At 65.5% G+C, this 57,671-nt stretch carries 61 protein-coding genes (2 of these 61 cut by a window edge); 39 read left to right on the forward strand and 22 right to left on the reverse strand.

Annotation, left to right across the window (positions count from 1 at the left end):
- The 4 genes from VN934_00925 to dnaA all read right to left on the reverse strand — a co-directional run.
- Positions 1-38: the start of a DUF721 domain-containing protein gene (locus tag VN934_00925; GenBank protein ID HXM17355.1), read on the reverse strand. 886 nt of this gene lie to the left of the window's left edge; the window shows 38 of its 924 coding nt (coding positions 1-38); it begins with the start codon at positions 36-38; its stop codon lies beyond the left edge, outside the window.
- Complete coding sequence (gene recF / locus VN934_00930) at positions 35-1,153, reverse strand: DNA replication/repair protein RecF (protein HXM17356.1); 1,119 nt, start codon at positions 1,151-1,153, stop codon at positions 35-37. The genes VN934_00925 and recF overlap by 4 nt, the downstream gene beginning before the upstream one ends.
- 7 nt (positions 1,154-1,160) lie before the next feature.
- Positions 1,161-2,273 carry a DNA polymerase III subunit beta gene (dnaN, locus tag VN934_00935; GenBank protein ID HXM17357.1) on the reverse strand — a complete coding sequence of 371 codons (1,113 nt, stop codon included), beginning with the start codon at positions 2,271-2,273 and terminating at the stop codon, positions 1,161-1,163.
- 266 nt (positions 2,274-2,539) lie between these two features.
- The gene (dnaA, locus tag VN934_00940; protein HXM17358.1) at positions 2,540-3,916 is read right to left on the reverse strand and encodes a chromosomal replication initiator protein DnaA; all 1,377 of its coding nucleotides are present in this window, start codon (positions 3,914-3,916) and stop codon (positions 2,540-2,542) included.
- A gap of 640 nt (positions 3,917-4,556) precedes the next feature.
- Between dnaA and rpmH the strand changes: the two genes are divergently transcribed.
- From rpmH to VN934_00965, 5 genes are read left to right on the forward strand one after another with little or no spacing between them, the layout of a single operon-like run.
- On the forward strand, positions 4,557-4,694 hold the full coding sequence (gene rpmH / locus VN934_00945) for a 50S ribosomal protein L34 (protein HXM17359.1): 138 nt from the start codon (positions 4,557-4,559) through the stop codon (positions 4,692-4,694).
- A gap of 24 nt (positions 4,695-4,718) precedes the next feature.
- Entirely contained in the window at positions 4,719-5,075 is a 357-nt protein-coding gene (rnpA, locus tag VN934_00950; GenBank protein HXM17360.1) for a ribonuclease P protein component, read from the forward strand.
- Positions 5,072-5,278: a membrane protein insertion efficiency factor YidD gene (gene yidD / locus VN934_00955; protein HXM17361.1), complete on the forward strand. Its 207-nt coding sequence runs from the start codon at positions 5,072-5,074 to the stop codon at positions 5,276-5,278. Before rnpA ends, yidD begins: the two co-directional genes overlap by 4 nt.
- A 4-nt stretch (positions 5,279-5,282) precedes the next feature.
- The gene (locus VN934_00960; protein ID HXM17362.1) at positions 5,283-6,224 is read left to right on the forward strand and encodes a YidC/Oxa1 family membrane protein insertase; all 942 of its coding nucleotides are present in this window, start codon (positions 5,283-5,285) and stop codon (positions 6,222-6,224) included.
- Positions 6,221-7,021 (forward strand): R3H domain-containing nucleic acid-binding protein, encoded by an 801-nt coding sequence (locus tag VN934_00965; protein HXM17363.1) that lies wholly within the window; start codon positions 6,221-6,223, stop codon positions 7,019-7,021. Before VN934_00960 ends, VN934_00965 begins: the two co-directional genes overlap by 4 nt.
- A 30-nt stretch (positions 7,022-7,051) precedes the next feature.
- Here VN934_00965 and VN934_00970 read toward each other — a convergent pair whose 3' ends face one another.
- On the reverse strand, positions 7,052-8,044 hold the full coding sequence (locus tag VN934_00970) for an NAD-dependent epimerase/dehydratase family protein (GenBank protein HXM17364.1): 993 nt from the start codon (positions 8,042-8,044) through the stop codon (positions 7,052-7,054).
- Positions 8,045-8,103: 59 nt separating this feature from the next.
- Between VN934_00970 and mnmE the strand changes: the two genes are divergently transcribed.
- The 13 genes from mnmE to trpS all read left to right on the forward strand — a co-directional run bounded on the left by mnmE (position 8,104) and on the right by trpS (position 21,729).
- Positions 8,104-9,486 (forward strand): tRNA uridine-5-carboxymethylaminomethyl(34) synthesis GTPase MnmE, encoded by a 1,383-nt coding sequence (gene mnmE / locus VN934_00975; protein HXM17365.1) that lies wholly within the window; start codon positions 8,104-8,106, stop codon positions 9,484-9,486.
- 325 nt (positions 9,487-9,811) lie between these two features.
- On the forward strand, positions 9,812-11,674 hold the full coding sequence (gene mnmG, locus VN934_00980; protein HXM17366.1) for a tRNA uridine-5-carboxymethylaminomethyl(34) synthesis enzyme MnmG: 1,863 nt from the start codon (positions 9,812-9,814) through the stop codon (positions 11,672-11,674).
- A 1-nt stretch (position 11,675) separates the two neighbouring features.
- A complete protein-coding gene (gene rsmG, locus VN934_00985) occupies positions 11,676-12,401 on the forward strand; it encodes a 16S rRNA (guanine(527)-N(7))-methyltransferase RsmG (protein ID HXM17367.1) in 726 nt (241 codons plus the stop codon).
- The gene (locus VN934_00990; protein HXM17368.1) at positions 12,398-13,780 is read left to right on the forward strand and encodes an HD domain-containing protein; all 1,383 of its coding nucleotides are present in this window, start codon (positions 12,398-12,400) and stop codon (positions 13,778-13,780) included. The genes rsmG and VN934_00990 overlap by 4 nt, the downstream gene beginning before the upstream one ends.
- Complete coding sequence (locus tag VN934_00995) at positions 13,780-14,601, forward strand: AAA family ATPase (protein ID HXM17369.1); 822 nt, start codon at positions 13,780-13,782, stop codon at positions 14,599-14,601. Before VN934_00990 ends, VN934_00995 begins: the two co-directional genes overlap by 1 nt.
- On the forward strand, positions 14,598-15,476 hold the full coding sequence (locus VN934_01000; protein ID HXM17370.1) for a ParB/RepB/Spo0J family partition protein: 879 nt from the start codon (positions 14,598-14,600) through the stop codon (positions 15,474-15,476). The genes VN934_00995 and VN934_01000 overlap by 4 nt, the downstream gene beginning before the upstream one ends.
- Entirely contained in the window at positions 15,473-16,312 is an 840-nt protein-coding gene (locus tag VN934_01005) for a hypothetical protein (GenBank protein ID HXM17371.1), read from the forward strand. Before VN934_01000 ends, VN934_01005 begins: the two co-directional genes overlap by 4 nt.
- Positions 16,313-16,466: 154 nt before the next feature.
- Complete coding sequence (locus VN934_01010; protein ID HXM17372.1) at positions 16,467-16,961, forward strand: hypothetical protein; 495 nt, start codon at positions 16,467-16,469, stop codon at positions 16,959-16,961.
- Between the two features lie 41 nt (positions 16,962-17,002).
- Positions 17,003-17,482, forward strand: a complete 480-nt coding sequence (locus tag VN934_01015; protein ID HXM17373.1) for a hypothetical protein — start codon at positions 17,003-17,005, stop codon at positions 17,480-17,482.
- Positions 17,483-17,594: 112 nt separating this feature from the next.
- The gene (locus VN934_01020; protein HXM17374.1) at positions 17,595-18,101 is read left to right on the forward strand and encodes a hypothetical protein; all 507 of its coding nucleotides are present in this window, start codon (positions 17,595-17,597) and stop codon (positions 18,099-18,101) included.
- An 87-nt stretch (positions 18,102-18,188) separates the two neighbouring features.
- Entirely contained in the window at positions 18,189-19,853 is a 1,665-nt protein-coding gene (locus tag VN934_01025) for a hypothetical protein (GenBank protein ID HXM17375.1), read from the forward strand.
- A 115-nt stretch (positions 19,854-19,968) separates the two neighbouring features.
- On the forward strand, positions 19,969-20,718 hold the full coding sequence (locus VN934_01030) for a hydroxymethylpyrimidine/phosphomethylpyrimidine kinase (GenBank protein HXM17376.1): 750 nt from the start codon (positions 19,969-19,971) through the stop codon (positions 20,716-20,718).
- Between the two features lie 9 nt (positions 20,719-20,727).
- On the forward strand, positions 20,728-21,729 hold the full coding sequence (gene trpS, locus VN934_01035) for a tryptophan--tRNA ligase (protein HXM17377.1): 1,002 nt from the start codon (positions 20,728-20,730) through the stop codon (positions 21,727-21,729).
- Here trpS and VN934_01040 read toward each other — a convergent pair.
- From VN934_01040 to lysA, 8 genes are all read right to left on the reverse strand, one after another.
- On the reverse strand, positions 21,726-22,919 hold the full coding sequence (locus VN934_01040) for a pyridoxal phosphate-dependent aminotransferase (protein HXM17378.1): 1,194 nt from the start codon (positions 22,917-22,919) through the stop codon (positions 21,726-21,728). The genes trpS and VN934_01040 overlap by 4 nt on opposite strands.
- 69 nt (positions 22,920-22,988) lie before the next feature.
- Positions 22,989-24,896: a penicillin-binding protein 2 gene (mrdA, locus tag VN934_01045; GenBank protein ID HXM17379.1), complete on the reverse strand. Its 1,908-nt coding sequence runs from the start codon at positions 24,894-24,896 to the stop codon at positions 22,989-22,991.
- Positions 24,897-24,904: 8 nt separating this feature from the next.
- On the reverse strand, positions 24,905-25,486 hold the full coding sequence (mreD, locus tag VN934_01050; protein HXM17380.1) for a rod shape-determining protein MreD: 582 nt from the start codon (positions 25,484-25,486) through the stop codon (positions 24,905-24,907).
- Positions 25,483-26,301, reverse strand: coding sequence for a rod shape-determining protein MreC (gene mreC, locus VN934_01055; protein HXM17381.1), 819 nt, complete (start codon positions 26,299-26,301; stop codon positions 25,483-25,485). The genes mreD and mreC overlap by 4 nt, the downstream gene beginning before the upstream one ends.
- Positions 26,247-27,353 (reverse strand): rod shape-determining protein, encoded by a 1,107-nt coding sequence (locus VN934_01060; protein ID HXM17382.1) that lies wholly within the window; start codon positions 27,351-27,353, stop codon positions 26,247-26,249. Before VN934_01060 ends, mreC begins: the two co-directional genes overlap by 55 nt.
- 5 nt (positions 27,354-27,358) lie before the next feature.
- Complete coding sequence (locus VN934_01065) at positions 27,359-27,946, reverse strand: Maf family protein (GenBank protein ID HXM17383.1); 588 nt, start codon at positions 27,944-27,946, stop codon at positions 27,359-27,361.
- Entirely contained in the window at positions 27,939-28,361 is a 423-nt protein-coding gene (locus VN934_01070; GenBank protein HXM17384.1) for a DUF3465 domain-containing protein, read from the reverse strand. Before VN934_01070 ends, VN934_01065 begins: the two co-directional genes overlap by 8 nt.
- Complete coding sequence (gene lysA, locus VN934_01075; GenBank protein HXM17385.1) at positions 28,358-29,719, reverse strand: diaminopimelate decarboxylase; 1,362 nt, start codon at positions 29,717-29,719, stop codon at positions 28,358-28,360. The genes VN934_01070 and lysA overlap by 4 nt, the downstream gene beginning before the upstream one ends.
- Positions 29,720-29,769: 50 nt before the next feature.
- Here lysA and VN934_01080 point away from each other — a divergent pair, with 50 nt between their 5' ends.
- Positions 29,770-29,964 carry a hypothetical protein gene (locus tag VN934_01080; GenBank protein HXM17386.1) on the forward strand — a complete coding sequence of 65 codons (195 nt, stop codon included), beginning with the start codon at positions 29,770-29,772 and terminating at the stop codon, positions 29,962-29,964.
- A gap of 17 nt (positions 29,965-29,981) precedes the next feature.
- Here VN934_01080 and nadD read toward each other — a convergent pair whose 3' ends face one another.
- From nadD to VN934_01100, 4 genes are all read right to left on the reverse strand, one after another.
- The gene (nadD, locus tag VN934_01085; GenBank protein ID HXM17387.1) at positions 29,982-30,602 is read right to left on the reverse strand and encodes a nicotinate-nucleotide adenylyltransferase; all 621 of its coding nucleotides are present in this window, start codon (positions 30,600-30,602) and stop codon (positions 29,982-29,984) included.
- On the reverse strand, positions 30,599-31,870 hold the full coding sequence (gene obgE / locus VN934_01090; GenBank protein ID HXM17388.1) for a GTPase ObgE: 1,272 nt from the start codon (positions 31,868-31,870) through the stop codon (positions 30,599-30,601). Before obgE ends, nadD begins: the two co-directional genes overlap by 4 nt.
- Positions 31,871-31,985: 115 nt before the next feature.
- Positions 31,986-32,267, reverse strand: a complete 282-nt coding sequence (gene rpmA, locus VN934_01095) for a 50S ribosomal protein L27 (protein ID HXM17389.1) — start codon at positions 32,265-32,267, stop codon at positions 31,986-31,988.
- 95 nt (positions 32,268-32,362) lie between these two features.
- Complete coding sequence (locus VN934_01100) at positions 32,363-32,992, reverse strand: phosphatase PAP2 family protein (protein HXM17390.1); 630 nt, start codon at positions 32,990-32,992, stop codon at positions 32,363-32,365.
- Between the two features lie 89 nt (positions 32,993-33,081).
- Here VN934_01100 and VN934_01105 point away from each other — a divergent pair, with 89 nt between their 5' ends.
- Complete coding sequence (locus tag VN934_01105) at positions 33,082-33,669, forward strand: GNAT family N-acetyltransferase (GenBank protein HXM17391.1); 588 nt, start codon at positions 33,082-33,084, stop codon at positions 33,667-33,669.
- Between the two features lie 3 nt (positions 33,670-33,672).
- Here VN934_01105 and VN934_01110 read toward each other — a convergent pair whose 3' ends face one another.
- The gene (locus VN934_01110) at positions 33,673-34,530 is read right to left on the reverse strand and encodes a DMT family transporter (protein ID HXM17392.1); all 858 of its coding nucleotides are present in this window, start codon (positions 34,528-34,530) and stop codon (positions 33,673-33,675) included.
- Positions 34,531-34,645: 115 nt separating this feature from the next.
- On the opposite strand from VN934_01110, the gene VN934_01115 reads away from it, so the two are divergent.
- Entirely contained in the window at positions 34,646-36,583 is a 1,938-nt protein-coding gene (locus VN934_01115; protein ID HXM17393.1) for a S9 family peptidase, read from the forward strand.
- Here VN934_01115 and VN934_01120 read toward each other — a convergent pair whose 3' ends face one another.
- Positions 36,584-36,718, reverse strand: a complete 135-nt coding sequence (locus tag VN934_01120; GenBank protein HXM17394.1) for a hypothetical protein — start codon at positions 36,716-36,718, stop codon at positions 36,584-36,586.
- A complete protein-coding gene (locus VN934_01125) occupies positions 36,715-37,896 on the reverse strand; it encodes a PLP-dependent aspartate aminotransferase family protein (GenBank protein HXM17395.1) in 1,182 nt (393 codons plus the stop codon). The genes VN934_01120 and VN934_01125 overlap by 4 nt, the downstream gene beginning before the upstream one ends.
- Here VN934_01125 and VN934_01130 point away from each other — a divergent pair.
- The 7 genes from VN934_01130 (at position 37,885) to VN934_01160 (ending at position 46,955) form a co-directional block, all read left to right on the forward strand.
- Positions 37,885-38,523 (forward strand): GNAT family N-acetyltransferase, encoded by a 639-nt coding sequence (locus VN934_01130; protein ID HXM17396.1) that lies wholly within the window; start codon positions 37,885-37,887, stop codon positions 38,521-38,523. The two genes, VN934_01125 and VN934_01130, sit on opposite strands and share 12 nt — an antisense overlap.
- Before the next feature lie 519 nt (positions 38,524-39,042).
- On the forward strand, positions 39,043-40,287 hold the full coding sequence (fabF, locus tag VN934_01135) for a beta-ketoacyl-ACP synthase II (protein ID HXM17397.1): 1,245 nt from the start codon (positions 39,043-39,045) through the stop codon (positions 40,285-40,287).
- A complete protein-coding gene (gene rnc / locus VN934_01140) occupies positions 40,280-40,996 on the forward strand; it encodes a ribonuclease III (GenBank protein HXM17398.1) in 717 nt (238 codons plus the stop codon). The genes fabF and rnc overlap by 8 nt, the downstream gene beginning before the upstream one ends.
- A gap of 35 nt (positions 40,997-41,031) precedes the next feature.
- Complete coding sequence (gene smc / locus VN934_01145; protein HXM17399.1) at positions 41,032-44,568, forward strand: chromosome segregation protein SMC; 3,537 nt, start codon at positions 41,032-41,034, stop codon at positions 44,566-44,568.
- Complete coding sequence (purH, locus tag VN934_01150; GenBank protein ID HXM17400.1) at positions 44,561-46,135, forward strand: bifunctional phosphoribosylaminoimidazolecarboxamide formyltransferase/IMP cyclohydrolase; 1,575 nt, start codon at positions 44,561-44,563, stop codon at positions 46,133-46,135. The genes smc and purH overlap by 8 nt, the downstream gene beginning before the upstream one ends.
- A gap of 6 nt (positions 46,136-46,141) precedes the next feature.
- Positions 46,142-46,474, forward strand: a complete 333-nt coding sequence (locus tag VN934_01155; protein ID HXM17401.1) for a hypothetical protein — start codon at positions 46,142-46,144, stop codon at positions 46,472-46,474.
- Between the two features lie 10 nt (positions 46,475-46,484).
- Positions 46,485-46,955, forward strand: coding sequence for a peroxiredoxin (locus tag VN934_01160; protein ID HXM17402.1), 471 nt, complete (start codon positions 46,485-46,487; stop codon positions 46,953-46,955).
- On the opposite strand, the gene VN934_01165 is transcribed toward VN934_01160, so the two are convergent.
- On the reverse strand, positions 46,942-47,496 hold the full coding sequence (locus tag VN934_01165) for a hypothetical protein (GenBank protein HXM17403.1): 555 nt from the start codon (positions 47,494-47,496) through the stop codon (positions 46,942-46,944). The genes VN934_01160 and VN934_01165 overlap by 14 nt on opposite strands.
- On the reverse strand, positions 47,493-48,275 hold the full coding sequence (locus VN934_01170; GenBank protein HXM17404.1) for a hypothetical protein: 783 nt from the start codon (positions 48,273-48,275) through the stop codon (positions 47,493-47,495). The genes VN934_01165 and VN934_01170 overlap by 4 nt, the downstream gene beginning before the upstream one ends.
- 102 nt (positions 48,276-48,377) lie before the next feature.
- Here VN934_01170 and hisS point away from each other — a divergent pair, with 102 nt between their 5' ends.
- The 11 genes in view from hisS to VN934_01225 are tightly spaced (at most 19 nt apart) and all read left to right on the forward strand, a layout consistent with a single transcriptional unit that may run on beyond the window.
- Positions 48,378-49,658: a histidine--tRNA ligase gene (gene hisS, locus VN934_01175; protein ID HXM17405.1), complete on the forward strand. Its 1,281-nt coding sequence runs from the start codon at positions 48,378-48,380 to the stop codon at positions 49,656-49,658.
- Between the two features lie 8 nt (positions 49,659-49,666).
- Positions 49,667-50,110, forward strand: a complete 444-nt coding sequence (locus VN934_01180) for a biotin/lipoyl-containing protein (protein ID HXM17406.1) — start codon at positions 49,667-49,669, stop codon at positions 50,108-50,110.
- Complete coding sequence (locus tag VN934_01185; protein HXM17407.1) at positions 50,095-50,688, forward strand: SIS domain-containing protein; 594 nt, start codon at positions 50,095-50,097, stop codon at positions 50,686-50,688. The genes VN934_01180 and VN934_01185 overlap by 16 nt, the downstream gene beginning before the upstream one ends.
- A complete protein-coding gene (locus tag VN934_01190; GenBank protein ID HXM17408.1) occupies positions 50,685-51,317 on the forward strand; it encodes an HAD-IIIA family hydrolase in 633 nt (210 codons plus the stop codon). Before VN934_01185 ends, VN934_01190 begins: the two co-directional genes overlap by 4 nt.
- Entirely contained in the window at positions 51,314-52,339 is a 1,026-nt protein-coding gene (gene rfaE1, locus VN934_01195) for a D-glycero-beta-D-manno-heptose-7-phosphate kinase (protein HXM17409.1), read from the forward strand. The genes VN934_01190 and rfaE1 overlap by 4 nt, the downstream gene beginning before the upstream one ends.
- Positions 52,323-52,805: an adenylyltransferase/cytidyltransferase family protein gene (locus VN934_01200; protein HXM17410.1), complete on the forward strand. Its 483-nt coding sequence runs from the start codon at positions 52,323-52,325 to the stop codon at positions 52,803-52,805. The genes rfaE1 and VN934_01200 overlap by 17 nt, the downstream gene beginning before the upstream one ends.
- On the forward strand, positions 52,802-54,049 hold the full coding sequence (locus VN934_01205; protein HXM17411.1) for a hypothetical protein: 1,248 nt from the start codon (positions 52,802-52,804) through the stop codon (positions 54,047-54,049). Before VN934_01200 ends, VN934_01205 begins: the two co-directional genes overlap by 4 nt.
- Positions 54,050-54,913, forward strand: a complete 864-nt coding sequence (locus VN934_01210; protein ID HXM17412.1) for a glycosyltransferase — start codon at positions 54,050-54,052, stop codon at positions 54,911-54,913.
- A gap of 19 nt (positions 54,914-54,932) precedes the next feature.
- On the forward strand, positions 54,933-55,916 hold the full coding sequence (locus VN934_01215) for a glycosyltransferase family 9 protein (GenBank protein ID HXM17413.1): 984 nt from the start codon (positions 54,933-54,935) through the stop codon (positions 55,914-55,916).
- Positions 55,913-56,962 (forward strand): glycosyltransferase family 9 protein, encoded by a 1,050-nt coding sequence (locus VN934_01220; GenBank protein HXM17414.1) that lies wholly within the window; start codon positions 55,913-55,915, stop codon positions 56,960-56,962. Before VN934_01215 ends, VN934_01220 begins: the two co-directional genes overlap by 4 nt.
- On the forward strand, positions 56,854-57,671 hold the 5' portion of the coding sequence (locus tag VN934_01225) for a glycosyltransferase (GenBank protein HXM17415.1). The gene runs 238 nt beyond the window's last position; only the first 818 of its 1,056 coding nucleotides appear in the window; it begins with the start codon at positions 56,854-56,856; the stop codon falls past the right edge of the window. The genes VN934_01220 and VN934_01225 overlap by 109 nt, the downstream gene beginning before the upstream one ends.

Consider the following 57,671-nt stretch of genomic DNA (forward strand, 5'->3'; position numbering starts at 1 on the left):
GCATCCAGCAACGCTCGGAGCGGGCGTGGACCGCTCATGGATATGCGCCGCTCAGTTCGAGTTGGCCGTTGCGCACTTCGACGACCCTACCGGCGGCCTCGAGCGCGGGGTCGGCGAGATCCGTCGCCGTGATAAAGGCTTGCTCGTAGCCTGCGATGCTGTCCAAGAAAGCACGGCGGCGCTGCGCATCGAGTTCCGAAAGGACGTCATCGAGCAAAAGGACCGGTGCCTCACCGGCCGAGGCGCGCAAGAGCGCGTATTCGGCGGCCTTGAGGGCGAGGACGGCGGTGCGTTGCTGGCCCTGAGAGCCGAATCGCGCGAGCGGCAAGCCGCGCAGTGCGAGCAGCACGTCGTCGCGATGCGGTCCCACCAGCGCCATCTTTCGAGCCAGTTCCGCGGGTTTGCTTGCATCCATCGCGGCGCGCAGGTTTGCAGCCACGGCGTCCGGCGATTCGTCGGGCTGTTCAGGCACGGGCTCGTAGGTGACGCTGAGCGCTTCGTGCGTGCCGACCCAGCGCGCGTGCGCGGCAGCAGCTTCACGATCCAAACGGCGCACGTAACTCGCCCGCGCCGACACGAGGCGGGCGCCGCTGTCCGCAAGCTGATCGTTGTAGGTCGCGAGCAGCGTGCGGTCGGCGGCATCCGGCGAGCGCAGGAACGCGTTTTTCTGCGCGAGCGTCTTCGCGTAGCGCGCCAGATCTCCGTAATAGGTGCGGGTCGCCTGCGAGAGCGCCGCGTTCAGCATGCGCCGGCGCCCGCTGGCCGGTCCGGATGCAATGTCCAAATCGGCCGGCACGAACGTCACGGCGGCCACGCCGCCGAGAAAGTTCGCGTACGAGACCGCCCGGCCGTTGCGCAGGAAACGTTTGCGCGCGCCGCTGCCTTCGCGCGTGATGTGACACGCGATCACCTGCTCGCCGTTGCGCGTGCGCACGCGCGCGCTCACGCTCGCCGCCGGCGTATCGATGCGCACCAGATCCGACTCGCGAGTGGCCCGGAAAGATTTGCCGAGCGCCAAGAGCGCGAGGGCTTCGAGCAGGTTGGATTTGCCCTGCGCATTGGCGCCGATGAGAACGCACGCGCCCTCCGGCGGTTCGAAGCAGAGGGCGGCGTAGTTGCGGAAGTTCGCGAGTTCCAGCGAGAGGACGCGCACGGCGGTCCTATTGCCGCAACGGCATCAGGATGTAGACCTGCTTGTCCGCGAGAGCGCCCGAGCCGGGTTGCAGGGCGGCCGGATTCAGCGCCCCCAGAAAGCTCATCGCAACTGTGTCGGTCTCGACGTGATTGAGGATCTCCACCAGATACTTCGCGTTGAAGGCGATGGTCAGAGGATCGCCCGTGCGCTCGACGTCGATCTCTTCGTACGCCGTGCCCGCTGTGTCCGAACTGGCCGTAATGACCAAGCTCGATCCGTCCATCGCCAGCTTGACCATGCTGGCCCGGTCGCCGGCGACCACCTCGGCACGGCGCAGACTGGCGAGCAGCTTTTCCGTGCTGGCGACCACCTTCTTGTCGAACTCTTTGGGGATGACTTGTTGATAGTTCGGGTACTGTCCGTCGACGAGCCGCGCGATCACCTTGATGTCGCCGGTGTTGAAGACGAGCTGATTGGCTTGACCGCCTAGCACCGTGGCTTCGATCACGCCGCCACCCGCCGCGCGCACGACTTCGCCCAAAGCCCGGGCGGGTACGATGAGCCTAATCGCGCCTTTGGTGGGCTCGGCGAGCGTCAGCTCGCGGCGCGCCAAACGGTAGCCATCCGTCGCCACGAGCGTGAGTTTTGAGCCGTCGATCTCCAGCAGCGTCCCCATGAGCACCGCGCCGCGCGCCTCTTCGCTGCTCGCGGCGAAGGTGACGGCGCTGCACGCTTCGCGAAACGCTTTCGCGTCGACCCGGAACTGGTCCGCCGATTTGCCGTCGGGCAAGGGCGGATACTCTTCTGCCGGAAGGGCGAAGAACTCGTAGTTCGAGCGCTCGCATTTGAGCGTCGCACGGCTTGCGGTGCCGTGCATCTCCAGTTGCGCGGCCGGGAGGTTCGCGAGGTAGCCGGAGAACAACCGAGCCGGCACGGTGCACGCACCCTCTTCGGCGACGTCCGCGGAGAACGCGTTTTCCAGGGTCAGTTCGAGATCAGTCGCGCGCACGCTCACGCGGCCCTTCTTCGCCGACAGCAACACGTTGCTCAAAATCGGCATCGTCGTATGCGCATTGACTACTTTACTCGCAGCAGCGACCGCACTCGCGATGTCCTTTGCGTTGCACGTGAACTTCATATTGCCCCTTTTATTCGCAACCTCGTCCGTTTCATTCACGGGAGATAGATTCTTATAGATAGCCGTCTTCATCGTATTAGAGCCGTGGATTGCGGGGATGTCGCGTGGCGGCCTTTAGCGGTGGGCTCCGGAGCGATGGTCTGCATGTGGACGCGCGGGGCGGGTCATTCGCAGCGTACACATGCGGGCGCCCTCATCCCGAAGAGCGCGACGCTCATGCACCCGCGTCCTCAGGCCATCCACTTCACGTCCCCGGAGCGCTTCGTCTAGCCGTCCTGGCTGATCGTCGACAGCACGGACTTCACTTTGCTGCGGAACTCGGGATCGCGCTCCATCTGATCTTTGACCTTATCGCGCGCGTACATCACCGTGGTGTGGTCCTTCTTGCCGAACTCCCGCGCGATCTGGGGCAGCGACGCATTGGTGAGCGTGCAGGCCAAGTACATGGCGATCTGGCGCGGCACGGTGAGGCGATGGTCGCGGCGCTGGCCCTCCAGCTCGCGCAGCTGGATGCCGTGGAAGCGCGAGACTTTCTCCTTGATGAGCGAGATGGTCACCTGGCGCAGCGGCAGCTCGTTGATCTCGTTGCGCAGCACTTCGGTGGCGAGCTCGACCGTGATCTCCTTGTCGTACAGGGAAGCGTACGCGGTGAGCTTGATCAGCGCGCCCTCGAGCTGGCGGATGTTCGAAGGGATGCTCTTGGCGATGTATGAGGTGACGTCGTGCGGCACGTCGATGCCATCGCTCTCGGCCTTCTTGCGCAGGATCGCCTCGCGCGTCTCGAGGTCGGGTTGCTGGATGTCGGTCAGCAAGCCCCACTCGAAGCGCGAGCGCAACCGGTTCTCCAAGGTCTGGATGTCTTTGGGCGGCCGATCGCTTGAGATGACCAGCTGTTTGGAGGCCTCATGCAGCGTGTTGAAGGTGTGGAAGAACTCCTCTTGCGTCTGCTCCTTGCCTTCGAGGAACTGGATGTCGTCGATGAGCAGCACATCGACCGTCCGATAGCGGTTGCGGAACTCGACGGTCTGGTTGTTCTTGATCGCCGTGATGAACTCGTTGGTGAAGGTCTCCGACGAGACGTACACGACGCGAGCCCGCGGATCGCTCATGAGCACGCGATGTCCGATCGCGTGCATGAGATGGGTCTTACCCAGGCCGACCGCTCCATAGATGAAGAGCGGATTGTACGCCCGCGCGGGCGAGTCGGCCACCGCCTGCGCCGCGGCGTGCGCGAACCGGTTCGTGGCACCGACGACGAATTGTTCGAACGTGTACCGATCGGTGAGCCCGGTGTGTCGGAAGTCGGCGGCAAGAGCCTGTCCGGCGGAGCCGGCCGGGGTTCCGGAGTCCTGCACGATTCCGGCGGACCCATCGGCTGACTCATCCACCACGAAGCGGACTTTGAAATCGGAACCTAAGAGCTCGGAGAGTGTCCCGAGAATGGTGGCTTTGAGGCGATTTTCGGCCCAGTCTTTGGCAAAGGCGTTTTGGACGGTGAGCGTGACCTCGTCCGGGGTCATCCGCACCAACCGCATCGGCTTGATCCACATCTCGAAGATGGGCTTGGTGAACTTAGTCTCGAGGTTGCCGAGGCATGTCTGCCACAAGTATTCTTCGTTGGTGGTGGGGAGAACAGTTGCCATTCCCTTATCACATCTTTCTTTATAGTCTCGTAAAGGAAATCGCTGTCCGAGTCGTAGTCGGAAGGCGCGCAGTCGCGCGGGTTTAGTGAGCGGAAACCCTTACTCCTTCAGGGTTTGCGCGTTTTCTTTATGCACATATCCACACTTCGCTTGTCGCGCGTGTGGATAGTTCTCGCGCGCGCGTCCGCTTTTGCTTACGCGATGCGGGTTCGCGGATTTTCTCCGGCGCGATCAGTTTCCAGCAGTGCGCGATCTACGCTTTCAATTCTTGTCCGGGTCGCGGTGCCAAAAAACGCACAATCCTAATCGGCGCCGGGCATTGCCGATTCGCTCCCCGCTATCCACAGTCTTATCCACAGGTGTGAATAAGGCCATTTTCACCCGCTTCGGCTGGGATCTTCACCTTGTGGCATAAGGGTTTGCGAGCTTTTATCAGATTCGGCCGTTCAGCATCCATGCACGGCCTGTCCACGCCTAGGGCTCGAAAGCGAAGCGGCCGGCCGGCGCCGCCCGCCGACAGCGGGACGCGCGTTCCTTGACGCGCTTTGCGGGCCGCGGCTATAATGAACATTCGCATTCATTCTCGAAGGGTGCCGCCACAGTGGCGGCACTTACCGCGTGAGGAGCTAGAGAAAAACCCGTGAAACGGACGTACCAACCGCATAACCGACGGCGCAAACGGACGCACGGTTTTCGAGCCCGCATGGCTACGAAGAACGGCCGGCGCGTGCTCGCCGCCCGCCGGCGCAAGGGGCGGCAGCGGTTGACGCCGGACTAGCGCAGGAAAGAACTTCGCAGCGCCGTGCGCACCTTTGCGAGTCTGCGCGGCCGGCGGGAATTCACGCTCGTCATTCGCCGCGGTCGCTCGAGCCGCTCGGGCACCTTGACGGTCTTCGGCTACGCACCGCGTCAAGACCGAACCGGCGGCACGAAGCTCGGCGTGATCATCCCAAAGACCGTCGGCAAGGCCGTCGTCCGCAACCGCCTGCGAAGGCGATGCAGGGCGATCGTCGACGGAGCCGCGCTCGGCCAGCCGTTTGAGTGGTACGTCATACAATGCAGACCGGGCGCAGCCCGGCTCACTTATGAAGAATTGAAGACGCAATTGATAAGCGTGCTGCGCGCCGCGCGCGCGCGCAACCCTCGGCGCTCGACGTGAACCCGCTCGTCGTCGCCATCCGATTCTACCAGCGCTCGCTGTCGAAGATGTTGCCGCCGGCGTGCCGCTTCACGCCCTCCTGTTCGGAGTATGCTGCGCAGGCGATCGAACGGCACGGCACGGCAAGAGGCAGCATGCTGGCTGCGCGCCGGCTGATGCGCTGCGGCCCGTGGCATCCCGGCGGGAACGATCCGGTGCCGTGATCGCATGACGCTCTTCTCCGCACTGCTTGCGCTGTTCGCCTTCGTCAACCCGATCGACGTCATCGGCGATCAGATCGCGCACGGACTCGACCTCATCAACGGCGTCACCCACAACTACGGCTGGGCGCTGATCGTCTTGGCTTTTGCGGTGCGCCTCTTGCTGTTCCCGCTGTACGCGCAGCAATTCAAATCGATGAAAGAGATGCAGGCACTCGGTCCCTACATCAAGCGTCTGCAGACCCGCTACAAAGACAACAAACAAAAGCAGCAAGAAGAGATGCTGAAGCTCTACCGCGAGCACGGCGTCAACCCGTTGGGGGGCTGCTTGCCGGTGCTGGCCCAGCTGCCGATCCTCTACGCGGTGTACCACGCCATCGCGCTGCACAACGAGCAGTTCAAGCATGCGGGCTGGATGTGGATCGGCTCGCATTGGGCGACGCAGTTCCATGGCTGGCTCGCGAGCAGCCTTTTCGGGCCCGATAAACTCCTCACGCTGTTGTACGCGGCTTCGCTCTACTTCTCGATGCGGATCACGCCGATGGCGACCATGGACGCGCAGCAGCAGCAGATGATGAAGATCCAGAGCCTGCTGATGCCGGTCATGTTCTTCTTCATCGGGCAGAATTGGGCATCGGGCTTCATCCTGTATTGGATGAGCTACAACGTGCTGCAGATGCTGCATCAGTGGATCGTCATGCGGGCGCCATCGCGCATACCCTCGCCGCCGGAAGAGACGCCGGCGACGCTGGCCGGTTATCCGATGGACTGCCCATCCTGCAACACGCGCTTGGTCGTGGTCAAGGGCAGCAAGTGCGAGAACTGCGGCGCGAAAGTGCGCAAGATCGTGCCGGCGAGCAACGGCGCTGCGAGCCCCGCCGCCGGCGTGGGTCAGCCCGCGCTGGGCAACGGCGGCAGAGCTTCGCAAACTCCGAGGAAGACATCATGAGCGATTATGGTTCAAACTACGGCCGGCCGGATCGGCCGCGCGGCGGGGGCGGCGGGGGCGGTTCACGCTATGGCGGCGGCAGAGCGCGCGGCCCGGATGCCGGGCGCGGCGGGCGCGGACGCAATGAAGGACGAGACGCGCGCTACGGCTCACGTAACGGCGGACCGCGCGGCGGGCGCGGACGCGCGGATCACGCACACCCGCAGTGCCCGACCGAGCTGCGCGAACCTTTCATGGAAGCGCGCGATTTTCTCGCAGGTTTGATCCGCGCGTTCGGCTTGCCGGCGCGGCTTTCGTATGGCGGCGTCGAGCCGGCCCGCGACGGTCGGCAGATCACGATCGACATCCGCGGCTTGACCGCGCATGCTGAGCGGCCGAGACCGTACGGCGCCCAAGGCCGCGACTTCGAGCCGGATGAGGACGACCTGAGCATGCTCATCGGCAAGCATGGCGCGGCGCTTGACGCGCTGACCGCGATCACCAACGCGGTGATGCACCGCGGCGAGTCCGAGGGCTTGTTCTTCGCGGTCGACGTCGAGGGCTATCGCTCGCGGCGCCTGGCAACGCTGCGCTCGATCGCGTTGCGCAGCGGCGATCGGGCGCTACGCGAGGGCGTGGCGATCGAGTTGGCGCCGATGCCGCCGTCCGAGCGGCGTATCGTCCATCTGACGCTCGCCGCGAATCCAGAGCTGGCGACCGAAAGCACGGGCACGGGCATCAACCGCCGGGTCGTCATCGTGCCGCGCGGCTTTCCACCGCCGCGTCCTGGCATGGACGAGCCCGAAGAAGAATACTGATCCTGAAAAACCTAATGTAGGCCCTAGGCTTTAGCCCCGGTTTTTTCCCCACTCCGCGAGCAGCTCCGTTTCGCGCTCGCGCGTGAGGCCTGCGTTCAGCTTTCGATCCAGTCCGCGCTCTTTCGTCCATGCAAGCGTCGCGCGCACCGTTTCGCCGACGTCTCGCCGCCTCAAACCTGCGGCGACCGCGCGCGCTGAGCTCGCGCGCAACAGCGAGTCTTCTTCTCCCGGGATCCATAACGGCAGTTCGGTCCACGGCGCGACGTTGCGCTCGATCAGAAATGACTCTGCGACCCACACAGGACGCGCTTGCGCGGCGCTTGCGGCGAGGCACGCGCTGACGACGTCACCCATCGTCGCACGCCCGTATTCACCGCTGACGTTGAAGGTACCGTCGAGCGCGTTTTCCGTCGCGTGGACGATCCATTCGGCGAGGTCGCGGACGTCGATGATGGAGATGGGTTTCTCGGGCACACCGGGCACAAGGACGTCGCCGCCCTGCGCGAAGCGATGCGGCCAGTAGGTGAAGCGATCGGTCGGGTCGAGCGGGCCGCAGATGAGACCCGGGCGCACGATCAGCGCGCCATCACCCATCAGCGCGCGCACCTCTTCTTCACACAGCGCTTTCAACGCGCCGTAGGTCTCGTTCGTCACCTCTTCTACCGCCGGGTCGGCCAGCATCGCCACCGGCTCGCGCTCGTCGAAGTTGCCGCCAAACGGCTCTGCGTACGCGCTGATGGAAGAGATGAAGGCATAGCGTTTGGTTCGGGCCCGGAGCGCGTCGAGAGAAAGCCGCACGACGCGCGGCACGAATCCGCACGTGTCGATGACGGCATCCCAACGTTGCCCGGAGACCTTGTCGATATCGGTGGCGCGATCGCCGGCCACGCCCGTGACGCCGTCGATCGCCGCGCCGCTCGAGCGGCCCCGATTGAAAAGCGTCAACGCATGGCCGCGCCGGCGCGCTGCCTCGACGACGTGCGGCCCCAAGAACTTCGTTCCACCGATGATCAAGATTCGCAAAGCTTTACCTCTAATGTCCGGCCGAACGATTCATCACCCGCAAAGAGAATCCCGACGTTTTGATAAAAGTTTCCGGCATGCAGCCGGACGACACGATCGCCGCCATCGCAACGCCGCCGGGCGTCGCTGCGGTCGCCATCGTGCGCATCTCAGGAACGCGCGCGCGCGACGTTGCGCACGCATGCTTCGTGCCCGCAAGGCCGGGGCCGCTCGTCCGGGCGCACATGCGCCGCGGCTGGCTGCGCGATCCGGAAAACGGCGCGAAACTGGACGATGCGCTCGCCGTCATGTTCGCGGCGCCGCATTCGTATACGGGCGAGGACGTGGTCGAACTGCACGTGCATGGGGGCGCGGGCGTCGTCGGCACGTGCCTGGCGCACGTGCTGCGCGCCGGCGCGCGGCTGGCCGCGCCGGGAGAATTCACGCGCCGTGCGTTCGTCAACGGCCGTCTCGATCTGGCTCAAGCCGAGGCGGTCGCCGATCTCATCGAAGCGCAGTCGAAAGCCGCAGCGGCAGCGGCGGTCGCACGTCTCGATGGCGCGCTGGGGCGCGGCTTAAGCGAACTGCGCGACGAATTACTCGCGCGACTCGTGGAAATCGAGGCGCACGTCGATTACCCCGACGAAGTGCCCGAGCCGGCGCGCGCGCCGCTAACGCAAACCGTGAAGGCGCACATCGCGCGCATCGAGGCGCTGCTGAGCGCTTCGGGCGCGGCGCGGGCTTTGCGCGACGGCATCGAGTGCGCTATCGCAGGGCCGCCCAACGCCGGGAAGTCGTCGCTGCTCAACGCCTTGGTCGAAGCGGAGCGAGCCATCGTCTCTGACATTCCCGGCACGACGCGCGACATCGTGGAAGATCGGGTCGTCGTCGACGGGGTCGTGCTGCGCCTGCGCGATACCGCCGGCTTGCGGACCGCAGCCGACGCGATCGAGGTCGAGGGCGTGTCGCGCGCGCGGGGAGCGATCGAACGCGCGGAATTGGTGATACTCGTGATCGATGGTTCGCAGCCGTTGAGCGCCGACGCGCGCGCCGCGCTGGCGGCGACGGCGGGCCGGCCGCGCATCGTCTTGAGCAACAAAGCGGACCTCGGAGATCGCGCGCGCGCGGAGCTGACCGGACTTGACGGAACGCTGATCGCGGGCAGCGTGCGCCGGCCCGACACGATCGCGCAGATGCGCGCGGAAATCGCGCGCTTGGGGTGGGGCGGCGGCGTCATCGACGCGCAGCGCGCGCTGGTCGCCAACGCGCGGCAGATCGACGCACTGACGCGCGCGCGGGTTTCACTCGTGCATGCGCGCGAGACGCTCGCGAGCGACATGCCGATCGACATGCTCGCCGTGGATCTGCGCGCGGCGCTGGCAGCCTACGGAGAAGTGACGGGAGAAACGGTGACCGAGGAGGTGCTGGACGGCATCTTCTCGCGCTTTTGCGTCGGTAAGTAAGGCGAAGCGGTCAGCAGCCAGCGAGCGAATCTGGCGTCGGCCAAGGTTTGGTAAAAACTCAACGGCGTGTGCCGCGCGAAGTTGCCCGCTTGTGCCGCGCACGAGAGCGCCACGATCATCGCGGCGAAGAGCAGGCGCATCGGTTTCGGCATCGCGTTTTTTGGCCTTTCTACTCACGTCAACGCGCCGCGAGCTCGCGCGATTGCCGGCTCCGGTGAGAACGAAGTGAGAAAATGCTCGCACGATGCTTTATATAGTCCATGATTAAGCGCCTAACGAGTTAACGCGCAAGAGTTTTTGAACGCCTGCGGCCAAGTGGGGCGGCATGAAGCGCGATTTCGGCGTGATTGTGATCGGAGGCGGACACGCCGGCTGCGAAGCAGCGCTCGCGGCAGCGCGCATGGGCGTGTCCACGCTGGTGGTTACGGGAAGACTGGACACGGTCGGATTGATGCCCTGCAACCCGTCGATCGGTGGGCCGGCGAAGGGTCAGCTGGCTCGAGAGGTCGATGCGCTGGGCGGCGAGATGGGGCGCTGCATAGACCAGACGTTCCTCCACGTGCGCTGGCTCAACGAGAGCAAGGGGCCTGCGGTTCGGGCGCTCCGGGCGCAAGCCGACAAGGCGGCATACGCCAAGACTATGCAGCGCGCGCTGCGCGAGCAAGCAAACCTCGCCGTGCTGGAAGCCTTTGTCGTGGACCTCATCATCGAACGCGATGCGGTCGCGGGCGTCGTGTTGGCCGACGGCTCGCGCATCCGCACTCAGCAGGTGGTGCTGTCGGCCGGCACATTCATGGCCGGCACGATGTTCGCGGGGGAGAAGAAGAGCGCCGGCGGGCGCGTGGGTGAGGCGCCGAGCATCGGGCTGTCGGCGGCGCTGCGGCGGCTAGGTTTCCCGACCGGCCGGCTGAAGACCGGCACGCCGCCGCGGGTGCGAAAGGGGTCGATCGACTTCTCCAAGACGGAGGAGCAGCCGCCGAGCCCCGTGCCGTTGATGTTCTCCTACCGCAGCGAGCCTGCGTTCCCCGGCCCGCAGCTTTCCTGCCACATCACCCAGACCAATGCCGCCACGCACGAGTTGATCCGCGCCAACTTGCACCGTTCGCCGATGTATGGCCTGGGTCTCATCGAAGGCATCGGACCCCGCTATTGTCCTTCTATCGAAGACAAGGTCATGAAGTTCGCGCACAATCCCAGCCATCAGATCTTCCTCGAGCCGGAGGGCTGGGAGACCGAGTCCACCTACATCGGCGGTTTCTCGACGTCGCTGCCGGAAGAGGTGCAGCTTGCGATGCTGCACAGCCTGCCGGGACTCGAGTGCGCGGAGATGCTGAAAGCGGGCTACGCGGTGGAATACGATTTCGTGCCGCCCACCGAGCTTGGCCCAAGCCTTGAAACCAAGCGGGTTTGCGGGCTTTACCACGCGGGCCAGGTCAACGGAACCTCAGGCTACGAAGAGGCCGCCGCGCAGGGGCTTGTGGCAGGCGTCAACGCGGCCCTTCGGGCGCTTGGTCGCGAGCCGGTCACGTTCTCCCGGACGACTTCGTATGTGGGGACGCTGATCGACGACCTGATCACCAAAGGCGCGCCCGAGCCCTATCGCATGCTCTCATCGCGCGCCGAGCACCGCTTGCTGCTGCGCCACGATAATGCCGACGAACGGCTGACGCCCGTCGGTAGAAGCGTTGGCCTCATCGACGACGAGGCGTGGAAGGCCTTCGAAGGCCGCATGAAGAGCATTCGCGGGGAGCGCGAACGGCTCGAGTCCACGAAGGCCGCACCCGCGCTCGCGCTCGCTGTCGGTGCAAGCGCGGGAACGACGCTGGCCGGCCTGCTCAGACGCCCGCACGTGGATTACGCGGAGATCGGAGGCAGCGAAGGTATAGATCCGGAGCTTGGCGATCGGGTGGCGATTGAGCTTCGCTACGAGGGCTACATACGGCGCCAGAGCGCCGCGATCGAGCGCATCGCAAAGGCCGAGCACGTCAGGATTCCGTGCGATTTCGACTACGCCGGCTGCCGCGGTTTGTCGCGCGAGGCGCGCGAGAAACTCGCCGGGTTACGCCCGGAGACGCTTGGCCGGGCCGGGCGCATTCCCGGCGTCACGCCGGCGGATATCGCCGTTCTGTCGGTGTTCTTGCACCGCCACGCCGAAGCAGGCCGCCTCGCGGCACCCGCTGCGCCTTGAGTTGGAGGCATCCGAGCAAGTCCTGATCGCGGGTCTGGAACAGCTCGGCTTCGCCGAGCCCAGCGGCCTTGCTGAAGGGCTGCTACGATTCGGCAGCCTGCTGCTGGAAGCGAATCGAAAAACGAACCTGGTAGGCGCCGCCGATGCAGACGTGCTGGTGCGCGCCCACATTCTGGACAGCCTCGCGCCGCTGCGCGGCCTCCGCCTGCGGGAGCCCGTGCTCGACGTGGGCAGCGGGGCCGGGCTTCCCGGCCTCGTCGCCGCCCTCGCCTACCCGCACCTGCGTTTCGTGCTGCTGGAGCCGCGCGCCAAGCGGGCGGACTTCTTGCGCACGGCAGTCGCGGCGCTCAAACTTAGCAACGTCACGGTCCAACCGGTCACGGCGGAAACCGCCGGACGAGGCGCCTGGCGCGAGCGGGCGGGGGCCGTGCTGATGCGGGCGGTCGCCAAGCCCCCAAGGGCGCTCGAGCTCGGCTTGCCTTTCTTGAGCCGCGGCGGGCGGTTGGTGGTGTATCTGGGCAGGCAGTCCCGGCCGGAGCCCGGCGAAATGGCGATTATCGAGTTGCTCGGCGGCCGGCTCGAAGAGGCGCGCCTGGTGCAGGTTCCGTACCTAGACGCCGTGCGGCATGTGTGGATCATTCTCAAGAAGGGGCATACGCCGCCGGAGTTTCCGCGACGGAGTAGCCCGGGCAAGCGAGCCCTCACCAGCCTGGCGTGTTTCACGTGAAAAACGAGACCGTCAAATTCGACCGGCAACTGGCCGCCACGCTCTCCGGAGCCGGGGTTTTCGCCGTTGGGGGCAGCGTTCGTGATGCGATCATGTCGAAACAACCCAGCAATCTCGACTACCTTGTGACCGGCATGCCCCTGGACGAGATACTGGCGCGCCTACGCGCGGTTGGGCGCGCAGACATGGTCGGCGCGTCCTTCGGGGTCATCAAGTTCACCCATGACGGGACGACCGCAGACATCGCGCTGCCACGCCGCGAGCGTTCCACCGGCCCGCACCACCGGGACTTCGCTATTGAATTCTCCCCCGACATACCGCTGGCGGAGGACCTCGGGCGGCGCGACTTCCGGATCAACATGCTCGCCCGGGACGTGCGCACCGGCGCCATCATCGACCCCTACCGCGGGCGCTCGGACATCGAGGCGCGGCGCCTGGACGTGTTGAGCGAGCGCGTATTCGAAGAGGATCCGCTGCGCATCTTGCGCGGCGCCCAATTCGCCGCTCGCTTCGAGCTGACAGCCACGCCGAACGCGCTTGCCGGGATGCGCGGCGCGGCCGGGCTGCTGCCGAGCGTAGCGGCCGAGCGGATGGCTGAAGAGCTCAGAAAACTGCTGGAGCTCGCCGATCGGCCCAGCGTCGGCTTCGAACTGCTCCGGGAGACGGGCGCACTGGAGCACGTCCTGCCCGAGCTGCTCGAAGGCTGGCAGGTCGAGCAAAACGAGTACCATGCGTATAGCGTGTACGAGCACAGCCTGCGCTCCTGCGATGCGGCGGCGGCGGACCTCGAATTGCGCCTTGCCGCGCTGTTGCACGACATCGGTAAGCCGCGGACCAAAGAAGGCCCACATTTCTACCGCCACGAGTTCGTCGGCGAGGCGATGGCGCGCAGCGCCCTCGAGCGGCTGCGCTTCCCGGGGGACACGGTCGAGCGCGTGGCTCACCTCATCAAGAACCACATGTACAGCTCGATCGACGCGATGACCGACGCCGCCGTGCGCCGCTTCATCCGCCGGGTGGGTCCGGACCGCGTCGCGAGCCTGTTCGCGTTGCGCCGAGCGGACGTCGCGGCGACCGGGCTCCCAACCCGCGACCGCGAGCAAAACGAGCGCTTCGAGCAGCGGGTGAAGGCGGCCATTGAAGCGCCGCACGTCTTTTCGGTGGCCGATCTCGCGATCGATGGCGAGGACGTCAAGTCCCTTATGCGCGAGCGCGGCCTTGTCGACGCAGGCTTTGCCGGTGATAAACGCGTAGGCGGCGCGTTGCGCTGCTGCCTCGAAGAAGTGCTAGAAAACCCCGATCTCAATGTAAGGCAGGCGCTGCTGGACTTGGTAGGCCGATATTTTTCGAGCGCAAAGGTGAAGGAACAAGGCTCATAGTGGCCCGCATAAAGGGACAGCGGCCCGTGCGCGGTTCGCATATCGGGACACGAAATGGCCGGCGCGGCCGCATCATCGCCGTGGCCAACCAGAAGGGCGGGGTCGGCAAGACCACCACCGCTGTGAATTTGGCCGCCGCGCTGGCCGCTCGGGGCCAGTCGGTGCTGCTGGTCGACGTCGACCCGCAGGGTAATTCCACCACCGCAGTCGGGCTGGAGAAGTCCGAAATCACGCGCTGCATTTACGACGTGCTATTGAAATCCGCCGGGCTCGAAGACGTTTCGCACGAGACAAAGACCGCGCGACTGCGCGTCGTGCCGGCGACATTGAATCTTGCCGGCGCGGAGCTCGAACTGGTCGCGGAATTCTCGCGCGAACATCGCTTGCGCGCCGCGCTCGAACCTCATCGCTCGTCGTACGATTACATCTTGGTGGATTGCCCGCCGTCGCTGGGATTGCTGACCATCAACGCACTGACGGCGGCCGATTCGCTGATCGTGCCGCTGCAAGCGGAATATCTCGCGCTCGAAGGACTGGGGCAACTGACGCGCGTGATCGAGCTGGTGCGCTCGCAACTGAATCCGCGCCTGCGCATTCTCGGAGTCCTCGTCACGATGTTCGACGGACGGACCAATCTTGCGATGCAGGTCGTCAAAGAAGTGGAGCGCTACTTCCCAGGCGTCGCTTTCAAGACCAGGATCCCAAGGAGCGTGCGGCTTTCGGAGGCGCCGTCATATGGCACGCCGATCGCCGCGTTCGATCCGAAAAGCAAAGGCGCGGCCGCGTACGCCGCGCTCGCAAAAGAGGTGATGTCGCGATGAGCAAACAGCGCGGTCTAGGCCGAGGGTTGGGGGCGCTCTTCCCCGGCGCGCGTGCGGGGGTAGCACAAAGCCCGAGCGATGCGGTGATCAGCATCGACGTGAAAGATATCGCGCCGAACCCCGCGCAGCCGCGCCGCGGCTTTGACGCCGCCGCGCTCGAAGCCCTCGCGCAATCCATCCGCGCCAACGGCTTGCTCGCGCCGATCATCGTCCGTCCGAAAGCCGATGGCGCCGCGCACTACCAGATCGTCATCGGCGAACGCCGCTGGCGCGCGGCTCGCCTGGCAGGCCTCCGTACCATCAACGCGTTCGTGCGCGACGCGCGCGACGGTCAGGCCATCGAGCTCGCGCTGCTCGAGAACGTGCAGCGCGCGGACCTCAACGCGATCGAAGAAGCCGCGGGTTACCGCCAGCTCATGGGAGAGCACGGGTTCACGCAGGACAGTCTCGCGCAGCGGCTCGGCAAGAGCCGCCCGGGGATCGCCAACGCGCTGCGGCTCCTGAATTTACCTGATTCGGTGCAAGCGATGGTGCGCGACGGCAAGCTCTCAGCCGGACATGCGCGCGCGCTGGCATCGCTCCCCGGACCAAAGGCGGAAAAACTCGCCCGCACCGCGGTCGCTCGCGGTTGGAACGTGCGCGACATCGAGCGGGCCGCTGGGGCGCAAAGCGGCAAACACCCATCGCCGAAGAAAAGCGCGGCGCGGTCACCTCTGCCGCCCGATCTCATGGAGATAGAAGATCGCCTGCGCTTCGCGCTCGCCACGCGCGTCTCGCTGCGCCGGGGCCCACGCGGCGGCAGCCTCGAAATCCACTACGCCGACGACGAAGAGCTTCAGCGCATCGTCGATCGCATCTGCCCGGAGGCTTCATGACCCGTCACGTTTCGCGTCTTGCATCGGCAGTGGCGTCGCTCGCAGCAGCGCTCGCCTCTGGCCTAGGACCCGCCGCCGATGCAGCGCAACCGTCGCCGAATCCGGCGGCGATCGCGGTCGTGGATCGGTACATGCGCGCGCTATCGGCCCGCGATTGGCAAACAGCGTACGGGTTGCTCGCCGGCAGCCAACAGCGCTACTTCGAAAACCGATCGAACTTCGCCTCAAACGCCCTCGCGACGCACTATACGATCCTGAAGTACTCGCTTGGCCGCGCGATCGCGCATCCAGACGTGGTCGAAGTCCAGGTGAAGCAAAACGTGACGCTGCTCGACGTCGGCACCGGCAAGACGATTCCGGCAACGGTGAAGGAGCCGGTGTTCGCGATTCGCCAGCAGTCCGGCTGGGGCGTGAAACAACTCTATCAGCCTTGGAAGGCGTACGCGCCGAACGCGAACGGCACGAATCACGGCGTGGAGGTGGTCATCACCCGCGTCGAATTCTTCGACAAGCGCATCGTTGTGGATTGCACGATCCGCAACGTCGGCAAAGTGCCCGTGCAGATCCTCCCGATGCTGAAGAGCACGCTCACGGACGGCGCCGGTCACACGTTCGCGGCGTTCAAGGAAGCGGTGTTCCCCCTGAACGACGTCGAGTTCTTCAAGGGTCCACGCATCTACCCGCTGCATCAATCGGTCGGATACATCACCTTCGTCATCACGGAAAAGAAGGACGAAACACAGTCCTACAGCCTGGCGGTCGGGCCGGCGATCGAAGACGGGGGCGCCCAAACGTTCTCCGTGCCGGTCGGTCCCTTCACGCTGCCGAAGTTGTAGGGACCGGCAGCGGCGGAGGAGGCCCAGGGGGCCCTGCGAAGCGAAAGTCCCAAGGGCTGGTCACCTTCACGAAAGCCGGCGGTTGAGCCATTTCGAGGCGCCCCGAGCCCGTGCTGGCCGCGACTTAGGATGCCTGCGTAAAGGAAAGGTTTCGATGCAACGTTTACGGCGAGCGATTTTCACGTTAGTCACCGTGGCTGCAGTGGCGGCCTCGACCGGCTGCACCGGTCTGGGTGCGAACATCGGCTCGGGTTCCAAAGGTTCGGATTTCGTGCAAAGCGTGATCATCCAGACGATCTCCGGCGTCGACGTGCTGCAAGTGCTCGTCGGACACTGCCTAGTGGTCCAAGCGGTGGCATTAGGCGCCCAAGGCAGCGGCAACGGTGTTTCCTCGGTGCAGGGCGCTACGTGGAACAACCTACCGCCGGGCCCGCCGGCCGGAAACCAGTCCAACATAGCGTTGTTCGAGGCCGACTGCGTCACGCCATATGGCGGCGAGGTTCAGCAGGCGATCGGAATTAAGGGATCGTTTGCCTTCGCCAGCGTGGGGCGAAAAACGCTTCTTATCGTCAACGATGGAACCGCGTTCATAAGAGCGACGGTCAAGGGCGTCACGGGCTTCAACACGGTCAAAGTCTTCTTCAGCTAGGACTTAGCGCGGAAGAGGTCTCAATGCGACGTTTACGACGAGTGATTCTCACATTAGTCACCGTGGCTGCAGTGGCGGCTTCGACCGCCTGCACCGGTCTGGGTGCGAACATCGGCTCCGGCTCCAAAGGTTCGGACTTCGTTCAAAGCGTGATCATCCAGACGATCTCCGGCGTCGACGTGCTGCAAGTGCTCGTCAATCACTGCCTGGTTGTGCAGGCGGTGGCGTTAGGCGCCCAAGGCAGCGGCAATGGCGTCTCCTCGGTGCAAGGCGCTACGTGGTCGAAAGCCTCCACGCCGAACGGCAGCGCCAGCAACATCACACTGTTCGAAGCGGACTGCATCCACCCGTATGGCGGCGAAATACAGCAGGCGATCGGCATCTTCGGGGGTACACCACCGGGCAGCGGCTGCGCCTCTGCGGGGCGTAGAACTCTTTTCGTCAACGACGGCACCGCGTTTATCAAAGCGACGGTCAAAGGCGTCACGGGCTTCAACACGGTCAAGGTCTTCTTCAGCTAGGACTTAAGCCGACAGGCCGACGTTCCACGGGCCGCGGAGGATATGCCCGCAGCGCCTTCGAAACGCGCACCCGGAAAACACCGGCGCGCTCTGCACGAGAAGAGGGATGCACATGCAACGTTTACGGCGAGCGATTTTCACGTTCGTCACCGTGGCTGCGGTGGCGGCTTCGACCGCTTGCACCGGTCTGGGTGCGAACATCGGCTCGGGTTCCAAAGGTTCGGATTTCGTCCAAAGCGTGATCATCCAGACGATCTCCGGCATCGACGTGCTGCAAGTCGTCGTCCGCCATTGCCTGGTCGTGCAGTCCGTGGCGTTGGGGGCCCAGGGCAGCGGGAACGGCGTATCGTCCGTGCAAGGCGCGGTGTGGACCAAGGCCGCGACGCCGGGCGGCAACATCCTGGACATAGGCCTATTCGAAGCAGACTGCACCACGCCATACGGCGGCGAAATACAGCAGGCGATCGGCATCATCGGAACGCCGCCGGTCTGCTCGGATTCAAATGGCCGATTGCCGCTGGCCACCTGCTCCCTAAATCCCGGCGATGGAACCGTGTTCATCAAGGCGACGGTCAAGGGCGTCACGGGCTTCAACACGGTCAAGGTCTTCTTCTCGTAGCGCCGGCTTATTCGTAAACGCTTCCCGGGCACTCGAGGGCAGGGCCGGCACGTCCGGCCCTTTCCGTTTCTCTAAAGATAATACGACATGTTCGTCTTCGCAATGGTGCTCCAACTCGCGGCGCAAATCGACGCTGCGCCGGCAGCGGTCGTCCAACCGGCGAGCGTGGCCGTCATCTGGCATATCAGCTCGGCGCCGTACGCCGATGCGTCCGTTCGCGCGGCCGCAAATGCGCTCGAAGCGCCCGGCGATCTCAGTCCGATCCTCCGCGCACTGCAAGCGCATCCCCGGGCGCGCTTCGCGCTCGCCATCGACGCAGATGCGCTGTCAGCCCTCGAGATGGTTCGAACGGGGGGAACGGCGCTCTCGGAAGTGGTCGCCGGTCATTGGAACGCAGCCGACGCGCGCGCGCCTGATCTAGCGCGCATACTGACGCGACTTCCCGTCGCGGACAAACAGCTGAGCGATAGTCCGGCGTTCAAACGCTACGCGGAGCTTGCCGCAACAGTCCGGCACGCGCTCGACGTCGAAACCGCTCCGCACGTGCGAGCGAACGATCTCGTCGAACTCGCCGGGCTCGCGGCGCTGAATCGGCTGGCGACGTTCGGCGCGATCCCATCGAACTCGAAGCTGCTGCGCAAGAGCGCCATGTCGCGTGCCGAAGCCGCTTCGCTCGTGGCGCAGTTGTCTAGCGCCGACGCCGACGCGCTCGACGTGATGAAGGCGCTAGCCGCGCAAGGTCAGTTGGAGATATTGGCGGATCCGGCCGGCGAACCAATACTGCCGGTGCTGGTGGACAACGGCGGCCGGACGTCGCTCGACCCTAATTTCGTGCAGCTCGGCGCCTTTGCCGACGCCGAATATCTCGTCACCGACGCGTTGCGCTGGGCGCGAAAGGAATCGCCCGAAGGCGCAGCTCCAGGTATTTTCTCACCGCATGGAGCGTACGACGACAAAACCGCGGCGCTGCTGGTGTCGCGCGGCGCTGCTTTCGCGCTGTTTTCGGATCGCGTCTTGGCATCAGCTCCGGCAGGCGGTTCGCTCGCAGCGGTGACCGCATCGGACAGCGCCGCATTTCACGCGTACGCCGTCCAGGCCACGAGTTCGCGCGCTTTGCCCGCGCTTTTCTGGAGCGAGGACGAGAGCATCGCCATCTCCGCCCTGCCCAGCGACAGTCCGCCCACCGCGATGGGCGAACGCATGGCGATATTCGCGGGCAAAGCAGCGCAGTCGCTTGGCCCAGCAGCATCTGCGCTCGTCGTCTTGAGGATCGACGCTGATGGCGCATGGGCACAGCGCGCCGATCGCGCTGCTGTGGTCGATCATCTTGCCGCCGCATTGAGCCGCGCCGGCGTCGACGCGGTGACGCCGGGGCAGTACATGCGCGCGCGCCACCTGGGTGTCACCGCATACGGGTTTGCGCCGAGTTCCGATGAAGGCTCGCTCTCCGCCTGGACGAGCGATTCAAACCAGCAATCCATGTGGTCGGCGATCGCCGATGCGCGAAAAGCCGCGGGCGGCGACGCGGCGCTCGGCAGCGACGCTACGCGCACGCCGCTCTTGCAAGCCGAGGCCTCGCATTGGTACGACTCGATTTTGCTGGCGCAGCCAAAAGAGCAGATAAGCGCCACCGTCGCCGCGTTCAGGAAACTCGTCGAGCAGGTGTACCGGGCGGCTGGAAAAACGGCCCCCGCGAACATCGCACCGCTCGTGGCGGCCAGCCCGACGCCGGCCCCAACGCCGAGCCCGTGATCAAAAGGTTCCGAATCGGGCCGATTTCGAGGTTGACCCCCAAACGAATGTTCTCCACAGGAGCTGTGGAAATGTGGAAAACCCCCGAATCCGAGCGCGAATTAGGGTCGTAGCCATGCGAGCTTCAGCCAAAAGAACCATCTGCTCTATCGGCTCGACGGATCCGACGGCAGCGGCGGGCATCGGCAGGGATCTAGGCATCTTCGAACGTCTGGGCGCCCGGGGCGTGTTCGCGGTCGCCGCCGTCACGGCTCAGAACTCACGCTCGGTGAGCGCTGTCGCGACGGTCGCGCCGAGGGTTATCGCGGCGCAACTGCGGGCGATCTGGCAGGAGCGCAAACCCGACGCGATTCGGGTCGGCCTGTTACCCGATGCCGGCGGCATACGAGCCGTGATGCGCTTCTTGCGCAAAAAAGCCGGACGGACGCCGATAGTCCTCGACCCCGTGCTCGCGGCCTCATCCGGAAGACGTTTTGCAGGACCGACTGAAGTCGCGGCGCTTAAGAGATTGATGGCACTGTGCACGATCGTCACGCCCAACGCGAGCGAAGCGCAGCATCTCAGCGGCGTGACGGTGCGCGATGCGGGCGGCGCGGAGCGCGCGGCGCATGCCCTGGCGGCGATAGGCCCAGCCGTGCTCGTCAAGGGTGGTCACTTGCGCGGCTCTCAGGTGACGGACGTGCTGGTGGACGCGGGCTCGGTAACGCGTTTCCGCTCGCGGCGCATCGGCTCGCGCCTGCACGGCAGCGGGTGCACGCTCGCGGCGGCACTCGCCGTCGCGCTCGCGCGCGGCGAACCTCTCGTTCGCGCAGTCCGCTTCGCGCGGCGATTCGTGCGAGCGGAATTGATGTCGCGGGCGGGGTAAGTCCCACGGATGAGCGTCGCCGTTGAGACTCGGACCAAACCGCGCCGGATCATGGCCGGCATGCGGCCGTCGGGTCGCCTGCACGTGGGTCACCTGTTGGGCGCGCTCGAAAATTTCGTCGCGCTCACGCACGCGAATGACTGCTTTTTTGAAGTCGCCGACCTTCATGCGTTGACCACGAAGTTCGATCGCAGCCGCGAGATCGCCGCCGACGTGCGCGAGATGGTCATCGGCTGGCTCGCCGCCGGCCTGAACCCGGAACGCTGCACGATCTTCGTGCAGTCGCATATCCCGGAAATCGCCGAGATGTCGATGCTGTTGTCGATGATCACACCCGTATCGTGGCTCGAGCGCGTCCCCACCTATAAAGATCAGATCAACGCGCTCGGTTCGGAGATCGCCACCCACGGCTTCTTGGGCTACCCAGTGCTGCAGACGGTCGACATCGCGATCTTCAAAGGCGAGGGAGTGCCCGTAGGTCAGGATCAACTGCCGCATCTCGAGCTGTGCCGGGAGATCGTGCGGCGCTTCAACTATTTGTACGGCGACGTCCTGATCGAGCCGGAAGCGGTGCTGTCGCGCACGCCCTACGTGCCCGGCACCGACGGGCGCAAGATGAGCAAGTCGTATAACAACAGCATCTTGCTGTCGGACAGCGAAGAAGAGACGACCGCCAAAGTCAAAGAGATGTTCACCGACCCGACCAAGATCCGCAAAACGGATCCGGGCCACCCCGAGACCTGTCCGGTTTTCTTCTTCCACGAGATCTACAACGCGGGCAACGCGCCCGATATCGCGACGCGTTGCCGCGCCGGGCAACTCGGCTGTGTGGAGAACAAGGCCGACATGGCCAAACACCTCAACGCCGCGCTGCGTCCGATACGCGAACGCTGGCGCGACCTCGCGGCGAAGCCGGCGCACATCGAAGAGGTCATGCGCGAAGGCACCAAGCGCGCGCGCGGGATCGCGCAAACGACGCTGGGCGAAGTCAAAGCCGCGATGGGCTTCTAGGCGGTCCGACGGTAGGCCGAGAGGGCTTTTTTGATGCGCTCGAGCGCTTCGCGCAAATGGGCTTCCGAGTTGGCATATGACATCCGGATGAAGCCTTTGCCGTGCGGGCCGAATGTCGAGCCGCCGAGCACGGCGACATTGCCCGTGTCCAAGATGTAGTTGGAGAGTTTGACGTCGTCCGGGTCGATCGCGGAGAAGTTCGGAAATACGTAGAACGCGCCGCCCGGCAGCTGACAAGTCACGCCCGGCAACGCGCGCAGGCCTTCCACCAGGATGTGGCGCCGGCGCAAGAACTCGTCGTGCATCGCCTGCACCGGTTTGTCGTCTCCCGTCAGCGCGGCGATGCCGGCGTCTTGGACGAACGTGGCCGTGCACGAGATCGTGTTGAGCATGAGCGCGCCGACCGCTTGCGCGATGTATGTCGGGTACACGCCGAAGCCAAGGCGCCAGCCCGTCATCGCCCACGCCTTGGAAAAGCCGTCGACCAAGACGGTGCGTTCCGGCATCTGCGCGATGCCGTAGTACGAAGCGAACGGGGCATCGTAACAGTGCCGGTTGTAGATCTCGTCGCTGATGACCAGGATATCGCGCTTGGCGATCATCGCAGCGATCGTCTCGATATCATCGCGCGTGAGGATGCCCCCGGTCGGGTTGTGCGGTGAGTTCAAAACGAGGATCTTGGTCTTGGGCGTGAGCGCGGCCTCGAGCGCGTTCAGATCGAGCCGGAACGCTTTGCTCTCCAGCAGCGGCACGCTGACCGCCTTCGCGCCGACATACGTCGTGATCGAACGGTACGCCGGATAAGCCGGATCGGGAATGACCACTTCGTCGCCGGGGTTGAGCAGCGCCATAAGGGTCGCGGCGATGGTCGCCTTCGCGCCCGGACTGACCACCACGTTCTCGCGCTTGGCGGCGATGCCGCGCGTCTTCGTCACATGCGCGGCGATCGCGTCGCGCAGATCCGCGATGCCCTCGGCCGGCGTGTAGTGCGTGCGGTTGGCGCGGATCGCCGCGATGCCGGCTTCCTTGATATGGCTGGGCGTGTCGAAATCGGGCTCGCCGATCTCCAAGTGTATGACGTTGCGGCCTTGCGCTTCAAGCGCGCGTGCGCGCGCCAGCACGAGGAAAGCGCTTTCCGTGCCGAGTCGGCTCATCGAATCGGCCAGTGCGAAGCGCGGCGTCGTCTGCATTAGAGAACTCCTTATATCAACGGACCTTTAGGTCCGTTTTGCACGCGAACCTTCATGTCTCTAATGTCGTTAGTCGCGGATGCCGTTGCCCTGGGGCCCCGCGCGATTGAGATGGAAATACGCCTCGACGATGGCCTGCGCGACCGGAGCGGCGTTCACCGCGCCGAAGCCGCCGCTTTTCTCCATGAACACGGCGACGGCGATCCGCGGATGATCGTACGGCGCGAAGCAGACGAACCACGCATGGTTACGGCCCTCGGGGTTGTCCGGCGTGCGCACATTTTCGACCGTGCCGGTCTTGCCGGCGTAGTGAAAACCGGGAATGAGCACGTTGTAGGCGGTGCCGTACGGACTTTCGATCGCGCCGAGCATGCCCTCGCGCACGATCGCCAGATCCGATTCGGAGACGGGCAAGCGGCCCTGATAGCGCGGACCAAAACGCTTTGCTACGTGTCCATGCGCGTCGCGCACGTCGGCAAGAAAGTACGGCGCATACAATCTGCCGCCGTTGGCGATCGCCGAGCCGACCTTGAGCATCTGGACCGGTGAGGCTTCGACAAAGCCCTGGCCGATGGCCATGTTGACGGTGTCGCCCGCGTACCAGCGATCGTCATAGTAGCGCTTCTTCCAGGCCGGCGTTGGAAGGGTGCCCGTCGTTTCGCCCGGCAGGTCGATGCCGGTGCGATGCCCGATGCCGAAGGCGGAAGCAAAGCGATCCAAGCGCGCGATGCCGAGTTCGTATCCCACCTTGTAGAAGAAGACGTCGCACGAACGCGAGATCGCTTGAATCGGGTTGAGCGTGCCGTGGCCGCCGGCCGCGTCGTCGTTGAAGACCAGGCCGAGATCGAAATAGCCGGGGCAGTTGCGCACGCTGTCGCGCGTGAGCACGCCGCTTGCAAAAGCCGCTGAGCTCGTGATCATCTTGAAGGTGGAACCGGTCGGGTACTTGCCCTCGATCGCGCGGATGAACAACGGCTTGAGCGGGTCGTTGAGGTACTCGGCGTACTTCTTCTCAGAAACGGCCACGGCGAAGTCATTGGGATTGATGTTCGGTTGGCTGACCATGGCCAGCACTGCGCCGGTGTTGGGGTCCTCGACGATCGCCGCACCGGCGATGCGGTGGCCGATGCGCTGCGCGATCACGCGGATCTGCGCGTCCATCGCCTGCTCGGCCGCGCGCTGGAGATTCCAGTCGACGGTCAGGTCCAGACTGTTGCCCGGCACGGCGTCGCTGTCGCCGAGCGTGGCCACCGCCTGGCCGGCGGAGTTGACCTTGATCTGTCGGCCGCCGCCGATGCCGCGCATGAACTCGTCATACGTGTCTTCTAGCCCATCCTTGCCGATGACGTCGTTTGAACCATAGCCTCGACCCTTGCGCTCCTCGTACTGGTCCTTGGTGATGCGCCCCACGTAACCCATGATGTGAGAACCCAGCGTGCCGAAAGGATATTTGCGCACCGGCACGAGTTCGACCGCGATGCCGGGCAGGCGGTCAGCGCGCTCGGAGAAGCGAGCGACGGTCGCAGCGCTCAAGTCCTGGGCGATCGTGACCGGTCCCAAGGGCACCGCTGCTGCCAACGCATCGAAGTCTTTGTACGCGACGCCTTCTTGATGGAGCAACCGGCGCATCAGCACGGCGGGAGGTTGGCCGAGGACCTGCGCGAGTTCTGCGAGCTCGCCCTGCGGGTCGCGCAACTGCATCGGCACGACCTGCACGACGAACGAGGGGCGGTTCGCCGCGATGATGACGCCGCGGCGATCGTACATCAAACCGCGCGGCGCGGCGAGAGGGATCGTGCGCAGCTGATTGGCGTCGGCGAGTTGCTCGTACTGCGCCCCGTGGACGAGTTGCACATCGATCAAGCGCCAGATGAGCACACCGAGCGCCGCGCCTACGAGAAGAATGAAGATGATGGTCCGCCGCAGCCGGATCGCAGCATCGTCACCGCCGACGGGAGGTCGCGTCAGTACGGCCATCTACACGCTCACCGCGCCGGAAGACGGACGTTGGCGAAGAGGCGGAGGCTGAACAGCGCGAGCGTAGCGATCGCGCAATTCAGCACGATCGCGTAGAGCGTCTCGTGCGAAAGCCTGTGGAACAGGCCGCGATCGCCGAACGCGACCTCCAGCACGACGTACTGCACCGCCGCGCGCACCACGGTGCCCGCGGCCACAGCCGCCAAGAACACCGGCAAAGAGTCGGAGAAGAAACGATTGCTCAACAAGCCCGCGAGATACCCGACGAGCGTTGCGCCGAGCACTTGAAGCCCTCCGCCGCCCAGCGCGTCCTCCAGCAGGCCGCCGAAGAGTCCGAGCCATCCACCCGTGGTGACGCCGCAGCGCAACCCCGTCCATACGATGAGCACGGTCAGCGGGCTGGCCTGAGCGCCCCTCAGGGAGAAGCCGTGCAATACGGTCGCTTGAAGCAGAACCGCCAGAGCCGCCAGGCCCAGCAAAACCGGAAAGCGCGGCGCAACCGAGATCTCGGCATCAACGCCGCGCGCGCGCGGCTTCCCGCTGGTCGTCGTGCTGCGTTGGCCCGGGGCGCGCATCGCGTCGGCGCTCACGGCGAGCGCAGCACCAGCACGTGCACGAGCGACGAGAAGTCTACCGCCGGTTCGAGCACGGCCGTTTGATACAGCGCATTGTCCTTGCGATCGACTTCCCGTACGCGCCCGATCGGGATGCCGCCCGGATACACTTCGCCTTTTCCCGTGACCACGACCTCATTTGGAAGAACCTTGGCGTCCTGATTGATGTACTTCATCTTCGCGTGCAGCCACGTGCCGGTCACGATGCCCCACGAACGCGTGTCCTCCAAATACGCGGGCACGGCGCTCGTGGGATCGATGAGGAGCAACACGTGTGCCTCGCGAGCGCCGACGTCGGTGACGTGGCCGACGAGGCCGTCGCCGTCGACGACCACCGCGTCGCGTTTGACGCCGTCGCGAGAGCCTTTGTCTATCGTCACTTCTCGTCGCGCCGCCTCGGGGACGAAGCCGACGACGTCCGCTGGAATGGTCCCGCGACGCAATGCCTGGCGCATCGCGAGCATCTTGCGCAGCTCTTGATTCTCGACCGAAGACGAACGCAACCGCTCGTTGGCGCCGGCCAGCGCGCGCACTTTTTCCTGCAGCGCTCGATTCTCCGCGGCCAGCGAGCCTGCGCTCGCGAGATCGTGCGCTTGTTGCGCGATGCCGCCGATCACGTGCGCGATGCCGCTCTCAACCGGTACGTACACGGCGCTCACGACTTGATCGATGATGCTCTGTCGTCCGCTACGCACCGCGTCGAGTTCGAGCAGCATCAGCGCCGACGCGACGATGATCAGCGCGACGAAGACGAGGAGTTTGCGTTCGTCCCAGAACGAAGGAATCGCCACCACCTGCCGATCAGCGACTGCGGCGCCGGAAACAATGCGGAGAACAAACGAGGATCGCGCAGGATCTCGGCGGCGCCCAGCGCCACGCACAGCATCGGATCCTCGGCCACGCGCACCGGCACGCCCAGCACGAGTTGCAGCGTCGGCGCGAGTCCGGCGATGGCTGCGCCTCCGCCGGCGAGCGCGATACCTCGTTCCGCGACGTCGCGCACGAGTTCCGGCGGCGTCTGCTCGAGCACTCCGCGGATCGCGTCGACGATCTCGCCGAGCGGCTCGGCGATCGCGGCGCCGACTTCTTCCTCGTGCACCTCGATCGTTCCCGGCCCGAGCCGGCGCACGTCTTGGCCGACGATCTTGACCGGCGGCCGGCCGACGGGCCTGCCGTAATAACCATGCGAGATCTTGAGCGCTTCCGCGGTGCGCTCGCCGACGATGAAGCTGCGCGTGGTGCGCAGGTGCGCCATCAGCGCCTCATCGAGCCGGTTGCCGCCCAAGCGCAAAGAACGGCCCACGACGATGCCGCCCAACGCGAGCACTGCGACTTCGGTGGTCCCGCCGCCGATGTCCACGATCATGCTGCCGTGCGGCTGCAAGATCGGCAGCCCGGCGCCGACGGCCGCAGCGATGCCTTGCGGCACGAAATAGACCCGCCCGGCGCCGGCGCCGAGTGCGGCCTCGCGCACGGCTTTGCGCTCGACGTTGGTCGCGCTGCCCGGCACGCCGATGATGACGCGCGGCGGGATGATCGAGCGCCCGCGCAGCGCGCGATCCAGCAACATGTGCACCAGCGCTTCGGTGTACTTATAGTTCGAAATGACGCCGTTGCGCATCGGCCGGACCACGGTGATGTTGCGCGGTGTCTTGCCCATCATCTGCTTGGCGCCCTCGCCCACGGTGATGATCTCACCCGAATCCGTGTCGATGGCGACGACCGTCGGCTCGACGAAGCGTACGCCCACGCCGCGCACGTGCACGGGCGTGTTGGCGGTGCCGAGGTCGATGCTGACCTCCGGTGCGACGCGCGCATACAGTTGTTCGAAGACGCCTGCCATGTCTGTTAGATCAGATCGTATCCCAAGGTCGCGCACGCGCGCGCCACGCGCGCAAGCGGCAGACCCATCACGGTGTAAAAATCGCCGGCGATGGACGTGACCAGCAGCGCGCCGCGGCCCTGGATGCCATACGCGCCGGCTTTGTCAAGCGGCTCGCCGGTGGCGACATAGCGCTCGATCTCGCCGTCGCTGAGCGGCGAGAACTGCACGGCGGTTGATTCCATGCCGATGGTCCGACCGCCCGTGAGACGATCGACGACCGCGAAACCGGTGTAGACCGTGTGGCGCCGGCCGGACAGGCGGCGCAGCATGCTGCGCGCTTCGACGGCGTCTTTTGGTTTGCCGAGAACCTCGTCACCGACCGCGACGAGCGTGTCGGCCGCGATGAGCAGCGCAGGTCCAGCCGGCTCAGCGCGTTCCGCCTTGCCCGCTGCGTGGAGCTGTACGAGCTCGCCCGGTTCAAGTTTGGCGTCTGCACGATGTTCTTCGTACGCCGATCGCACGACCGTGACGTCAAGCCCGATGCTTTGCAGCAGCGCCAGGCGGCGCGGCGAGGCGGAGGCGAGCGCTATCGCGTGGATCCGTTCACTCATATGTTGCGCCGCCCACCCGGATGAAGCCGGGTTGGTGGCGCAACCTGGGATCGTGGTGGGTCCAGTGGATGACGGGTCCCTTGCGATCGAGCGCGAGCTCGCCTTTGATCACGACGTCGTCACCGACCTTGAGCGGCGCCGTGGGGGCGATGTCGATGTTGTGCGAGACGAGGATGAGTTGCTGCTCACCTTCTCCGGTGCTCAGGTTGATGATGAAATTTTGGTGATCGCCCGCGGCCGTGCGGGAGTTGGGCAGGACCGACTCCACGGTGCCTTCGACGACGACTTCCTGCGCGCTCTTGCGGTCATGGATGTCGCCGACGGCCGCGATGTTGTCCGGCTTGTCGCTGCTTGCGGCGGAACAAGCGACCGCCGCTAACGCCGCGACCAGCGCGGCCATGCACTGCCGTATCATGGAGTGGCTCCTTCGGCGCCATGCACGTCGAGGTCGAGCACGTGCTCGAGCGGCTCTCGCCGCGCAGCGAGCCGCGCGCGTCCGCCCCCGACCAGCACGACCGCTGGGCGTGGAAAGCGATTGTAGTTGCTCGCCATGGAATAAGTGTACGCTCCGCTTGCGTGGACGGCAAGCAGGTCGCCGGCCTTGGGTTCCGGCAGCGGCACGCGTGCGACCATGCGGTCGGATTCGCAGTGCCGGCCGAAGACCGTGAAGGTGCCGCTTGGCTCCGCGCCTTGCCGATGGGCGAGCGAAACGCGATAATTCGCGCCGTACAGCGCGGGCCGGGGATTGTCGGACATGCCGCCGTCCACGATGAGCGCTTCGGCGCCGTCCGGAAGCCGCTTGCGAACGCCGACCCGATACAGCGTGGTGCCGGCTGCGGCGATGATGGCGCGCCCGGGCTCGACCAGGATGTGCGGCGGGCTCTTCGCAGCGCGCTTCTCGCGCGGGTCCCAATGCCGGTCGAACGAGTCGAACAGCGCTTTCGCCCAGGCCTCCGGCGTCGGCCCTTGCCGATCGCCCTCGTCGACGCCAAGGCCGCCGCCGACGTCGACGATATCGATGCTTATCCCGCGGTCATGCTGCGCTTGATGTGCGAGTGCGGTAAGCGCGGCGACCTCGTGTTCGTACGCCACCAAGTCGACGATCTGCGAACCGAGATGGCAATGCAGACCCCCCAGGGTCAGGTGCGGAGCAGCGCTCACCGCCGCAAGCGCTTCCATAGCTTGGCCGTCGGCGATCGCGAAGCCGAACTTCGAATGCGCAGCGCCGGTTTGCACGTGCTCGTGGGTCACGGCCTCGATGGCGGGATTGACCCGCACGAGCACGCTGCAAGCGGCTTTGCGACGTTCGGCTGCAGCATCAAGCGCTGCTATTTCTTCGATATGATCCACCACGACGTGGCGCACGGCCGCGCCGACGGCGAGGTCGATCTCGGCGTCGAGCTTGAAGCAGCCGTGGACGATGCAATGATCGGCGGGCACGCCTGCACGCAGCGCGGTCTCCAGCTCGCCGCGCGAGCAGACGTCGATGATGAGCCCCTCGTCGTAGGCGATCGCGGCGATGGAGCGAAGCAGCAGCGCCTTGCCTGCGTAGGTGAGCGACGCGAGCCAGCGCGGGTGTTCGAACGCAGCCTTGAAACGCCGCATCGTGTCGCGCAGCGCCGGCTCGTCGATGACCAGGAGCGGAGTGCCGAAAGAGCCTGCCAGCGCCTCCGCTTCGCAGCCGCCCAGCATGAGCGTGGAACTGCGCCGGCGCCGGCGCCGCTCGACCGGACGTTCGGAATTGGCAGCTCTAGTTTGGGGCGGTATACTCATGGGTACAGAAGTCCCAAAGTTCTCCGTTTCTCTTTCCGAGGTCCACATTATTGCTCGAAGCGCAAGACTCGCCGTTTGGCGATGATCCGAAGATTTCCGGCGCAGCGCATTTGCGCCGCTTGGTCCGTGCAGCAGGCAACATCCGCATCATGCTGCTCGGTTGGCCCGGCCCGGCCGGCGCGAGAAGGGCGACGCGACCGATTGCGACGGGCACGTTCTCATTCCCCGCCCTGAGCGCCAACTAGCGTAGCATGCCGGACTTTTAGTCCGGCCCGTTCCCCTTGCGATAGAGCCTTTTCGATTCGATATATTTGACGACGGCATCCGGCGTGAGATAGCGGATGGGTTCGTCGTTCGCCACGCGCTCGCGGATCACGCTCGAAGAGATATCGACGAGCGGCAGGTCGAGCATCTCGAAGCGCTGGTAGAGATCCGCGGGCAAGTCGCCGAGCACGCTCGCCATCTCTTCAAGGAGCGTGCCTTCGCGACGCACGACGTAAAAGCGCGCGACCGCGGCCGCGACCTCATCGAGGCGGCGCCAGCGGCTGGCTGTGAGCGCATCAGCGCCGGCGATGAAGTACAACTCGTCATTCGTCAGCTTCGGGCGTACGAGCGCCAGAGTGTCCGCGGTATACACCGGGCCTTTTTGCTCGAGCGCGGTGTCGTCGATCGCGAAGTGCTGATTACCGGCGATGGCCAGCTCCACCATGGCCTTGCGGTGGGCTGCGGTCGCGTGAACGGCTCGATGCGACGGATCGCCGACCGGCATGAAGAGCACGCGATCGAGGCCCGCCTTTGCGCACACCGCTTGGGCGATGAACAGATGTCCGAAGTGGATCGGATCGAACGTGCCGCCCAGCAAGCCGGTGCGGGTGAGGCTCATGAAAAGGTGATCTCGGCCGGACCGACGCGCACCATGTCGCCGGTGCGGACGCCGAGTCTTTCGAGTTTGCGGCGCGCGCCGCTGCGGTAGAGCGCGCGCTCGAAGAACGCGCGCGCATCGTCCGAGGAAAAATCCGTCATCGCGGCGAGCCGTTCGAGGCGCTGGCCGATCACGCGGAAGCCATCGGCCTCCTTGACTACCCTGACGGTGCGTACCGGCGCGGGCTTCGGCCGAAGCACGGGCTCGCTGTCCTCAGAGCCACGGACCTTTAGGTCCGTGTCCTTCTCCCTCGCCTCGACGATCGCCAGGTATGTCGCTTGCATGAGTTTGCGCACGCCGTGCCCGGTGGCGGCGGAGATGCCGAACACCTCTTGCTTGGCGTGTGCCGCAACCGCGTCGAGCGTCTTCTTCGCGTCGGGCAGATCCAGTTTCGAGACGGCGAGAATGCGCCGCTTTTCGATCAGCGCCGGATTCCACGCGCGCAATTCTGCTTCGATCATCGACATCTGCTCGATGGCCGCATCCGGTGGGAGCGCGCCATCGATGAGATGGATCAGCACGCGCGTGCGTTCGATGTGCCGCAAAAACTTGTCGCCGAGTCCGGCGCCCTGACTTGCACCCTCGATCAAGCCCGGAAGATCGACGAGCACGAAGTTCACGTCGATGTCGATCTTCACGACGCCCAGCTGCGGGTCCAGCGTGGTGAACGGATAGTCGGCGATTTTCGGGCGAGCCGCTGAAACGCTGGCGAGCAACGTCGACTTGCCGGCGTTAGGCGCACCCACGATGCCCGCATCGGCGAGGAGTTTGAGTTGAAGATCGAGCGCGAGTTCTTCGCCAGGTTCACCATGCTGCGCGAAGCGCGGCGTTTGATTCACCGACGTCGCGAAGTGCTGGTTGCCAAGGCCGCCGCGTCCGCCGCGCGCCACGACTGCGCGCGCGCCGGGCTCGCTCAAGTCTACGATGAGTCGGTCGTTTTCGTAGACCAGCGTGCCGATCGGCACGGGAACCGTGATGTCGTCGCCGTCTTTGCCGTGACAGTTGTCAGCGCCGCCGTTCTCGCCGTTTGGCGCGAGGAATTTGCGCTTGTGCCGGAATTCGAGCAGCGTCGAAAGTTGAGGATCCGCGACGATGGAGATGGATCCGCCGCGCCCGCCGTCGCCGCCGCTGGGACCGCCGCGCGGCACGAACTTCTCGCGGCGGAATGCGACCTTGCCGTTGCCACCGTTGCCGCCGCGCACGTCGATGCGCGCTTCGTCTACGAACACGGCGTCACAATCGACAAAGCCCGCATTGAAGTGCGGGCTTCGCTCTCATCGCTGGTGTCAATCTCGTCGCGGATGTCCGTAGCCACGGACCTTTAGGTCCGTGCGTCCATCGCGATCAAGCCTTGGCCGCGGCCGGCGCCACGGCGACGATCTGGCGATCCTTGCTGCGGCGCGTGAAGAGCACCGTGCCGCCGACCAGCGCGAACAACGTGTTGTCTTTGCCCATGCCCACGCCGTGGCCGGGGAAGAACCTTGTGCCGCGCTGGCGCAGGATGATGTTTCCCGGCACGACTGCTTGACCGCCGAATTTCTTCAAGCCGAGGCGCTTGCTCTGAGAATCACGCCCGTTGCGAGACGAGCCGAGACCCTTCTTGTGCGCAAAGCGCTGTAGGTTAATGTAAAAAGACACGTAGACTACTCCTAGGGTTCAGTATGCGGGACGAGGGAACCAACCTAGTATACCAAAGCCCTCCGACCTCGGTCAACTTGGCATCATGCAGCTTTCCGTTTCGCTCGGAGATCACTGGCTGCGACGCCCAGGCGCGCAAGAACCGCGAGCACCATGCTAACCCAAAAAATCCCGAACAACGTGCCTCCGATGACGTCAGTCAAGTAGTGCGCGCCGAGCGCGAGGCGCGACCAGTCGATTGCGAGCATCCACACGAAGAGCACGGCGGCGCAAACGATCTTTGCCAGTCTGGGCAGCGGCGCCATCAGAATGATCAGCAACCAGCTTCCGAAAAATACGATCGCGGTGCTGGCGTGCCCGCTCGGATACGAGTATCCCGGCTCGTGATAGACGAGCCAGTGATCGGGTCGAGCGCGGTGAAAGAAGATCTTGATCAATTCGACAACGCCTTGCGACATGATCTGCGATACAAGCACACCGGCACCCATCCATAGCGCCAGGCGCGCCGCCGCGAGAGTTGCGATGCCGATCAAGCCGATCGACAACAGCGGTAAGAACCGCCCCGATTCGGTGAAAATGACGGCCGCCTGCATGCCATGACCTTGAAGCGCTGTGGCTGCCGCATCGAGGCGTGAGAACGGCGGCGTCGCGACCAGAAAACCGAGGACGATAAAGAGCGCAAAAGCAACTGCGCTGATCGTCCAGAGTCGCATTTTATGCATTTGGGCGCTGCACGAGCTTGCCCTCTTGCGCTCCAGGGCGGTTGCGCGATGATTCCGAAGCGTCGACGCGGAGAGATAGTTTGCAAGAACACGTCAAATCCGACGGCACCCTTCAAACGGTGCGCCTCGTCTTGCGGGTCGGACCAAGCGATGCAGCGACGCGCCTTGCGCAATACTACCGCGACAACGCAGAGCATCTACGGCCATGGGCGCCGGTGCCGGCCGACCGGTTTTTCAGCGCGGCTTTTTGGGAAGAGGCGCTGGACCGCGATCGTCACGAGTTCTTGGAGCGGCGTTCGGCGCGCTTTGTGATCTTCGCGCGGGACTACCCGAATGGTCCGGTCCTCGGGCAATGCAACTTCTCCGAGTTCGTCAGCGGGATTTTTCAGGCGTGTTATCTCGGTTATGCGCTCGATCGGCGCTGCGTCGGCAAAGGTTTCATGACCGAAGCGCTGAGCGCGGCCATACCCTTCGTGTTCGAGACGATCGGCATGCACCGGATCATGGCCAACTACATGCCCGCCAACGAGCGAAGCGGCGCACTGCTGCGCAAACTCGGCTTCGAGGTCGAGGGTTTCGCGCGCAACTACCTTTACATCAATGGCGGCTGGCAGGACCACATCCTCACGGCGTTGACCAATCCGAACCCGAGCGAGCCCGTCCTGTAAGCCCTATCGCGCGAGCGCGATCAGCGAGACGCTGATCGCTGCGAGGGCCATGCCGCCAAGGGCGAGCGGGGTCATGCGTTCTTTAAGGATGAAGCGCGCCATCAGCACGGTGCTGGCGGGATACAGCGAGGTCAAAACCGCGACGACCGAGAGCAGGCCGTAGCGCGTCGAGATCACGTACAGCGCCGTGCTGGTCGCGTCGATGAGTCCGGCTAGGACGATGGGCCGAAGCGGAGCGGAAAAGGGCTGGATCGGGCGGCGAGTCGCAAACGCGATCGTGCCGAGCAGCACGATCGACGAACAACGCGCGGCAGCCAGCGCCCACAAGCCCGCCTCATGACGCACGTGCGCCAACAGGATCAAGAACGTGCCGATAGCAAGTCCGGAAGCGATCCCTGCGGCGATTCCAGCGCGAGCCGCGCGCGGCGGCAGGGGATTGGCTGCGTGTTCGGGCGCGCTCGATATCAGAACCACCGAGACCAAAGCCAGCCCCACCCCGTAGAGCGCGAGCGCAGCGGGTCGCTCTCCGCTCGCGATACCGAACACGACGGGCAGCGAGGCGCCGAGCAGGGCGGTCAGCGGCGAGACGACGCTCATGCGGCCAATCGCAAGTCCGAGATAGAGCAGCGCGAGGCCGACGCCGCCCGCGCAGCCGGCCGCAAGACCCCAACCCACATCGCCGGCGTTCGGAAACGCGGTCCCCGGAACGAACCAGACCGTGCATAGCAGCAATGCGAGACCGGAAAGCTGCGAGATCACCACGACCGTGAGCACGGGCGTGCGCCGGGTCACAAGTCCGGCTACAAAGTCGGCTGCCCCGAATGCCACGGCCGACAACAAAGCTAATATCGTTGCGAGCACGATAGTGCAGCATGCGAGAGAAACGGATCAAAGTCCGGCTTGCCGCATCCAGAGAACAAGAGGAAGTAGCCGCGCCCGGCTCGGACGTTTGCAACCCCAGATTCGGAGGACCGCCATGCGAATCCAATGGACGAAGTTGTCCGTGCTCGTCATCCCGCTCGCGCTGATCGCGACGCTGGCAGCGCCCGCGCGCGCCGACCTGCCGCCGCTGATCCCGCGCGACGTGCTGTTCGGCAACCCGGAGAAAGCAGCGCCGGCGATCTCTCCCGATGGTGTGCGTTTGGCCTACTTGGCGCCGTCCAATGGCGTGCTCGCCGTCTGGGTGAAAACGATCGGTCGAAACGACGACCGCGTCGTGGCCTCCGACCCGAACCGTCCGATTCGCAACGTCACGTGGGCGCCGAACTCCCTCAGCGTCCTTTACACCCAAGACAAGAATGGCGACGAGAACTCTCACATTCTCGCCGCGGGCATCGCCGGTGGCGCTCCTCGGGATCTCACGCCGTACGACGGCGTGCGCGCGGATATCCTGGACATCAACCTCGCCCAACCGCACGCGATTCTCATCCAGATGAACAAGCGCGATAAGAGCGTCTTTGACGTGTATCGGCTCGACCCGGCCACTGGAAAATCGACCTTGGACACGCAGAACCCCGGCTCGGTGGCGGGCTGGGTCGCTGACGCATCGTTGCAAGTGCGCGCCTCATTCACCCAACACGCCGATGGTTCGTACGAGATCGACGTGCGCGACGCGCCGAGTTCGAAGTGGCGCAAACTCGTCACGTTCAGCGCGGATGACGGCTTGCCGTCGCCCGAAGGGTTCTCGGCGGACGGCAAGTCCCTGTACGTCACGGCCAACGCCGGCGCGAACGTCGCTCGACTGCTGAAGTACGACGTCGCAACCGGAAAATACAGCATGGTCTACCAGGATCCCGCGTACGATGTGGATAGCGCATACTTTTCATCGTCACACCGGCTGATCGCCGCAAGGATCCAGCGCGAACACCTCGAGTGGGCGTTCTTCGATCCCGCATATCAACTGGATTTCGCGGCGCTGATCGCCGCCCACCGGGGCGACATCCGCATTCTCGGCTCGGATCGGGCCGAACACACGCTGCTCATCAGCTACACCGTTGCCGACGGTCCCGTCTCGTACTACCTCTACGACCGCTACACCAAGACCACCTCATTTCTCTTCAGCGCCCGCCCCGCGCTGGATCTGCTCGCGCTTGCGAACATGCAGCCGATCACTTACCAAGCCCGCGACGGCTTGACGATTCACGGCTACCTGACACTGCCGGTCGGCGTCGAACCGACAAAACTACCCATGGTGATGCTCGTGCACGGCGGACCGTGGGGCAGAGACGTGTGGGGCTACAGCGGCACCGTGCAGTGGCTGGCAAACCGCGGCTATGCGGTCTTGCAGGCGAACTTCCGCGGTTCGACCGGCTACGGCAAGGCGTTTCTCAATGCGGGTGATCGCCAGTGGGCGGGCACGATGCGCACCGATCTGCTCGACGCAAAGGATTGGGCGGTGACGCAAGGCTACGCCGATGCCAAGCGCGTGGCCATCATGGGCGGCAGTTACGGCGGCTATGCCACGCTGGCGGCGCTGGCGTTTTCACCAGACGCGTTCACGTGCGGCGTCGACATCGTCGGGCCCTCGAATCTCAACACGCTCTTGGCGTCGATACCGCCGTACTGGGAGACGCAGCGCGCGCTGTTCGACCGGCGCATGGGCGACACGGTGGATATTCTCAACGCGCAATCGCCGCTGTTCAAGGCGGATCAGATCAAGGCGCCGCTGCTCATCGGCCAGGGACTGCACGATCCGCGCGTCAACGTTCGCGAGAGCGACCAGATCGTGGCCGCGATGCGCCAAAACGGCAGGCCCGTGACCTACATCGTGTTCCCGGATGAGGGCCACGGCTTCGCGAAACCGGAGAACACCAAGCGCTTCAATGCGGCGGTGGAATCGTTCTTGGCGAAGTATCTCTACGGCCGCGACGAGCCGCCGAAGCGAGACGAAAACGTCTCCGCCTTCCTGAAATGACTAATCGCCGCAGCAGTTCTCGATGAGGCGCCCGCATTTGGCGCAGTAGATCTTGGCGATGCGGTAGACCACGTCGGTTGAACCGCAGGCGTAACAGCGGAGATTTTCCGCGTTCTTAGGCGGTTTCTGTTTCATATAGCGTCCAAGCCGCGCTTCAGGTCGCCTTCGATGTCTTCCACCGCCTCGATGCCCACCGACAAGCGCAAGAAGCCGTCGTGGATGCCAAGCGCCGCGCGTTCCTCGGCCGAAAGCGCGCGATGCGACGACTTTGCGGGATGCGCGAGCGTGGTCCCGACGCCTCCAAAGCTCAAGACCAGCTTGATGAGCTCAAGTTTGCCCAACAGCCGGTTGACTGCAGCAGCGCCGCCGTCTATTTCAAAGGAAAGCATCGGGCCGAACCCATTTACCAGCACTCGGCGCGCGACCGCGTGGTCGGGATGCGATTCCAGCCCCGGATAGTGGACGACGCGGATTTTCGGGTGATGCGCGAGCCAGCCGGCGACGCGCGCCGCATTCGCCGACTCGCGCTCGACGCGCAGCGTCACGCTGCTCACGGAACGCGTGCTCAGCCACGCGTCGAACGCCCCTGGCACGATGCTGCTGCGGACGGCGAGCGTGCGGATCGGCTCGACGAGCTCGCGCGCGCCGCCGACCGCGCCGATCACCACGTCGTGATGACCGCTGAGGAACTTCGTCGCGCTCTCCATCACCAGGTCCGCGCCGAGTGCGAGGGGGCGGCAATGCCACGGCGTGGCCAACGTGTTGTCCGCCAAAAGCAGCGCGCCGCGCTCGTGCGCGATATCCGCGAGCACTGGAACGTCCGCCACGCGCATCCGCGGATTTGAGATCGTCTCAACGAGCACGAGGCGCGCGGGCATTGCCAGCGCGCGGCGCACGACGTCGAGGTCGGTGGCGTCGAGGAACTCGGCGCTCACCCCGAAGCGGGCGAGGTGCTGCATGAGGCGGACGCTGTTCCCGTAGAGGTCGCGGCTGGCCACGATCCGGTCGCCTTGGCGCAGCACACCGAGAAACGTGGCGAGCAGCGCCGACATGCCGCCGCTCGTCACCACGACCGATTGCGCGCCCTCTAACGACGCGAGCTGTGCCTCAAGCGCCAGCGTGTTGGGCAAGCCATCGGTGCCGTAAATGGCTCCGGGCACGCGGTGCTCGTAGACCGCATCGACCTCATCGAGATCGCGGAACGCCCAACCGGCGGACTGATAGATCGGCAGACTTGCGGGTTGATTGACGGGTCGCGGGATGTCGCCGGCGTGCACCGCTTGCGTCGCGAGAGTAGTTTCATGCTTGTCCACGAAGGTGACGTTACCGTGCCCTCGCTCGATTCCCTCGGCATCGTCAACGCCGATACACCGGCGCGCATCGCAGATGCGCGAGAGCTTCTTCGGGAATACGCCGCGTCGATCGCCGGCACGGTTTGCTTGACGCACCTGGATGAAGAGCTTGCCGATCTGCCCGGCGCTTACGGCCCGCCGCGCGGCAGGCTGTTGCTCGCGTATGCGGCGGGGACGCCGATCGGATGCGTGTGCTTGCGCGACCTCGGGCTTTGGACGTGCGAGATGAAGCGCTTGTACGTCCGCCCAGCGCACCGCGCCACGGGCGCCGGGCGCGCGCTGGTCGAGTCGGTCATCGACGTCGCCGCCGGCATCGGCTACCGGAGAATGCGCTTGGACACGCTGCCTTTCATGGCGCGCGCCATCGACCTCTACCGGAGTTTAGGTTTCGTCCGCATCGACCCATACGGGCCGGGGGCTGCGAAGGGAGCGCTGGTCTTCGAGTTGCTCCTCAACAGCGTGAGGAAGCTTGGATGGGCCGTATACACGGGGCTCGCGCGCAAGGACGGCGGGCCGCGCGGCGAGCGCTACTTCAAAGAATTAAAGAAGGGGCCCCGCCGAAGCGGCACCCCTCGAAATCTGTCATAACGCGATTAGCGCGTTAGTGTTTCTTTTTCTTTTTCGCCTTTGCTTTCTTCTTGGCCACGGTGTGCAGGTCACCTCCCCTCTGAATTTCCGGCGCTCGCGGGGCGTTGCTGTACGCCTCTTTGTATGATTGTATCCGCCGCTGCGGAGCGTTGGCGGTTTTTGCGCGCGGCCGGAGGGTACGGGGTCTTTACACGGCCCACATCGCGACTGTTCGCGTCGATGCACTATTCCCCTTCATTATCATCGGTTGGGGGAAAAAATACTTGAGCCACCCATTTTCCAGTGTCGTGGAGAAAAAGTTTTGCGATTCGCGGTTCTACGCGCATCGTGCGCGAACGATCCGCAACGCACGCGCGTGCAACGCGAGCTGGAATCAAATCGACCTACAAGTCCGCTCCACCATCGCCTCATTGCAGGAACCACGCTTCAACGCACACCATATAGGGAAGGCGATAATAGGTCCCGGGCTCGATACTGCGTTACCCGGGACGCCATCATGAGGACGCTTTAGCAAACCGCATGCGCTTTGAGAGGCGCGTCGTCGTCACCGGCCTCGGCGCCATCACGCCGCTCGGCAACTCCGTCTCGGAGTTCTGGTCCAACGTAACCGCCGGCAAGAGCGGCATCGATACCATCACGTTCTTCGATCCGTCGGCTCTGCCGACGCGTTTCGCCGGTGAAGTGCGCGGTTTCGACGCCGCGGCCGTCATCGGCAAGAAGGACGCGCGCCGGATGGATCGGTTCGCGCAATTCGCCTTTGTCGCCGCCAATGAGGCCGTGAAGGACTCCGGGCTTGTGGTGGACGACGGCAATCGAGACGAGATCGGCGCTATCATGGGGTCCGGTATCGGCGGCCTCACGACCATCGAGCAGCAGCATCAAGTCATGCTCGCGCAGGGCGCCGACCGCCTCTCACCGTTCTTCATCCCGATGCTCATCGGCAACATCGCGCCGGGCCTCATCTCCATCCACCTCGGCTTGCGCGGCCCCACGCAGACCGCCGTGTCGGCATGCGCCTCGTCGAACAACGCGATCGGCGACGCGTATCGCACGATTCAGATGGGCGAAGCGAACGCGATGATCTGCGGCGGCTCGGAGGCGCCCATCACGCCGCTGGCGGTCGCCGGGTTCTGCGCCATGCGCGCCCTATCGACGCGCAACGACCAGCCGCAAAAGGCCAGCCGCCCCTTTGACAAGGAGCGCGACGGCTTCGTGATGTCCGAAGGCGGCGGAGCCATGGTGCTCGAGGAGCTCGAGTCTGCCCGCAAGCGAAGCGCAAAAATCTATGCCGAGATCGTCGGCTACGGGCGATCGTCGGATGCTTATCATATGGTAGCGCCCGACCCGGACGCGCGCGGCGTGACCCTCGCGATGGAACGAGCGCTGCGCGATGCGAACATCAAGCCCGAAGACGTCGACTACATCAACGCGCACGCGACGTCGACCGACCTCGGCGACATCTCGGAGACGTCTGCGATTCACCGCGTGTTCGGCGAAAAAGCCAAAAAACTGCCGGTCAGCTCGAACAAGTCCATGTTCGGCCACGCCCTGGGGGCGGCGGGAGCGCTGGAGGGCATTTGCACCGTGCTGACCATCCGCGACGGCATCATCCCGCCCACCATCAACTACGAGCACGTCGACCCGGCATGCGATCTGGACTGCGTGCCCAACGTGGCGCGCAAGGCCGAAGTGAACATCGCGATGTCGAATTCGTTCGGTTTCGGCGGCCACGACGCGGTGCTGGTCTTCAAAAAATTTGTCTGACGGCGCACGCCGGCGCCAAGCGCTCCGGGCCTTCGGCAAACGCTTGGGCTTGAAGGCAACGGCGGCGGGCGAATGCGCCATGCTCGACACCGCGCTGACCCACGATTCCTACGTCCACGAAAAATCGGGCCGAAGCGCCGGCCTTCAATCCAACGAGCGCCTCGAGTTCCTCGGCGATGCGGCTCTGGGCTTGATCGTCGGGCGAGCGCTACACGATCGCTTCGCGCAGGAATCCGAGGGCAGGCTTTCGCGCAGGCGAGCGGCGCTGATCTCGCGGAGCGCGTTGGCGCAGACGGCGCAGCGAGTTGGCATCGGCTTGCTGCTGCGCTTGGGCAAGGGCGAGAGCGCGGCGCACGGCGAGCAGCGCCCGTCCATCCTTGCCGCGGCGTTCGAGGCGATCGTCGGAGCGGTCTACGTGACCGAGGGATTCGAAGCAGCCGCGCGCTTCGTCGAGCGCCAGCATCTCGCGCACGCGGCATCGGTTTCGGCCGCCGACCCGAAGACCGCGCTTCAAGAGCTGACCCAAGAGCGCTTTTCGAAAACGCCTTCGTATGCGACGAGCGGTGAGAGCGGCCCGCCTCACTCGCGAGTGTTTTCGGCGACCGTATCGATCGACGGTGACGTGCTTGGAAAGGGCTCTGGACCCACCAAAAAACAGGCGCAGACCCAGGCGGCTGCCGAAGCCCTGCACAGGCTGCGTTCAAGCTAGCCCGCACGAGGGAAAGCGCGATCTACCTAAAGAGCATAGACCTCTTCGGCTTCAAGACGTTCGCGGAACGCACGCGTCTGGTTTTCGAACCCGGCATCTCCGCCGTGGTCGGTCCCAACGGCTCGGGCAAGTCGAACTTGGTCGATGCGGTGCGCTGGACGCTTGGCGAACAAAGCGCGAAGCAGCTGCGCGGATCCCGGATGGACGAAGTCATCTTCGCGGGCAACGCGCGGCGCCGGCCCGTGGGCATGGCCGAAGTCACGCTCACCTTCGACAACAGCGACGGCGCGCTGTCCACGCCATTCGCCGAGATCGCGGTCACGCGCCGCGTCTATCGCAACGGCGAAGGCGAGTACTTCCTCAACAAGTCGCACGTCCGTTTGCGCGACATCATGGATCTCTTGCTCGGCACCGGTTTGGGTCCGGACGCGTCGGCGATCATCTCGCAGGGCGAGATCGACGCGATCCTTTCGGCCAAGCCGCTTGCGCGCCGCGAAGTGTTCGAGGAAGTCGCCGGCACGAGCAAATATCAAGCGCGCAAACAAGAAGCCCAGCGCCGCCTGGATCAGACCGAAACCAACGCGCTGCGCATCAACGACGTGTTGATGGAGCTCGAACGGCAGGTGCCGGCGGTCGAGCAGCAGGTGCGCCGCGCCAAACGCTATCAGAAAGTGGTCGGGCGGCTGCGCGATATCGAGATCTTGTCGTTCCTCTTGAAGACGCAAGCGCGGCGCGGAGAGCGCGCCGGCCTCGCGAAAACGCTTGGCGAAGAGGAGGCCGAACGCGCGGACGTGGAGCGGCGCCGCACGCAACTGGAGGCTGAGGCGAGCCGGGTCCGCTACGAGGAGTATCAGGCCTCCCTCGCGCTGGACGAGCGCAACGCGGCGCGCTCAGAGACGGCGCAGGCGTTGCAAGAAGCTTCGTCGGCGCAAGCCACCGCCCAGGCGCGTTTTGAGGAGATGGGGCGCCGCTGCGAAGCGCTCGAGCGCGACGTCGATGTGGCCGCGCGGGCGAGCACCGCCGCCGAGGCCGAGGTCGCCACACTCGTCGCGCAGCTCGCAGAGTCGCGCCAGCGACGCGATGCCGCCATGCACGAGGTCGAGCAGCGTTCGCACGCTGAGCGCACCGGCGCGGCGACATGGGAACGAGCGTACGCGCGGTTGCGCGAGGTCGAGGACCGCCGCGCGAAGGCCGCGGCGCGAGCGGCCGAGAGCGAAGGCGCGTTGCAGGCGCAGAACGCCGTGCGCGATCGCGCAAAAGCGACCGTTGCGCAGCTCGAGAGCGACCTTGCCACGACCCGCGAGCAGCTCACGGCACACGGACAGCGCAGCGAGGCGCTTGCGAATGCGTTGGCGGACGCGCATCGAGCGCTGGCAGCCGCAGCTGACGACCTTTCGCTTGCGCAGCGCGCCCATACGGTTGCCACGCAGGCTTTGGAAGAGGCGCGCGCCGACCTCGAGAGCAAGCGCGCTGCGGTCGCCCATAGCCAAGCGCGCCACGATGCGCTGCAAGAATTCGAAACGAGTGGGCACGGACGCCCCGGATCCGTGCAAGCGGTGCTGGACGCGCGCAGCGCCAAGCGGCTTCGTGGCATCGCGGGCGTGGTGTCGGAGCTTCTCGACGTCGACCGGCAATACGCCGCCGCGATCGACGTCGCATTGGGGCCGAACGCGCACGCATTGGTCACGGATACGGGCGAAAACGCACAGGCCGCCATCGCCATGTTGCGGTCCTCGCGCGCGGGCCGCGCGACCTTCGTGGCGCTGGACGCCGTCCGCCAGCGCGAGCTGCCGCTGCTTGAAGAAGCGCGCTCGCGGCCGGGCGTGATCGGGCTGGCGGCCGACCTGGTGCGCTGCCCGAGCGAAGCGCGCCCGGCGATCGAGTATCTGCTCGGCAACGTCATCGTGGTGGACAAACTCGCCACTGCATTGGCGCTGGGCCGGGCCTATGCCCACGCGAGCGTGGTCACCGTCGGCGGCGAACTGGTGCGCGATGTCGCGATCACCGGGGGCAGCGCCGAGGGCGAAGCGGGACCGCTGGCTCGTCGAGTCGCGATCGCCGATTTGGCGAAGGCGCTCTCCGAACACCAAGCGATCGCGGACGCAGCGCGCGATGCCGTGGCTTCGGCTCACCGAGTCCTGGATGAGGCGGCTGCGGCGCGCGAACGCGCCCAGCAACGTCGAAGCGAGGGCTTTAGCGCGCGTCAAGACGCAGCGGTCGGATTGGAACGATCCAAGGCCGAGGCCGAAGCGCTTGCCCGCGCGGGCGCCAGCTTCGAAGAGCAATTGAGCGACGCGCGCGTCGAACTGGGAAAAGCGGCGAGCGAGTGGCAAGCCACGGAGCGAAACGCGAAGACTGGGCGAGATGCGGTCGCAATTCTGGAAGCCGACCGGAAGAAGGCGGCAGCCGAAAGCGACGCGCTCCAAAACGAATTGACGGGCTTGCGCGAGCGGCATCGCACGGCCGCGGCCGACGCTGCGGCGCTGGTCGAGCGGGTCGCGCAAGTAGGCGACGACGTCGAAGCGGCGCGCGCAAACGTGATCGACCGCCGCAAAGCGCATGAAGCCAGCGCGAGCTCGCTGGCGCAAGCCAAAGAGGAGCACTCGCGCTCGAGCAAGGACGCCGCCGCGACAGCGGGTCGGCGCAGCGAGGCCGACTCGGCGCTAGCGAAGATCCAGTCCGAAGCGGACGCGCTGCGCGCCAAACGCGACGAGCTCGCCGCGTCGGCGCGCACGCTAGAAGAACGATTGTCGGGCGAACAACAGCAAGGGCAAGAGCGCCGTCTCGAATTTGAACGCCACAAGATGCGGCTGGCCGAGATCGACGCCGAACTCGGGGTGTTGCAGGAGACGTTTGCGCAGAATCCGGCGACGCCCGAGGAGTGCGATGACGTCGCCAAGCGCTGCGCCGGCTACGAAGGCGACGCGGACGCGGAGATCCGCCGCTTGCGCGACGAACTCGCGCGGCTGGGAGGCGTCAATCTCAACGCGCTGGAGGATCAGGCCGCGCTGGTCGAGCGCCGCGACTTCTTGCGCCATCAGCTGATCGACCTCGAGGAGGCGCGCAAGAGCATCTTATCGGTGATCGCCGACATCGACGCCGAATCGGTGCGCCAGTTCAACAGCGTCTTCGAAAAAGTCGCCGAGGCCTTCGGCGAGATGTTTGGGCGCTTGTTCAGCGGCGGCGTCGGCAAGATATGGCTCGCGCAGTCCGAGGACCCGGCCCTCGCCGGCGTCGAGATCGCCGCGCAGCCGCCCGGCAAGAAGATGCAAAGTCTGAACGCCCTCTCCGGCGGCGAGCGCGCACTGACGGCTGTGGCGCTGATCTTTGCGATTTTGAAGGTGCGCCCAAGCCCGTTTTACATCTTCGACGAGATCGACGCCGCGCTCGACGAGGCCAACATCGGCCGCTTCGGCGCGGTGCTGGCGGAATTCGCAAGCCGCGCGCAGATCGTGATCATCACGCATAACAAGGCGACCATGACGCTCGCCGACCGCATCTACGGCGTCACCATGGGCGAACCGGGGGTCTCCAGCCTGCTTTCGCTCGCGCTGGAGCAGGTGGGTGCCTGACGCCGTAGCCCCCGTCGCGTTGCTCTCGCTCTCGGACCGGTCAGGCCTTGAGTCGCTCGCGCGCACGTTGGCGCGCCGCGGCTATCGGCTGATAGCTACGAGCGGCACAGCGGCCGCCGTGCGCGCTTTCGGATTGACGTGCGAGGATATCGGCGACATCACGGGCTTTCCAACGTTGTTCGGCGGCCGGGTCAAGACGCTGCACCCGATCATCTTGGGCGGTGTGCTGGCGGACCCGCAAAGCGCCGAGCACGCGGCCGAGATGCGCGCGCACAAGATCCCGGCGATCTCCGTCGTCGCCGTGAGCCTGTATCCGTTCGAGAAGACCGTGACGAACGTGCGCGTGACCGATGCGGAAGCCGTCGAGCAGATCGACATCGGCGGCGTCACGCTGCTGCGCGCCGCCGCAAAGAATTTCGAGCGCGTAAGCGTCTTGAGCGATGCGGCAGCGTTCGAAGCGTTCGCGCGCGCCGCCGATGACGGCGGGCCGACGCTCGAACAGCGCCGACGCTGGGCAGCCACCGCATTCCGGCGCTGCGAAGACTACGATCGCGCGATCGCCCGCTACTTCAATGATCCGTCAAGTAGTGCCGGAGCTTTAGCTCCGGATGGCGGCCTCCATCTCGATCTTCCTCTCGCGGCCCGCGTGCGCTACGGCGAAAACCCGTGGGCGCTGGGGGCTTTTTTCGGCACGATGGCGATGGAGCAGCTTTCCGGCAAGGAGCTATCATATAACAACTTGCTCGACGTCGACGCGTGCCTTAGACTGCTCGCGCCCATCGATGAGCCAAAGGGATTTCCGGCGGGCGTGCGCTCGCGCCGGCATGTACGCGGCGCGATCGTCAAGCACACCGTGCCGAGCGGCGTCGCCGCGCGCGACTCTGTCGCGCAAGCCTTAGCGGCCGCGCTCGGGGCGGATCCGATCTCCGCGTTCGGCGGCATCGTGGCATGCGATGCCGGCATCGACCTGGCGGCGGCGCAGCTGCTCAACTCGAGGTTCCTCGAAGTGATCGCCGCGCCCGGCTTCGATGCTGCGGCGCTGGAGCTGCTCGAGAAAAAGAAGAACTTGCGATTGCTGACCTTCGATCCGACGTTGCCGGCGCGGCTGCTCGCCGAGCCGAAATTGCGCTCGGCGCTTGGCGGACTGCTGGTCGAACGCCCCGATCCTGCGGCCGCGCCCGATGCGTGGCGCGTCGTCACCGAGGTCGAACCGACGCCGCCGCAGTGGCGCGACCTGCTCTTCGCATTCGCAGCGGTGCGCCAGGTCAAGTCCAATGCGGTGGTGGTGGCGGCGGACGAAGTGACGCTCGGCGTTTGCGGCGGGCAGACCAATCGCGTTGCCGCCGTCGAAATCGCATGTCAACGAGCCGGCGCGGCGGCGCGGGGCGCCACGCTCGCGACAGACGGGTTCTTTCCGTTCGCGGATGGCATCGATGCGGCGGCTCGCGCCGGCATCGCGGCCGTGGTCGCGCCGAGCGGTTCGATCCGCGACGAGGAAGTCATCGCAGCGGCGCGCAAGGCTGGCGTCGCCCTCGTTTTTTCGACGCGTCGCTACTTCTCGCACTAGAGGATCATGGCAAAAGCAAAACCCGCACCGCGCGCCGTGGTCGCGTACGATTCGATAGCTGCGTCGATGACGAAAAAAGGCGGCGTCGAGGCGTCGCAGATGTTCGGCATGCCGACCCTCAAGGTGAAGGGCAAGGCGTTCGCCGGGCTTTTCAACGACGCGATGGTGTTCAAACTGAAAGGCGTGCATCACGCAGCGGCGCTGGCGTTGGCCGGCGCGAAGCTATTCGATCCCATGGGCGGCAGGCCCATGAAAGAATGGGTGCAAGTGCCCATGAAACACGAAAGCGCGTGGGTCAAGTTGGCAGAGAGCGCGCGCGATTACGTGTCAAAAGGTTAGGAGTCCGCTCGTGCTCGACGTCGAAGATCGCGCCCCTTCCATCGCAGTGCCGGATCAGAGCGGCAAACCGCGCACGCTCGGCGAGTTCGCCGGCGCGTGGCTGGTGCTGTGGTTCTATCCTAAGGACTTCACCAGCGGCTGAACCAACGAGGCGTCGCAGTTCCGCGACGCTTACCCGCAGTTCCAAGCCGCCGGCGCAGAAGTGATCGGCGTCAACCGCGATTCCGCAGAGTCGCACGCGAAGTTCCAGGGCGAACTCGCCCTCCCGTTCCCGCTGTTGGCCGACACCGACGAGAAGTTGTGCAAAGCATTCGGGGTGCTCGTGGAGCGCGAGCACGAAGGCAAGAAGTTCATGGGCGTGCAGCGCTCGACGTTCCTGATCGATCACACAGGCGTGATCCGCAAAGTGTGGCCGAAAGTAGACGTGACCGGGCACGCGGCCGACGTGCTCGCCACGCTGCTCCAACTCACAGCCGCTTAAGCGTGGCCGCCGAGAGCTCGTAGCGCAGTTCGCCGTCACGCAACGTCGCGTGTAAAGCGCCGCTGACGCGAACGCGCGTGCCCGCGGCTGCGAGCGCGATCGGCGATGCCGGTGTCACGTCGAAGCCGACGTCGATCGCGTCGGCGGCGCAACAGGTCATGATGCGGCGCGATACAGCGGCGGATCGACCGCCGCGTGGCGGCGTCCATTCGCCGCTGACGCTGACGCGTTTGCCGAGGACGGAAGCCGGGTCACGATCGATTCTGTCGAGCAGCGCGAAGAGGTCACCGCCTGGATGTCTCCCTACCGGTCTCGCGATGACCGGGCCCGCATTTTCAGGCGGCATTTGCGGAAGGGCGAGGCCGAGCGCGGCACCCGTGAAGAGCGCGATCAGGCTGCTCCGAGACGCACGCACATGCATGGCGGCGACGATGCCCGCGGCCAGTATGAGAACGGCCGGCGGAAGCGCGATGAGCGCCGGAGCCGCGCCCGAGATGACCGACCCCAGCGCAACCCCTGCGACGAGCGGCCCGAGTTTCATCGAGCGATAATCGCCGCGAGGCAGCAGCCCGCCGCGCCCGCGATAGTTCCGAGCAGCGCAGGGGCGGCGCCGAAGCACCGCCCGAGCAGAGTGATCTGACGAACGTCGATGCATTGCGCCGCCACGATGAAGGTCGCGTGCGCCGCCGATGTCGACATCAGCGCGCGGGCCAGGATCGGGTCGGCGCTCGAGCACGGGGAGAGCAGCGCGCCGGCAAACGCCGCGAACCACGGCGAGGAGTGAGCCCGGAGCCAGTCCGGAAAAAAAGCCAAAACGGTGCCGCCCAAGACCGCGGCCAAGACCAGCGATTTCACACCGCTCCCGAAATGCTCGACAAGTGCGGGCTGCCCGACCTTAGTCTGGCAAGAAGCTTCAGTTGCTTTGAAGCGGGCGCGCCCGATCGCCCATGAAGTCGCGATCAGCAGCGACGCAGCAAGAGCGCCGCCCATGCGCGCGAGCGTGAGCCTGCCGCCGAGGATTTGATACGTGGTGAGCAGAGCGATCGGGTTGCAACAGCTTCCCCACACGATGAGCGCGCCTGCGACTGGAGGCGGCAGCGATCCCAACGAGCGAGCAAATCCGTTCATGCTGCAGTCGCAGCCCGGCGCGATGGCAGCGAAGAGCGCGACTAATACGGAGCGGTGAGCCAGACGTTCGAACATGGCCGCCGCAATCGCGCCCACAAGGATATATGGAATGGCCTCCAGGACTATCGACCAAGCATACGTCCACGCGCGAGCCGCATCGGACCATGCGAGCGCCGTTGTGGCAGGCGACACGAAACACGCGCCGGCGATCGCACAAAGCAACGTCAGCCGGACTAAAGTCCGGCATACCACACCAACGTCCGGCAGACCAAATATCGTCATCAGAGGAGGGATGTGAAGGACCTCAAGGCGCCGCGCGGCACCTTCGACATACTCCCCGCGCAAGCTCGCCTTTGGCAAGCCCTCGAGCGCATCGTCGACGACGTTTGCGCTCGCTTCGGCTATGGTGAGATCCGGACGCCGATCTTCGAATCGACCGATGTTTTCGTGCGCACGCTCGGCGAGGGAACCGACGTCGTCTCGAAGGAGATGTACACATTCACGGACCGCGGCGACCGCAGCATCACGCTGCGTCCGGAACTCACGGCGCCGGTGGTGCGAGCGGCGCTCGAGCACAATCTCCTGCAGAATCTGCCGTTGAAGCTGTACTATCGCGGACCGATCTTCCGCTACGAACGCCCGCAGAAGGGGCGCTTCCGCCAATCGCACCAATGGGGCGTCGAATGTTTTGGCGTCGCGGGGCCAGAGGCCGACGCAGAGATCATCGCGATCGGACTCGCGGTGTTGCGCGGCGCCGGCGTGTTCGAGTATCGCGTTGAGATCAATTCGATGGGCTGCGACGCGTGCCGCCCGCGCTATCGCGACGCGTTGATCTCCTATTTTCGCGGTCGGGCAGGCGAATTGAGCGAGATCAGCCGCCAACGCCTGGAAAAGAATCCCTTGCGCATACTCGATTCGAAGGACGAGGCCGATCGCAAAGTCGTGGACGGCGCTCCGGATATCGCCGGCTTCTGGTGCAAGGAGTGTCGCGAGCACTTCGAACGGACGTTGTTCATCCTCGCGGCGATCGGCGAAACGGCGATCGAACGCAACCCGAAGATCGTCCGCGGCTTCGACTACTACACGCGCACCGTCTTCGAGATCACGACCAATGTGCTCGGCGCGCAAAACGCCGTGTGCGGCGGCGGCCGCTACGACAACCTCGTCGCAGATATGGGCGGTCCGCCGACTGCCGGTGTCGGACTGGCCATGGGAATGGAGCGCCTGCTCCTCTTGGCAGAAGCGAGCGGCAGCGCTGCGCATCTGGCAAGCCCGCCCGGTATCGAGGTCGCCTTCGTTCCGGTGGACGCGGAAGACGCGTTGCTGCTCTTGCCGGTCATGCATCACCTTCGCGCGCGGGGCGTCGCAGCGGACATGGATTACACTCGCCGCAAACTCGAAAAGCAACTTCGCAACGCGGCCGAACGCGGTGCGAAGCTCGCGGTCATCGCGGGAAGCAACGAGCGCGCCGCCGGCGAAGTGACCATTCAAGACCTGAACACGCGGGAGCGCCGATCGGTCAAGCTCTCCGCGGCGCAAAGCGAGGTCATACGCATGCTCGGCAAGGAAGCCTAAGAGACGCGATGGATCTCAACAAGAAGATCCTGGACCAACTCGTCGAGCTGATGCAGCGCGACGGGCTTGACCGTCTGCGCGTGCGCGTGGGCGACCTCGATCTCGACCTTCGCATGTCGCTGCCGCACGCGGCTGAATCCTCGGGTTCGGCGGCCGCCAGCGCGAGCGCCGCCGGGTCGCAACACGCGACGAAAACCGACGAAGCGCCGCCGGGCGTGCGCAAAGTTCTCGCGCCGCTCGTCGGCGTTTTCTATCGCGCGCCCGCACCCAGTGCAAAACTGTTCGTCGAAAACGGCGACAGCGTTTCCGCAGGCCAGGTTTTGTGCATCCTGGAAGCGATGAAGCTGATGAATGAGATCGTGAGCGAGTACGACGGCACCGTGGTCAAGGTCTGCGCCAAGGACGGCGAGTTGGTGTCGCTGCATCAGGAGCTGTTTTGGATCGGGAGCTGAACGCGCCGCAACGGACTAAACGATTCGAAGACTGCCTCGCCGAACGCGCCGACCTGTGGTTCGGCACCGATTACGGGGACGCGGTCAGGCTATGTGTGGACGCGATCGTGCGCTGCCTGCGCTCGAAAGGAACGGTCTACTTCTTCGGCAACGGCGGCAGCGCCGCGCAAGCCCAGCACCTCGCCGCCGAACTCACGGGACGCTTCATGCTGGAGCGCCCGGGATGGGCAGGCCTCGCCCTTTCTACCGACACCTCGGCGATCACCGCGATCGCGAACGATTACGGTTTCGAGCAGATCTTCGCGCGCCAGCTCGAGGGGTTGGCACGCAAGGGTGACGTCGCCATGGGCATCACCACCTCCGGCGCATCGCCGAACGTGCTCGCAGGCATGAAGATGGCTCGCCACAAGGGCGCCACGACCCTCGCCCTGACCGGCAACGGCGGCGGCCCGATCGTCGGGCTGGCGGACATCGCGATCGTCGGACCGAGCGGTCCGGCATGGAAAGTCCAGGAAGTGCAGTTCGCCTTAGGCCACATCATCTGCGAACTGGTGGAGCTGGCTCTGGTCGCTTCGTGACCCAGAACGCCCCCGCGCCTTCACGCCGCGCCGTATTCTTGGATCGCGACGGCACGCTGAACGTCGACAAACGCTTTGTCGGATCGCCCGACGACGTCGAACTCGCGCCCGGCGCGGCAAACGGAGCTCGCGCGCTCACCGATGCGGGCTTTTTGCTGATCGTCGCTTCGAACCAATCGGGCATCGCGCGCGGGATGTTCACGGACCGGCAGGCCGACGCGGTGGACGCGCGCGTGAGCGAGCTGCTCGCCGCGCAGGGCGCGACGATCGCCGCATTCTATCGTTGCCCGCATTTGCCCGACGCGCCGCTGCCGGCATACGCCCGCGATTGTCCCTGCCGCAAACCCAAACCCGGCATGCTGCTCCAGGCCGCAGCCGAGTGGCGCATCGATCTCGCGCAGTCGTGGGTGGTCGGCGACCGCGCTCGCGACATCGCAGCCGGCCGCGCAGCCGGTTGTCGCGCCGTCTCGGTCATCGGTTCGCCGCCGCACGAGCCGCCGGAAGATTTCAAGGCCGCGCCGCCGGATCACGCCGCGCAGGACCTAGGCGACGCCGCGCGTTTCATCATCGCCCACGCGCAGGATGCTGGAGCGTTCCGACCGAGGCCTGGAGAAGAAGGCCCTCGTTGAAAGATAATGCGTGGCTGGCACTGACGCTGCGGGCGATGCGCGGCAAGCGCATAGTCGTCGTCGGCGACATCATGCTGGACGAGTGGCTATGGGGGCGAGTGAGCCGGATCTCCCCCGAAGCGCCGGTGCCGGTCGTCGAAGTGCAGGATCAGTCGTACACGTTGGGCGGTGCCGGCAACGTGGCCAACAATCTGGCGGCGCTTGGCGCGCGCGTGCGCCTGATCGGCGTCGTCGGCGATGACCAAGCAGCGCAACGCGTGCGCGACCTCTGCAAGACGCTGCGCATCGATACCAGCGGCATCGCGTCCGTGCGCTCCCGGCCGACCACGCAAAAGACCCGCATCGTAGCGCACAACCAGCAGGTGGTGCGCGCGGATCGAGAGCACGTCGGCGGCCTTGACGCTCGCGCCGCGAAGTCCATCCGTGCCGCGGTCGCGGCGCTTGATGGTGAGGTTGACGGCGCGATCGTCTCTGACTACGGCAAGGGGCTCATCAGCGCGCCGATCGTTCGCGCGCTGCTTGCATTCAAACACAGGGTCGTCGTAGCGGGTGACCCGAAACCGCGCAACCTCGATGCATTTGCCGGAGTGGACTGCATCGCGCCCAACACCGCCGAGGCCGAAGGAGCCGCGGGGACGCCGATCCGCACCGACGCCGACCTTGCGGCCGCCGCCCGCCAGCTCTTGCGACGCACCGGCTGCCGCTATGTGTTGATCACGCGTGGCGAGCACGGCATGACGCTGTTCGCAAAATCACAGCCGCCATTCACCGTGCCTGCCATCGCGCGGCAGGTGTACGACGTCAGCGGCGCCGGCGACACCGTCATCTCGGCGCTCACCCTTGCGCTGGTCGCGGGGGCTTCGATTCAACGAGCGGTCGAGCTCGCGTCGATCGCCGCGGGCGTGGTGGTCGAGAAGCTTGGCACCGCGACCGCGTCGCCTAAGGAGATCCTGCACTTCGCAGAGCACGAGGGCATCGCGCACGCCAAGCGGTTCGGGGGTGCGCGTGCGCGCCGCCGATAAGATCGTCGCCCGCGAAGAGCTGGCTCGCCGGCTTTCGCAGCTGCGCGCGACCCAGGGCAAAGTGGTCTTCACCAACGGCGTGTTCGATTTGCTGCACGTCGGCCACGTGCGCTACCTGGAATTCGCGCGGGCCCTGGGCGGCATGCTCGTCGTCGGCGTCAACTCCGACGCTTCCGTGCGCCAGCTCGGCAAAGCTCCGGGAAGACCTATCGTGCCGCAAGCGGAACGCGCCGAGGTCGTCGCCGCGTTGGCAAGCGTCGACTTCGTGTGCATTTTCGACGAGCTGCGCCCCGACGCGACGATCCGCGCCCTGCGCCCCGATGTTCACGTCAAGAGCGCAGAGTATGCGGGCGCGGAACTGCCTGAGGCGGGCGCGGTGCGCGACGTCGGCGGCGAGATCGTGTTCGCGCCGCACGTGGAAGGCAGCTCGACGACGTCGTTGCTGAGCCGCATCGCACGGAGATGAGCGCGCGACTGGTCGTCACCGTCAACGGTCCCGGAGAATTGATGGGCTGGGCTCGACCCTTCGTGCGCGCGGTGTACGCTCACGAGCCCGACGCGGCGCTCACCATCGTGTTCGTCCCATGCGCGTACGCCACCGGAAAAGAGGCCGCCATCACGCGCCTGTTGTTCCCGCGGGCGACGGTCGTCGAGCCCAAACGCTACGCGCGCTTCCTCATGGGGCGCGCGACCGAAGGCATGACGCGCGGTCCTGGGGCGCTGCAATATCTCGGCGGCGATCTTTTCCACGCGACCACCATCGCGAAGCGGCTCGGCGTGCGCCCGATGACGTACAAATTCTCGCATCGCCCGTACGCGCACGTCTTCGAGCGCTTCTTCGCGCTGGATGAGGCGAACGCGGCGCAGTTCCGCCGCCAGGGTGCGCCGGCAGAGGCCGTGCGCGTCGTCGGCAATTTGGTCCCCGACTCGGTGCTCGGGTCTCTCGATTTTCCGCCGCCGACGCCGGGTATCGGTGAAGGCGTGTGCTTCTTGCCCGGCAGCCGGCCATACGAGTTGCACAGCCTGCTGCCGTTCTTCTTGGGCGCTGCGGGCAAACTCGCGGCGCGCCACCCCGGCCTCGGGTTCTCCGTGGTGATATCGCCGTTCAACAGCGATGACGAATTGCGCGCCAGTCTGCGGGCGCCGGACCCGGCGCTGGGAGGCATCGGCGGTGAACTCATCGAGGAAGGCAATGCGATCCTCGCCGGCGGCATCCGCTTCGCTCTGGACCGCTCCGGCGGATACCGCGCGATGGCCGGCGCTCAGCTTGTCGTCACGATTCCTGGGACCAAATGCCTGGAAGCCGCAGTGCTGGGCCGCCCAACCTTGACGGTGCTCCCGACCAATCGCATGGACCAGGTCGCCATGAACGGCATCGCCGGCTATCTTCAATATATACCGCTGGTCGGCCGGCCGATCAAGACGTGGGTCGCGCGTAACGCGGAGCGGCGCTTTCGGTTCGTCGCACAACCGAATATCGACGCCGACCGGCTGATCATGCCCGAACTGCGGGGCATTCTCACGCCGGACGACGTCGCGGAGCGCGCCGGACAGATGCTTGCGGATCCGCAAAACCTGCGTGCCATGGGCGAGTCGCTTGCAAAGATCTATGCGCCGCACGCCGGCGCCTCGGATCGCATGGCAAGAGAAGCGCTGATCGTCGCTGCGGCGGAGCCCAAGCGCAGCGCCGCTCGGGGAGCTGCTTCGTAAGTGCCTGAAGCCACGGTGGTCATCGCGACGCGCGACCGCGCGTCGCTTTTGCGCGACTGCCTGGGCGGGCTCGCGCGGCAGAGCGCGGCCGGGCGCTTCGAGGTGATCGTGGTCGACAACGGCTCGAGCGATGAGACGCCGCGCGTGATCCACGAAGCCGGTGCGCGCGGTCTCTTCGTGGCCGATCCGAACCGCGCCAAAGCGCGCAATGCGGGAATAGCGCAAGCCGCCGGCCGCATCGTGATCTTTTGCGACGACGACACGCTGCCGCCCGCTGATTTCGTGCAGGCGCATCTGCACGCGCATGGGGACGCGCTCGACCGGGCGGTGACCGGTCCGATCGTCAACGTGCCCGACGCGCAACATCTGCCGCCTGCCGACTCGCGCCACTACTCGCGCCAATTCTTTTGCACGTGCAACGCGAGCGCGCCGAAGGCCGCGCTTGAAGCCGTCGGCGGATTCGACGAACGCTATGACCTCTACGGCTGGGAGGACACCGATCTGGGCGTCCGCCTGCGGGCGAACGGCATGTGCCACGTGTTCGCATGGGACGCGTACATCTATCACCTCAAGCCCGACTCGATGACGACGCTGGAGCGGCGCATCGCCCTTACGCGCGAAAAGGCTGCGATGGCGGCGCGCTTTGTGCGGAAGAACCCGAGTTGGCGCGTGAAGCTCGCAACCGGCGCCTATGCCGCCAACTTCGTGCGCGCGTCGATCGTCAACGCGCGGCCGCTGCGCCGCATGTACGAGCGGCTGTCCGAAGGGTCTCCAACGCTGCTCCGCCGGCTCGCGCGCGAGGCGCTCATCGATGCGCACTACGTCGACGCATTGCGCACGGCGCTACGCCGCCCCGATGCTTAGCAAAACGAGGTTCTTACTGGTGCGCTTAGATGGTCTGGGTGACGCATTGGCGTGCGTGCCCGGCCTCGCCGGTCTGTCGCGCGCTTTCCCGGAAGCTCAATTCGGGGCCGTGTGCTCGAAGGCCAACTCGCGGCTTTTCTCAACCCGCGTCCGGACTCATCTGTACGCCGCCGGCGCATTGGATGAGCTCGGGGATGAGTTGGCAAGCGCGGGCTACACCCATGCCATCGTGGCCACCGAAGAGGTCGCCGGCTACCGGCTCGCTCGGCTCAGCGGTGCGAAGAGACGCACGGGCTTTTGGCATCGATTCGAAAAAACGTTCAAATCGCTATGGCAGTATTCGCAACTGACCGACCCCGTGTACCGGCCGGCGGCGTGGACCGCGCGCCCCGAACACGAAGTCGAAGCGCTGTACCGGCTTGCCGGCATCTTCGGCGCAGCGCCGCCTCCGCCCGCAGACGCTCGCGAGCTGCGCCCTTGGCTTTTCGTCGAGGGCGGCGGCGCCGTCGAGGCGAGGCAGGGCGAAGCACCGCTCGGCATTCAAGTGACGCCAAAGCTCGCGAGCGGAGGCTGGGGTCCGGGTGCGCTCGGACATTTCATCGTCGCAGCGCTGGAAGCGTCAACACTGCGACGTTGCCTGCTATTGGCGCCCGCAGCTGACGAGGGCTTCGCGCGGTCGATTCTGGAACAATTACCGCGCGCGCTTCGCGAGCGCGATCAGGTCGCGCTCGCACCGCCCGCCGACTTGCCGCACTGGCTCGGCGCGATCGAATCGCTCGCCGCGCTGATCACACCTGACACCGGCGCCGCACACGCCGCCGGCATGCTTGGAGTCCCTGTCATCGATTTGTTCGACGAAGCCCGCTTTGCGCAACTCTCTCGCCAATGGCGTCCGTGGGCCGCTCCGCATCGCTGCGTGATCAAACCGGCATGGCAAACCGGACTGGCGGCGTCGTTCGGGTCGCAGATCGGAGCGAGCGTCGCGGAAGTCGTACGCGCATGAGCACGCGCGTGCTGGCCGTCTGCACGGGTGGCGGCATCGGCGATCTGCTCGCCGCAACGCCCGCGATGAGCGCGCTGGCGCGCCACTTCGATGCGCCGGTGACCGCGCTCGTGTCGCCATACGCGAAGCCGATGCTGGAGGACCACCCGGCGATCGCGAGCGTGATGGTCGACGATGGCCGCAGGCCGTTTGCGGAGCTGTTGATGGAAGTGAAAGCCGGCGGCTTCACGCATGCCGTCGTGTTTTGGTCGAACCCGCGCGTGGCTTCGCTGGTATGGCGCGCCGGCATTCCCGTGCGCGCCGGCCAGTCCCGCCGTTTGTATTCATTCCTTTATACCGTGCGCGTACCCGTGCGCACGGAGAGCGGGGACGTGAGCAGCCATTGGACCGACGTCCAGATGGATTATGCGCGCGCTCTCGGCGCGCAGCCGCGACCCGACGACTTCAAGATCGATATCGCCATCCGTCCGCGCGATGACGCGGAGGCTCAAGCGGTCCTCCAGACTGCCGGCGTGCACGAGCCGTTCGTCGTTTGGCACGCTGCGCGCGGCCTCTCGCCTGCTGCGCCTGCGTGGCCCGCCGAAGCCTTTGCGGCTGTCGGCGACGCGCTCGGCAAGGCATTTGACGCTCGCGTGGTGCTGACCGGGAGCGCGGACGACGCGGCGTCGCTTGAACTGATAGCGTCCGCGATGTCGGTTCCAAACATCAGTCTCGCCGGCAAAACAAGCTTGCGCGGTTTGGCTGCGCTGCTCGCGCGCGCGACGGTGGTGGTCGCGCTCGACTCCGGTCCGATGCACATCGCGGCGGCGGTCGGCGCTCCGACGGTCGGCATCTTCGCATTGCGCACCGATTTGCCCAAGCGCTGGCGACCGTTGGGACCGCGCGTGGCGGTCATCGAACCGAGTTATCCGTGTCCATCCTGGTGCCGCAAAGAGACATGCCGGACATTCGCGTGTTACCGCGCGCTGTCGAGCGCGGCAATCGTCGCGGCCGCGCAGCAGATCTGCGCCGCCCCTCCCAGGGCGCGCGCGGCGGCCGGCTCCTAGTGCCCGCGCTCACCCCCGCGTCATCTGCGCGCAGGCCGATCATATCCGTGCAGATGAACACGTATAACCGGCGCGAGCTCTTGGGTTCGGTGTTGGAAGCGCTGTTCGCGCAGGATTTGGATCCCGCCGATTACGAGATCATTCTCGTCGACGACGGCTCGACCGACGGCACCTACGAGGACGTCATCGCGCGCGTACGGCCGACCTGCGCCTTCACGTGCATCCGGCGGAAGAACGCCGGATTGGCGAGCGGCCGCAACGCCGGCATCGCGCGGGCACGTGGGAAATATCTCATGATCATGGACGACGACGTGCTCGCGACGCCGGGGCTGCTCGCGGCGCACATCCGCTGTCACGAGCGACACCCAAGGGCCATCTGCCAAGGCGGCGTCATCAACGTCGCTTCGTTCGGCGAGCATCGCCCCGCCCGCTGGACGTGGCGCAACTTCTCGGCCAGCTATTTTTGGACCACCAATGTGTCTTTGCCGCTCGACCTGGCGCGCGAAGCCGGCGGGTTCGACGAGCGCTTTCACGAGTACGGCTGGGAAGATCTCGAACTGGGCTTCCGGCTGCGCATGATGGGCGTGCCATCCATCTTCACCAAGGACGCGCTCGTGTACCATCACAAACCCGCGTTGCGACCGGACCAGTTCGCCGGGATGATCCGCCAGGCTCGAGCGCAGGCGCGCACCGCCACGCAGTTCTTGAA

Origin of the sequence: Candidatus Tumulicola sp., assembly GCA_035601835.1 — a bacterium.
In the GTDB taxonomy this organism is placed as follows: domain Bacteria; phylum Vulcanimicrobiota; class Vulcanimicrobiia; order Eremiobacterales; family Eremiobacteraceae; genus DATNNM01.

Excerpts from the sequence above, each read along its gene's own strand:
- VN934_01070 (HXM17384.1), bottom strand. The coding sequence starts at position 28,361 with ATGATACGGCAGTGCATGGCCGCGCTGGTCGCGGCGTTAGCGGCGGTC.
- VN934_01165 (HXM17403.1), bottom strand. The coding sequence starts at position 47,496 with ATGAAACTCGGGCCGCTCGTCGCAGGGGTTGCGCTGGGGTCGGTCATC.
- VN934_01000 (HXM17370.1), top strand. The coding sequence starts at position 14,598 with ATGAGCAAACAGCGCGGTCTAGGCCGAGGGTTGGGGGCGCTCTTCCCC.
- VN934_01020 (HXM17374.1), top strand. The coding sequence starts at position 17,595 with ATGCAACGTTTACGGCGAGCGATTTTCACGTTCGTCACCGTGGCTGCG.
- VN934_01040 (HXM17378.1), bottom strand. The coding sequence starts at position 22,919 with ATGCAGACGACGCCGCGCTTCGCACTGGCCGATTCGATGAGCCGACTC.
- VN934_01060 (HXM17382.1), bottom strand. The coding sequence starts at position 27,353 with ATGGCAGGCGTCTTCGAACAACTGTATGCGCGCGTCGCACCGGAGGTC.
- VN934_01130 (HXM17396.1), top strand. The coding sequence starts at position 37,885 with ATGCTTGTCCACGAAGGTGACGTTACCGTGCCCTCGCTCGATTCCCTC.
- VN934_01030 (HXM17376.1), top strand. The coding sequence starts at position 19,969 with ATGCGAGCTTCAGCCAAAAGAACCATCTGCTCTATCGGCTCGACGGAT.
- lysA (HXM17385.1), bottom strand. The coding sequence starts at position 29,719 with ATGAGTATACCGCCCCAAACTAGAGCTGCCAATTCCGAACGTCCGGTC.
- VN934_01100 (HXM17390.1), bottom strand. The coding sequence starts at position 32,992 with ATGCGACTCTGGACGATCAGCGCAGTTGCTTTTGCGCTCTTTATCGTC.
- VN934_01005 (HXM17371.1), top strand. The coding sequence starts at position 15,473 with ATGACCCGTCACGTTTCGCGTCTTGCATCGGCAGTGGCGTCGCTCGCA.
- nadD (HXM17387.1), bottom strand. The coding sequence starts at position 30,602 with ATGAGCCTCACCCGCACCGGCTTGCTGGGCGGCACGTTCGATCCGATC.
- VN934_01115 (HXM17393.1), top strand. The coding sequence starts at position 34,646 with ATGCGAATCCAATGGACGAAGTTGTCCGTGCTCGTCATCCCGCTCGCG.
- VN934_01010 (HXM17372.1), top strand. The coding sequence starts at position 16,467 with ATGCAACGTTTACGGCGAGCGATTTTCACGTTAGTCACCGTGGCTGCA.
- VN934_01065 (HXM17383.1), bottom strand. The coding sequence starts at position 27,946 with ATGAGTGAACGGATCCACGCGATAGCGCTCGCCTCCGCCTCGCCGCGC.
- trpS (HXM17377.1), top strand. The coding sequence starts at position 20,728 with ATGAGCGTCGCCGTTGAGACTCGGACCAAACCGCGCCGGATCATGGCC.
- mrdA (HXM17379.1), bottom strand. The coding sequence starts at position 24,896 with ATGGCCGTACTGACGCGACCTCCCGTCGGCGGTGACGATGCTGCGATC.
- VN934_00960 (HXM17362.1), top strand. The coding sequence starts at position 5,283 with ATGACGCTCTTCTCCGCACTGCTTGCGCTGTTCGCCTTCGTCAACCCG.
- VN934_01205 (HXM17411.1), top strand. The coding sequence starts at position 52,802 with ATGAGCGCGCGACTGGTCGTCACCGTCAACGGTCCCGGAGAATTGATG.
- VN934_00965 (HXM17363.1), top strand. The coding sequence starts at position 6,221 with ATGAGCGATTATGGTTCAAACTACGGCCGGCCGGATCGGCCGCGCGGC.
- fabF (HXM17397.1), top strand. The coding sequence starts at position 39,043 with ATGCGCTTTGAGAGGCGCGTCGTCGTCACCGGCCTCGGCGCCATCACG.
- dnaN (HXM17357.1), bottom strand. The coding sequence starts at position 2,273 with ATGAAGTTCACGTGCAACGCAAAGGACATCGCGAGTGCGGTCGCTGCT.
- dnaA (HXM17358.1), bottom strand. The coding sequence starts at position 3,916 with ATGGCAACTGTTCTCCCCACCACCAACGAAGAATACTTGTGGCAGACA.
- VN934_01180 (HXM17406.1), top strand. The coding sequence starts at position 49,667 with ATGGATCTCAACAAGAAGATCCTGGACCAACTCGTCGAGCTGATGCAG.
- VN934_01025 (HXM17375.1), top strand. The coding sequence starts at position 18,189 with ATGTTCGTCTTCGCAATGGTGCTCCAACTCGCGGCGCAAATCGACGCT.
- VN934_01155 (HXM17401.1), top strand. The coding sequence starts at position 46,142 with ATGGCAAAAGCAAAACCCGCACCGCGCGCCGTGGTCGCGTACGATTCG.
- mnmG (HXM17366.1), top strand. The coding sequence starts at position 9,812 with ATGAAGCGCGATTTCGGCGTGATTGTGATCGGAGGCGGACACGCCGGC.
- VN934_01120 (HXM17394.1), bottom strand. The coding sequence starts at position 36,718 with ATGAAACAGAAACCGCCTAAGAACGCGGAAAATCTCCGCTGTTACGCC.
- VN934_01220 (HXM17414.1), top strand. The coding sequence starts at position 55,913 with ATGAGCACGCGCGTGCTGGCCGTCTGCACGGGTGGCGGCATCGGCGAT.